Here is a 57,671-nt window from a genome sequence, read left to right as displayed (position 1 = left end):
ATTTCTCATAGAAACCATATACTTCTTTTAGAAAAGAATGAATTTGAAAAGATGCCTCCAATGGAGGTTTTAAAAAAGACATGTAGAAGCTTTGCTCTGATAATATATTCGTTGATGTATGAGAGATTCGTATTTAAATACACCATGGAAGCTAAAAGACTAATTCCTAAGATCAGAGAAAAGAGAAAGATATTTATGGACAATCATCCAAGTATTGAGGATATTAATCATCTAATAAAAAAATAGTTATTAAAGTAAATATGTTTATTGTGAGAATAGATTGGAGAGTATTATGATAAATATCGATTCAATATGCGCAGTTGTAGTTTCATATAATGCAGGACAAGGTATAATTGATGGCATAGCGGCAATAAGAAATCAAGTGAAGAAAACTTTAATTGTAGATAATGGATCTAATCCGGAAAATTTAAAAATATTAGAAAGTTTTAAAGCTGAGGAAGATATTGAGATTATCTATAATAATGAAAATGTTGGGATTGCTAAGGCATTTAATATAGGAATTGAGTATGCACGAAAAAATGACTTTAAGTTTATAATTACACTGGATCAAGATAGTATTTGTACAAAAGATTTAGTTTTTAATATGATTGCAACCTATGAAGGACTAAATGATAAGGATAAAGAGAAAATTAAAGTTTTAGTTCCTAATCATATAGAAAAGGAAGCTTATTATGCTAACCAAGTTTCTGTAAATGCAGAATATGAATATGTGCTAACTGAAATTAGTTCAGGAAGTCTTATTGATATGAGTGTGTTTGATAAGATAGGGGATTTCGATGAAAGATTATTTATAGATCTAGTAGATCATGATTTTTGCTTAAGGGTAAAGCTTAATGATTATGCCATATTGAAAGTCAATAATGCTATATTACTTCATAGTCTTGGGGATACCAAAGTTTATAAGCTTTTTGGTAAGAATATAACGTCTAGTAATCACTCAGCCTTAAGAAGATATTATATGACTAGAAATAGGTTTTATATATGGAAAAAATATAAGCAAAGCTTCCCAGAATGGGTTAAACATGATAAAAATTTGTTTTTTCAAGAGATTGCCAGGCTTACACTATTTGAGAAAAATAAGTTGAAAAAGTTATGCATGATTGTAGAAGGCTTTAGTGATTATAAAAAAGGAAGATTTTATAAAAAAGATTAGGGGGTAAATATATGACGAATCCTTTCTTAGTATATGTTATAAGCTTTTTGTCTGTTTTACTTGTTTATTTGCTTGGATGGTCCAACCTTTATCCTAGTTTAACAATATGGACAGTTTTGTTTTTTGTTCTATCTTTTGCTATTTCAGCATTTTTGGGTATAAGAAGCCATAAAAAAGGTGAGCTAAGGTATGAATCTATAGAATATAACAAAAAGATTAAATATATATCTGTGCTTGTTTTCTTAGGTTATATTGCAGAATTTATATATGCGGGAGGGGCGCCGCTATTAAACTCAAAAATAAATTATTTGGAGTTTTCGGGTATACCTACTTTTCACATATTTCTATTTAGCTTCACAATTTTCTATGGAGTATATTTATTTCATTTATTCCTATCTACTAAAAACAAAATTGTATTAGTTTTCTATTTATTAAATTATGTTCCTGCATTACTAATTGTATCTAGGGGATTGATAATAAATATATTTTTGGGAAGCTTATTTGTATTTTTAAGTATGATAGGTATGAGGCGATTACTAAATAAAAAGATAATAATTTCATTGGCAGTTATAGGTATTGCCTTTCTATATCTATTTGGGCTTTTTGGAAACTATAGAGTAAGTCTATCAGATCATACTTACGATAAATTTAGCAGCAAATATATACTGGACATAGGAGAGGCATCTGAAAGCTTTAGAAATAATAAGATTATTCCTAAGCCGTTTTTTTGGTCATATATATATATTTCTTCGCCTTTAGCTAATTTGCAACTAAATATCGATGATAATAACACTGAAATTAATTCAACTAATATTAAAAACTTTGTAACTAGAGAAGTTTTACCTGATATAGTAGCGAGAAGATTGGTAAAAGAAGAACCTTTTCAGATAAGTGATCATGTAAAGTTAATAAAGAAAGAATTGATTGTTGGAACTCTATACATGGGTGGTTTTTATTATCTAGGTTGGATTGGTGTAATACTTCAATTTATATATCTTATGGCAGTAATATTTATCTATATGAAGTTAGTTGGAAAAAACAATAAACTAAGAATAGTAGCGATAAGTATGATGTGCAATATGGTTGTTCTAAGTACTTTTTCAAATATGATTGTATTTGCAGGAATGAGTATGCAGCTTGTATTCCCAATTCTTTATAGAATAATACTATATATATATAATAAGAGGATTGGTTATGAAAAATAAAAATATCAAAGATTTTGCATATACTTTAGGTGCAAATTCTATCAATGTTTTAGGTGGAGTAATAACTGCATTGGTTATTCCAAAAATACTGAACATAAATGAATATGCATATTTTAGAATTTTTACACTCTACGTTACCTATGTAGGTATATTCCAATTTGGATTTAATGATGGAGTTCTTGTAAACTATGGTAGTTATGAATATGATGACATTCCGAAAAGGAAATTTAAAACATATTTTAACTTTCTTTTATTATTTCAACTTATAACAGCAGTAATTATTTTTGTTGCTTCGTTTATAATGATAAAAGAGCCGATAAAGAGAGATTTATTCTACTTGTTAGCCTTTAATGGATTGATATTGAATCTATCAACCTTCTTCTCATTTATAAGTCAATTTACTAGGAAGTTTAAGTTGTATTCATATAGTATGATAGCATCAAAGCTACTGTATATTGTAGGGTGTATTGTATTATTTATACTAAAAATAGATATACATATGGCATTTGTAATGCTTACTACTGGTGCAAATCTATTTACATTGATCATATTCTTATACTATAACAAAGATATTTTGCAAGCTAAGAGCCAAAGGATTATGGATTTGAAGGATGATATAAAGGAAAACTTTTCTTCAGGATTCTTAATGATGATCGGTAATCTTATTACCTTGATTATACTTGGGTTAGACAGAATATTTATAGAAAAGTATTTCACTTTAAGAGATTTTGCGATGTATTCATTTGCATATTCCATAATAACATTATTTTATTTATTAATTAATTCATTTTCTACAGTGGTATTTCCTTATATAGCAAGACTTGAGGGGGATAAATTAGGAAAAGCATACTCAACAATTAAGAAGGGCTTAAATATAGTTTTATCCTTATCTTTTTTAGCTTTTTTCTTTATAAAATTTATAATACAGGTTTACTTGCCTAAATATATGGATTCACTACCCCTAGTCCTAGTGCTAACCCCTACGGTTTTATTTAGTGGGCAAATAACTATATTAGCTCTAAACTATTATAAAGCTTTGAAGTTAAATAAAGAATATACCAAGAACAATATCTTTGCATTTGTATTGGCAATAATCTGTAACTTTTTAGCTTGTGTAATTATAAAAACACCAGTGGGAATAGCTTGGGCCACTTTATTAGCTTTTTTAATTTGGAATATATATTCTGATGTTTTTTTTGTTAAAAGGATGCATATAAGTTTGTTTAAGGAAACTATAACTGGTATAATTTTAAGTGTAGGATTTGTACTTTGTGCTTATATAGATAAGTGGTATCTTGGATTCTTATCTTACCTAATCATATATTCTGTAATAGTTGTGTTGTTTTTCTTTAATGATCTTAAGAATATAGGTAGAATTAAAGAAGTTTTAAAAAAAGGGGGAGATAATTAATGAATTTTTTTAAGAATAGGATGATTAGAAAAGTACTGTCCTTTACTGTATGTATTTATGTTTTTTTCATGTATTCTACGCCAGCGTACGCATTGAATTCTACTCAATCTGGTCAAAAACAAGCTACCTCAAGTACTAAGCCGATGCTGATGTGCATAGATTCGCCTACAAGTAATAGCCAGCTTTCACCTTATACTTTAGTAACTGGATGGGCTTTAAATCCGGCTGCTTTGAGAGAGGTAAGAGTATATGTAGATGGCAACTTTAATGGCAATGCATATATTGGCAACTATAGACCTGATGTAAATAGTGCTTATCCAGGATATCCATCTGGAGATAGAAGTGGATACAGTCTAACTCTAGATACAGCAAAGTTATCTAATGGCAATCATACGATAACAGTTGAACAGATAGGATTGGATAACTCTCAAAAATCTACTAGTGTAACTGTTCAAAAAACTCAAAAGGATCCTATTACCTACATAGACTATCCTACACAGAACATAAATCTATCAAAAAACATATTAGTTACAGGATGGGCATTAAATGGCTCAGGAATGAGGTCTGTAGGAGTTTATTTAGATGATATATTTAAAGGATATGCAACTCTAGGAGATATGAGGCCTGATGTAGCGGCTGCTTATCCAGGGTATCCTAATGGAGATAGAAGTGGATATAAGTATACTGTGGATACTTCAAATCTTTCACCTGGAAGTCATACAATAAAGGTTGTAGGTAACGGAGCTGACGGAACTTCTAAAGCAACTACTGTTGGTTTTAACTATTACATTAGAAGTGCTATGTATCAGATAGACGAGCCAAGTAACGGAAGCAATATAACAAGGGATTTTGCTATAAGAGGCTGGGCTTTAAGTCCGTCAGGCGTTAAGTCAGTGGAGCTTAGTATTGATGGTAATTATGTTGGACAAGGAACCATAGGTCTAATGAGACCAGATGTTAATAAAGTTTACCCTGATTATGATAATTCAATGAGAAGTGGATATCAGTGCTCGGTGGGATTTGATACCATTAAACCAGGAAATCATTTAATACAAATTAGATTTAACAATAATGATCAAAGTAGTGAAACTAGACAATTCAATATAAATATAGTTAAACCAGAGCCTAAAGCCAATATTGATTCTCCAGCTCCTAATAGTACCATATTATCTGATCAAGTTCTGATAGGTGGATGGGGAGTAAATGCTGCTGGTGTAGCTCAAGTTAAAGTATATATTGATGGAGTCTACGTTGGAGATGCAGCAATAGGATATAGAAGAGACGATGTTGGTAGTGCTTATAGTAACTACAAAGAAAGTTCAAATAGTGGATTTAATTATGTTTTGTCTACAAATGGAATGTCTGTTGGCAAGCATGATATAAAGATCTCTATATGTGGTAAGGATGGTTCTGTTTTAGATAAGTTTACTTCATTCTACCTAAAAGGAATAGTTACTTATAAGCAATACGATAATACATTTGATTATTATGTAAATCAACAAATTCAGAAAGGTGGCAATACTTATTGGGATAATACTCCTGCTACCAATGAAGATGTTAGATACTATATGGATGTAAATAATTTCTTAAATAATGATACCTATAGATATATGTTCCTGAAGTTAAATTATGCTGAAGGAATATCAGTAGATAATTTAAACAATGCAGTAAAAGGACAAGGAATTTTGGATGGAAAAGGTCAAGCTTTTCTTGATGGAGGTAAGAGATACAATATAAATCCAATATACTTAGTATCACATTCATTACATGAAACTAATAATGGATTATCTAGGTTAGCAAATGGTATTTTAGTTACTTCAGTTGATGGACAAACTGTTGAACCAAGGATTGTATATAATATGTACGGAATTGGTGCTAAAAACAGTGATCCTGAAAGATTAGGATCAGAATATGCATATAAGCAAGGGTGGTTCACAGTTGATAGTGCAATAATTGGTGGAGCTAGCTTTATATCAACTGATTATATAACAAGTCTAAGATATCAGCAAAATACATTATATAAAATGAAGTGGAACTATCAGGATGTATATCACGAATACGCAACTGATGTTAACTGGGCTAGGGCACAAACTACAAACATAAAGAAGCTTATTGATAAGATGTCTAATCCGACATTGTATTTTGAGGTACCAGTATATAAATAGGAGAATTCTAATGAGAAGATTAAATAAAGTACTTTCTATAATTTGTGTTTTTTTGTTTATATCTAATCTATTTTCAGCTACAAAGGTATATGCAGAAACAGCACAGGAAGCGATGACTGTAATTGATGATCCGGTTGAAAATTTCTCTACATTTGATGGCTCTATGCTAGTTAGAGGTTGGGCAATTAGTAAGTCAGGATTGAAGGAAGCTAAAGTATACATTGATGATAATTTAGCAGGCTATGCAAGCTTGGGACTGGCTAGACCTGATGTTGGAAAAGCCTACCCTAATTATGTAAATTCGAATATATCTGGTTATGCATATACTGTAGATCTATCCAAATATCAAGAAGGAAAACATAAAGTTTCTGTACAAGCTGTTTCCGCTGATGGTTCTATAAAGATAGCGTCTAAGAACATTGAAAAAAAGGTTAGGAAGCCTCTTGCTAATCTAGATAGTCCTGTAGGTAATTCACATATATCAAAGCAATCCCTACTGGTTAGAGGTTGGGCGCTTAATCCTTCAGGACTTAGGTATGTAGGTGTATACTTAAATAATGCATTTAAGGGATATGCTACTATAGGAGAGAGCAGAACTGATATTGACGCAGCATACCCAGGATATCCAGCTGGTAAAAATAGTGGAATTAATTATATAATTGAAAATAAATATTTAAATGAAGGACAAAATGTTGTTAGAATTGAAGCTGTTGGAACAGATGGTAGCAAAGTTAGCGATGAGAGAGTCTTCTATGTGTATAGAGGAGAGGCTAGAATAGCTATAGACGAGCCTTCGGATAATTCTACTATCAGCGACGACTTTTTAGTTAGAGGATGGGCTTTAAATGCCTCAGGAATAACAAAAGTAAATGTGTATGTTGATAATGCAAATGTAGGCACAGCAACGCTAGGACAATCTAGAGATGACGTAAAGAGAGCTTATCCTAACTACCCTGATGCAGACAAGAGTGGATATATTCTTACTTTAAGACAGAGTGGGATAAGTCCTGGAGTAAGGGAAGTAAAGGTAGAAGCAATTGGAAGCGATGGTACTAGCTCTACTGCAATTAGAAAAGTAAATATAATTAAACCTCAACCAGAAATAAATATAGACACAGTAAGAGATGGTCAGGACTTGAATAGAGGTCAAGTTAATTTAGGTGGTTGGGCTGTTAACTACTCAGGTGTAAAATCTGCAAAAATTTATTTGGATAACAACTACTTAGGTGATGCTAACATAGGGTTCTCTAGACCAGATGTAAAAGCTGCCTACCCTAAATATTATCAAGCAGAGAGTAGTGGCTTTAACTACACTCTAAATATGCAGGATAAATCAAGTGGAATCCATAATCTGAAGGTAGTTGCTATAGGAAACGATGGAACAGTAAAGGAAAAGAGTTTAAATGTATATAATGGTAAAAGATTAATAGTTGTAGACCCAGGTCATAACTATGGTGGAGATAATGGTGCAGAGCGTACTATAGATGGAGTTAAATACTCGGAGACAGAACTAAATATGCAGGTTGCAGTAAAGCTTCAAGCAACGCTTACATCCATGGGTTATACAGTGGTTATGACTAGACAGCCTTGGCAAAGACCTACTGATACACTTAGCTCAAGTTTACAAGCTAGAACTAAGCTGGCAAATGATCTAAAAGCTGATCTTTTTGTAAGCATACATCATGATGTTAGTGATAATAACACAACAACTAATGGAGTGAGTACCCATTATAGCAGTTATAGACCTAGTCTTGACAATGACGGTATTGTTTCGGGGAATGATCCAGGTGGATGGAGCTATGATGATTTGAAAATTGATACAACTCCAACGGTTCAGGCTCAGTTAAGCAGACAGTTAGCAAGTAATGTTGTCAATGCACTTGGAAACAGTTTAGGTTATAACAATTTAAGGGCACATGATCATGGATTATATGTAACTAGAAATATAAATACCCCATCTATATTGATAGAATGTGGATTTATAAGTAATCCAAATGAAGCAAAAAGATGTGCAAACCAAGATGAGCAGCAAAAGAAGGCTGATGTTATAGCTGGTGAGATAAGAAAGCTGTTTTAATAATTAAAGCTCTATGGAAAGAATATTCCATAGAGTCTTTTAATTATTTAGGAAATTATATATATGTTAGGAATAACTAATATTTTTTGATATAATTAAAAATGAGATTTATTTTGGAGGTATAATTATGAAAATTTTAATAACAGGAGCAAAAGGCCAATTAGGAACTCAAATAATTAACATAATAAAGAGTGGGAAATCAGAACTAGGTAATGTACCAGCTGAAATTGTTGCATCAGAAATAATAGGTATAGATGTTCAGGAGCTTGATATAACAAACCTTGAGGCTACAAGAGATTATATCGGAGCGGTTAAACCTGATGTAGTTGTTAATTGCGCTGCTTATACTAATGTAGATGCTTGTGAAACCAATGAAGATATAGCGTTTAAAGTTAATGCTATAGGACCAAGAAATCTTGCTATTGTTTGCGAAGAGTTAGGTGCTAAACTTATACATATTTCTACTGATTACGTATTTAGTGGAGTTGGAAGTAAAGCATTAAAAGAATATGATCTAACTGGACCTGTAAGTGTTTATGGTAAAACAAAGCTTGCAGGAGAAGAATTTGTAAAGCAGTTTTCAAGTAAATACTTTATAGTAAGAACTGCATGGCTTTATGGTTATAATGGCAATAATTTTGTGTATACAATGATGAAGTTAGGAAAAGAAAAGGAATTTATAGATGTGGTGAATGACCAAAGAGGAAATCCTACAAATGCAGAGGATTTGGCGCATCATATCTTAAAGCTTGTTGGAACAGAAGAATATGGAACTTATCATTGTACTGGAAGTGGCGAATGCACTTGGTATGATTTTGCTAAGAAAATAATTGAGTTATCAGGTATAGATTGTGAGATTAGACCATGTACATCTGAACAATTCGTAAGACCGGCTAAAAGACCAGAATTTTCTTCTTTAGATAACATGATGCTAAGATGTACTGTTGGTGATGAAATGAGAGATTGGGAAGTTGCTATTAAAGAGTTTATTGATAATATACAAAAGAAATAAGTAATGGATTATTCTGTATTAGGATTCAATGAAAGTTTTTATTTACTTTCAAATTAACTACAATTATAATTTTCATGTATTGTTAAATTTAATAAAGATAAAGAAACTACGCTAAGTCGTAGTTTTTTCTTTTAAATAGATTGGCAAAATTTAATTTAACTTTTTTGTAAAGACAAACATTCTTAAAAGATATATGATTACTGATGTATTACCTTAATTATGTTATATTTTTTAATTGCTACAGATGAATAAAAGTTATATTATATAAGAGTTGCTAGATATAACAATTTGGAGGAAATTTAAATGAGTGTAATAAAAAATTATTTTTATAATACGGTATATCAAGTTTTAATTTTAATAATTCCATTACTTACTATGCCGTATCTTACAAGAATATTTACGCCAGGTCAATTAGGATTAAACTCATATACATTATCAATTGTTAATTATTTTATGCTAATTGGTACCTTGGGAATGCAGATTTATGGTAATAGACAGATTGCTTTTGTTAGAGATGATAAGGAAAAGCTTAGAAGATATTTTTGGAGCTTATATGTTACTCAGGGCATAACTAGCTTACTTGCTTTAATAGCCTATTATGTATTTGTAGGAACATTTGTTAATCAAGACAAGTTTGTATATATTATCCAAGGTCTTAATATGGTAACGGTGTTTTTTGATATATCTTGGTTATTCATGGGGCTAGAAGATTTTAAGAAAGTTGTAATAAGAAATTCTATTGCTAAGTTATTGGGCTTAGTAAGTATATTTGTTTTTGTAAGAAGCTCAGATGATTTAGTATTGTACATACTATTGACTATAATAATAAATGGAATAAGCTTTTTGACTATGTGGATATATGTACCTAAAAATATTGGTAAGATTGTGGTTGATATAGATATAATAAAAAAGACAATTAAGCCTTTAATAAGTTTATTTTTGCCTCAAATTGCATCACAAGTTTATATGTTGCTATCAAGAACTTTAGTTGGAGTTCTATCAACTAATGAACAGGTAGCTTTTTATGATTACTCCCAGAAGATTGTAAGAGTTATTCTTTCTTTGATATCTTCTATAGGTATAGTTATGCTTCCTATGATATCCAATATAATAAGTAAAGGAAGAAGAGAAGAAGTAAATAAGATTGTAGAGCAAGCTTTTAAGATTGTTTCGTATGTAGCTTTTCCAATGGCTTTTGGAGTGATGGCTATATCTAAAATATTAGTATCCTGGTTTTTAGGAAAGGACTATAGTTCTGTTGGAGGATTAATTGCTATTAGTTCAATTATAATAATCGCAGTTAGCTGGGCCAATATTATTGGTGTTCAGTATCTAATTGGTACTAAACAGGAGAATAAGTATACTCAATCTGTGGTTATTGCAGCGATTATCAATTTTATTATGAATCTAATAGTAATACCTAGGTTTGGAGCTCTAGGAGCTGTTGTAGCTATTATTGTAGCAGAATTTGTAGGATCAATTGTTCAATTAATATTGACAAGAAAGCAATTGCCAGTACTAAAAATGGTACTTGCTACATGGAAGTTTCTCGTTGGATCAATAGTGATGTGCATAGTAGTTATGAAGGTGGGGGATTTTATTAATAAGGCAATTTTGGCCAATATAATTCAAGTTATAGTTGGTGGTGTAATATATATTGCTATGATGTTTATACTTAAGGATGATACCCAAATTATAATAATTGAAAAGGTAAAAACTATTTTGTTTAAAAAGAGAGTTAGCGATGTTCCTAATATATAACTTATAAATATTAAAAGAGGATATTGTTATAAGATTTGATTAAATTAGATCTTTTTTTATAAACTTATAATTTTATTTGAATTTACAATAAATAGTTGGCTAAATTGTATAAACAAACTATAGCTTGGATTATTTTTATGGACAATTAATATATATGTATATATAATAATATAAAAGTAATCCATGTAATGACTTATAATTTTATGTTAATTTTTAGTCATATCTTATTTAACTAAGTACTTATTACGTTTAAAATTAATAATAGTTATTTTCCATAGGAAGATTTAATGATATAATCATATTTGAGTCGTTCTTAAGATGATATCTTGTCTTTTTGCTAATATATCACAAGAGAATGACATATTTGTTTTTTAAAAATTTTATTATTGAACAAATTATACTAATTATTTTGCTATTTACAAGTTATTAGCAAATTAGGAGGATTTATATGCAAATGTCAGACAACCTAGATATACCAAAGAATACTGATAGTGAAGAAATAAACTCTAAGCTATATTATATAGTATTAAAAAGAACATTTGACATTTTGTTATCTTTAATTGGGTTGTTAATTTTGTCGCCTATATTTATTTTGTTATTCATAATAATAAAGATAGACTCAAAAGGACCGGTATTTTTCTCTCACACTAGATTAGGGAAAAATGGAAACAACATTAAAGTTTATAAATTTAGGACTATGGTTAGTAATGCGGAAGAGGTCTTTAATAACTTTACAGAAGAGCAAAAGAGAGAGTTTGAAATCAATTTTAAGCTTGACAATGATCCTAGGATAACAAAAGTAGGTAACTTTCTAAGAAAAACAAGTTTAGATGAATTGCCACAGCTACTAAATATACTTTTAGGTGATATGAGTATTGTTGGACCAAGACCTATAGTTAAGAAAGAAATTGAAAAGTATGGTGAATATGCTGGGAAGTTATTTTCTGTGACTCCTGGACTTACTGGGTATTGGCAGGCTAATGGTAGAAGTGATACTACCTATGAAGAAAGAGTTAAAATGGATATGTATTATATTGATAATAGATCATTATTTTTAGATTTTAAAATAATTATAAAAACCTTTGTTTCTGTTTTAAGAAAAGAAGGGGCTATATAAATTAAACTTGGAAGGTTTTATTATGAAAGAAAAAATTAACGTAATAATTGATGCCAGGATGGTAGATGAGAAACTTCATGGGATAGCTAGGTATACGTATGAATTAATTGTTAATTCTATGAAGCTTGACAAGCTACACTACACTCTTCTAGTTAATGATATGGAGATTGCTAAGAAGCTTTTTGGGAGTTTTAATGATATAGATTTTATTTTAATGAAGAATAAATTTCTTTCTATTGGGGAGCAGATTGAGCTTCCTAAAATTTTGAATAGATATAGGGGGAAGGCTATATTTCATTCGCCATCCTTTGTGGCGAGCCCTTTTATAAAAACCGATATGGTAATGACTATACATGATCTTAATCATGTAAGATTGCCACAGTTTTATTCGCCTTTTCATAAATATTACTATAAATATATAGTTAGAACTTCAGCCAAGAAAAGTAAATGCATTTTAACTGTATCAGAGTTCTCTAAGAAAGAAATTTTGTCCTGGGTAGACTATGAGCCTAGTGATGTGGTAGTTACCTATAATGGAATTGGTGATAAGTTTAGAATTATAGAAGAAGAGGATGTTTTAAGTAGTGTCAGACTTAAATATAAACTTCCTGAGAAGTTCGTGCTTTATGTTGGCAATTTAAAACCTCACAAAAATGTAGAAACATTAGTAAAGGCTGTTAAATATATAAAGAGTGATGAAACTTTAAAATTAATTATAGGTGGTAACCCTAATGAAGGACTAACAAAGTTAATAAAAGACAATAATTTATTTGATAGAGTGCAATTTATAGGCTTTATAGATGAGAAGGACTTATCTGGGATATATAATCTTGCATTGATGTTTGTGTTTCCTTCATTGTATGAAGGATTTGGACTGCCGCCGCTTGAAGCGATGGCTTGTGGATGTCCAGCAATAGTGGCTAATACATCTTCTTTACCAGAAGTATTAGGAGAAGAAGGCTTAACCTTTAAATCTGAGGATGAACAGGATCTAGCAAATAAGATCGATTATCTATTGGGTGATGAGGATAGGTATAATAAATATGTTAGCTATGGAATAGAAAGAGCAAAATATTTTAATTGGGATAAACTTGTTAATGAAACCCTATTTGAATATGAGAAGATATGGATGGATATTAAGAGTTGAAGCTAGTTTATAATATTATTGTAATTAATCATTTCTATGCGGAACTATTATTCTTAGACAATACTTTAAGAGGGAGAAGATGGGTATGATTTGTGCTTTAATAATGGCCGGGGGAAAAGGAACTAGATTTTGGCCTCTTTCAACAGAAGATAGGCCCAAACAGTTCTTAGAGTTATTAGGAAATGAAACCATGATTCAAATGACTGTAAACAGGATTAAAAAATTGATTCCTATGGAAAGAATTTTTATTTCTACCGGTGAAAAATATATAGATTTAGTTAAGGAACAGTTGCCAGAAATATGTGAGAAAAATATTATAGTTGAGCCAGAAGGAAGAAATACGGCGCCTTGTATAGCTCTTTCATCTCTTGTAATAAGTAGGTATTATGAGGATGCAAATATAGTAGTTTTACCATCAGATCATTTAATAGAAGAAGAAGCTAACTTTATCGATACTATAAACATAGCCTCTAACTTTTTAGATGAGAGAGAAGATGCAATTGTTACTTTGGGTATGGAGCCTAGTAGAGCTGAAACTGGTTATGGATACATAAAGGTAGGTAATGAATTTTTTAATTGTGATTATAGAAGAATATTTAAAGTTGAGTCTTTTGTAGAGAAACCAAACTATGAAAAGGCTGAAAGATATCTCCAAGAAGGTAATTACTTGTGGAATGGTGGAATGTTTTTGTGGAAAGCTAAGAATATAATTAGTCTGGTACAAAAATACCTTCCATTTACATATGATGCCTTAAAAGAAGTACCAATACTTGAGGAAGAAAAACTTCAGAAATATATAGACAATAACTATCATAAGACTGATAATATATCTGTAGATTATGCTATAATGGAGAGATATGACAGGATATATGTTATACCATGTAATTTCGGATGGGATGATGTTGGAAACTGGACTAGTATAGACAGATACTCAGACAAAGATATGAATGGTAATGTATTTAATGCCAGTGGATATCCATTTAAGTCAAACAATAATATAGTACTGACAAAGAAAAAGATATTATTGAATGGAATAAATGATTTAATAATTGTAGAAACAGATGAACATATAATGATTTCATCAAAGAAAAATGAGCAAGAAATTAAGATTGCTAAAGAGCATTTAGAATAATGAGGTGTAGTTTATGAACGTAGCATTGGTGCACGAGTGGCTTACGAATATGGCAGGTTCAGAAAGAGTTGTTGTTAACTTCAAAGAATTGTATAAAGAAGCTCCTATATACACCACCATGTACAATCCAGAAAACTTAGATGAAGAATTAAAAAAAATAGATGTAAGAACTTCTTTTCTTCAAAAGAAGGTGAAAAACGGTCATCAAAGATATCTTCCATTCATGCCAATGGCCTTTGAAAGCTTTGATTTGAATGAATATGATATAGTTTTGAGCAGCAGTTCATCATGCGCAAAAGGAGTTATTACTAATCCTAATACGATGCATGTGTGTTATTGTCATACGCCTATGAGGTATGCTTGGGAATTCTATTATGAATATGCAGATAAAACTAACATGAAAAAAATTAAAAAAGTATTTTTGAAATATTTTATGAATTATATGAGAATGTGGGATAAACTTGCATCTGATAGAGTAGATTATTTTATTGCCAATTCAGAAAATGTTGCAAAGCGTATTTGGAAACATTATAGAAGAGAGTCTGTAGTTATACATCCGCCTGTAAGATGTAAGCTTTTCAATATCGTAGATGAAGATGAAGATTATTTCTTAATTCTATCTAGACTTGTTCCATATAAGAGAATAGATTTGGCAGTAAAGGCTTTCAATGAGTTGGGGCTACCATTAGTTATAATTGGAGATGGCGAGGAAAGAGAAAAGCTAGAGGCTATTGCTAAAGATAATATTAAGTTTTTAGGAAGGCAGTCTGATGAGGTTATTAAGGATTATTATGCAAAGTGCAGGGCCTTTGTTTTCCCTGGAGAAGAAGACTTTGGAATAACACCATTAGAGGCTCAGGCTTGTGGAAGACCAGTTATAGCATATGGCAGAGGGGGAGCGCTAGAAACTGTTGTAGATGGAAAGACTGGATTATTCTTTGAGGAGCAAAGTACTGAATCCTTGGTTGAAGCGGTTAAGAGGTTCGAGAAACTAAGCTTTGATAAGCAGGAAATAAGAAAGCATGCAGAAACCTTTGATGAAGAGATTTTTAAGAAAAAGATAGAAGAATTCATAAATACTAAGTATAAGGAATTCAAGGACGCTTCCCACTGGAAAGTTATAAGATAAAACCTAAAGGAGTTGGTGATTGAATTGGAATACTTCGTTAATTTTATGAATTATTCAACTATAGCTGTAAAATCCTTGATGATAGCTGATATATTAATTTTTTTAACATATTTAGTTTATAAGTATATAAAGAATAAATATATATTTTCACCTTTTAATATATTCATTTTTATATCATCAGTGGCGTTACTTTTTATCTCTATGCTTCAATACAATAATAAAGCATGGGAGGCTCTTGGAAGCTTCAATTCAACTTACTATATAGATTATTTAAATCAATGTATGGTAATTAATAGTATTGGTTTTGCTATATTTATATTGACTATGGCGTTGTTTGAGTTGTTCTACAAAAAGGAAATTTCCTTAAAAGCAATTGAAAAAGATAATACTATTAAACACAGGATTGTAGTTAAGTTTTATATACTTTGCTTGATATTATGGGTGGCTCTTATAGTGAAAGTTTGGGCTATACCGTTGTTTGGAAACAGAATGATCTTTGATTCATCTGATAATAACAAGATTAGGCCAATTTACTTGGCTTTGAATATAATTATTTTTACTCTAGCACAGTATATGTTTATTAGATATTTAAAGTCTAAGGAGAAATATTTAATTGGTCTATCGATTCTTGGTGTAATTGTAGTTCTACTTGTAGGAAGTAGAGGACCTTTTGTAGATATAATAGTTAACCTTACACTATTCTATATATATTCTAATAAAGAAAGATTTAGAAAGCCAAACCTAATGATAATTTCTGCCTTGGCGCTTACATTGGTGCTTGGAATAGGTATGCTTTTTGTAAGACATGGCAATAAAATCGATAGAAACTTTGAAGAAAAAATGCAGCAGGAAATAATGTATGGAAATACCTTCTCTGATATAAGAGATGGAGCATTTATACTATACAATTATGATCAGAAACACTTTGAAGGCTTTTTAAATGGTAAGAACTATCTAGCTGATACAATGTCTTTTGTTCCATCTGCCTTATCTGAGTATAGACAAAAGTGGTCTTGGGGAAACTTTACAGCAAAGACTCTTGCAGGATATGAGGATCATTATGGATTAAGAGGAGGACTATTTCTTCAACCATATCTAAACTTTGGCTGGTTTGGTGTAGTTCTTATAGCTATAGTAGCTGGAATTATATATGGTCTAAGTGAAAGATCTTTTTATAGGAATATATTTGAAAATAAGGGTAGTTTCGAGTTTAAGTTCATTTTAGTAACCTGTGGGATAACATTTGCTAAGGCTATATTTATTTCTTCTGGTTTCCATGATGTATATCCACTTTTGGTACTTTCTTTTATAGTTTTACTTCCTAAGAGGGTTGTAGGTATAGCTGAGAGATATAAGCTATAATATAGGAGGATTATATGGAAGAAGCATTAATATATATAGTGTTATTGAACTACAATGGAGCTAGAGATACTCTGGACTGTATAGAAAGTCTTAAAAAGATTAAATATAAAAATTATAAGATAGTAGTTGTTGATAATAAATCTACTGATGACTCTGAGAAAGTAATTAGGAGAGCAGTTGGAGAACAATATGTTGTTCTCCAATCTGGTAAAAATGGTGGATTTGCAGAAGGCAACAACTTGGGAATAGAGCATGGGTTAAAGGCTGGAGCTGAGTATATACTTCTTATAAATACCGATACCTTGGTTGAACCAGATTTCCTAACTGAGATGGTTAATACTTTTAATACAGATTCAAGTATAGGTATTGTTGGAAGTCAAATAAATTACTACCCGGAAACAGATAAAATTTGGTTTGGCGGCGGTAAAATAAAATGGGACAGATTTTCTGGTGCTCATGAGCAACAAGGGGAAGTTGATTGTGGTAGCAAGGAAATAAGGCAAATTGACTTTATGACTGGATGTTGCATGCTTATAAAGAGAGAAATATTTGAGAAAGTTGGACTTTTACCAAAGGAATACTTCATGTATTTAGAAGACTTGGATTTTTGTATTGCCTTGGCTGAAAAGAAATACAAGATTATGTATAATCCTAACGCTAAGATATACCACAAGGTTAGTGCTTCTACTGGTGGGGAAGAATCTGCATTTTCTGTTAAGTATGGAAATAGAAATAGGGTTATATTGATGAATAAATATTCTTATAAGCTTGGAAGAATAGAATTTCTAAAAGCTAGAAGCTTTTTTTATTTATCTAGGGTAATAAAATATTTCAAGTATATTATGAGCGGTGATAAGGAAAGAGCAACAGCAATGGTAGAAGGTCTTAAACAAGGAAGAGATTATGTTAAGTTTAACTAAATCTCTTCTAATTTTATTGAATGGGTGATTATTTTGGATAAAGTATGTACTATTATAGTAACTTATAATATAGCTGAAGATATCTTTAAATGTTTAGATGCTATAAAAACACAGGTTGATGAGGTTGTTATCGTAGATAATGGATCAAATAGTAAAACTTTAGAGGTTCTTGACTCGATAAAAGATTCTAATGTTAAAGTTATTAAGAATAAGGTTAACTTAGGTATAGCAGCAGCATTAAACATAGGTGTTGAGTATGCCATTGAAAAGGGCTACCCTTGGGTAATAACTTTAGACCATGACAGTGAAGCAGAAAAAAATATGGTTGCAAGCATGTTTGAAATATATAATTCTATTCCAGAAAGTGAAAGAGAAAATGTGGTATCTATTTTTCCGACATATGTAGAGAAGGGTTATATAAATGGCAATGATATAAGTAAAGCGAACTACACTCAGAGTAAAGAATTCGTATACGTAAATGAGGAAATAACCTCTGGAAATTTAGTAAAGACCAGTGTATTTACCAAAGTAGGAAAGTTTGAGGAAAAATTATTTATAGATTATGTTGATCATGATTTCTGTTTAAGATTAATTGAGCATGGATATAAGCTTATACAATGTAAGAATGCAATTCTATTTCATTCATTAGGAGTATCTAAAGAAAGATATATATTAGGTAAAAGAATAGAATATACCAATCATTCACCTTTAAGAAGATATTATATAACAAGAAATAGATTTTATGTATGGAACAAGTATAATAATGTTGATAAAGAGTATATTGACACTGATAAAGCTTGTTTTAGAAATGAGACAATTAAAATTATACTTTTTGAAGCTAATAAAATACAAAAGATTAGGATGATTATCAAAGGCGCCAGAGATTTTAGAAGAAATACTTTTGGAAGCTTTAAGTCATAAGAGTTTTGGTATTAAACCAGATATTTTAGTAGGTAGTATCTAAAAATAACCACTTTCACTTGAAAAGATTATTGGATGTAAAAAAGCTGCTGTAACGATTTGTTAGTAGCTTTTTTATTTTATTTTATATGAAAATAATATAAAAATCTTGGCTTCTTTCATAGCTTCCTCAGGTACATTGGGAAAGGCTGATGGGCAAAAGCTCTGAGATATAAATTTATTGTCGTGTAGCAATGTGGATATTAGCATTAATATGCATATAAATGGAATTAATATGTAGAAATATATATTTAAGTTGCAATATATAAGAAAAATGTGTAAAATATAATTGTTAATATTGTGTTAAATATTTAATAATATTAAATATTTAACACAATATATGACGATAATATAATAGACGCTGGTTTATGGAGGTGTAAAATATTAATGGATGAACTTAAGTTATATAGGTGCACAATAGTTGGAGAAACTGATAAGTATTTCATTGGAAAAGATGTATTGGATAACAAGTTATTAATAGCTAAGAATAAAAATACAAAAAGGTTCAAGATAGGAACTAATGATACTTTCTATGCCTCCATAAAAAAAGAAGGACTAGTGGTAAAGAAGGAAATATTATACCCTATAAGTTCAGCTGAGTATGAAGATATAGTAGCTAAAAAGCATGTGAATTTTATAGATGAAGATATATTAGAAAGATTAAAAAACATATAGTATTGCGAAATTTGTCACATACCATAGTGTATTTAGACAATATCTACTACATAGAAAACAGCTTCCAAAAATTAATTTGGAAGCTGTTTTAAATTTATTTTAAAAGCCTATATTTTGATGAGTTTTGAATAATTTATATATAATCTTTTTTCTAGAATGTGATTTATTCGAATGCTATTTCTAGTATTTTATATACATCATCTCTATCTAAGCTTTTTAGAGAACCTAGAGGGCCTTGTTTAGCTACAGTGTCAGCTATAAAGTCTAAATCCTTTTTAGCGACTCCAACCTCTTTAAGTGTTATAGGAGCGCCTATCTCGTTATAGAAGGCTCTTAAGGCTTCTATAGCTTTTAATCCCTTTTCTTCGATAGAACCTTCAGTGATTCCAAATATATTTTCTCCAAATCTTGCAAACTTTTCTGGCCAACAGCTATGAACATATTTCATCCAAGCAGGCATAACTATCGCAAGTCCGGAACCATGAGCTATATCATTAAATACACTTACACCATGCTCTATTCCATGGGATGACCAATCTCCTCTTCTACCTACTCCGTTGATTCCATTAAGAGCTAAAGTTGCAGACCAAGCTAGCTCGCTTCTTGAATCATAGTTTGATGGATCGTTTATAAGAACTCTTGTATGCTTCATTATTGTTCTTATTATACCTTCAGAAAGCTCATCTTCCATATCTGTATTAGAAGTTCCGCCAAAATAAGCTTCAAATACGTGGCTTAGTCCATCTACAGCTCCATTGACGGTTTGTATTGTAGGAAGTGTTGCTTGAACAGTAGGATCTAGTATAGATACCTTAGGGAATAGTAATGGAGAGCCAAAGCCCCATTTCTTACCTTCAGCTTCGTTTGTTATTACTCCACCATTGTTCATTTCGGAACCAGTGGCTGATATAGTAAGTACAGGGAATATAGGTAAGGCTTTAGTTACTTGTGCTTTACCTTCAAATATATCCCATACATCTCCATCGTAGAAAGTACCAGCAGCTATTGCTTTTGCTGAGTCAACTACGCTTCCGCCTCCTACAGCAACTATACCATCGAGATTGTTTTCTCTAACCACTTGGATTGCTTCATGCACCTTTGAAAGTACAGGATTAGGTTTAACACCGGATACTTCTATAAATTCAATGTTGTTTTCTTTAAGAGATGCAACTACTGTATCATATACCCCGTTCTTAAATATGGAGTTCTTGCCGTATAAAAATAAAACTTTCTTAACACCAAAGCTTTTAACATGGCCTCCAATAGTCTTTATAGTATCTTTACCAAAAACTAATTTTGTAGGATTATAGTAATTAAAGTTTAACATCTTATGCCTCCTCTTGAGTTATAATAAAATATAGATTAATATCTATATTTTAGAACATTAAGGTTAACATATACAATAGGGATATGAAAAAAAATATATTTTTTATAGCTTGTATAGTTTTTTTAGTAACTATTAATATAATAGAACTAGTTTACAAAAAATTACAAAGATATAACCTAAATTGAACAAAACGAATTGTTATATTTTTGCCATTGTGTTAAAATGTTATGGTAAATCTATTAATTGGAGGAGTTAAAGATGAAAGTTAGAAAAGCTATTATTCCGGCTGCTGGACTTGGAACTAGATTTTTGCCAGCTACAAAGGCACAACCTAAAGAAATGCTTCCTATAGTTGATAAGCCAACAATTCAATATATAATAGAAGAAGCAGTTGCTTCTGGAATAGAAGAGATATTAATAATAACTGGAAGAAATAAGAAGTGTATAGAAGATCATTTTGATAAATCTGTTGAACTTGAAGTTGAACTAGAGAAGTCTGGTAAGAGCGAACTTCTTGAATTAGTAAGAGACATAACTGATTTAGTAGATATTCACTATATAAGACAAAAAGAGCCTAAGGGATTAGGGCATGCCATTCACTGTGCAAAAGCCTTTGTTGGTAATGAACCTTTTGCGGTTCTTCTTGGGGATGATGTGGTTTACAATGATGAAAAACCTTGTCTAAAGCAACTTATGGATTGTTATAGTGAGTACAACACTACGATTCTAGGAGTACAAGAGGTTGCTCATGAGAATGTTAATAAGTATGGTATAGTAAATGGAATTCATATAGAAGATAGAGTATATAAAGTAAAGGATTTAGTGGAGAAACCTTCAGTAGAGGAGGCTCCAAGTAATGTTGCTATACTTGGTAGATATATAATAACTCCTGCTATATTTGATATACTTGAGAATACTAACCCAGGAAAAGGTGGAGAGATTCAGCTAACAGATGCTCTTAAGACATTAATAAAGCAAGAAGCTATGTATGCATATAACTTTGAAGGAAACAGATATGATGTGGGAGACAAATTAGGATTCCTACAAGCTACTGTTGAGTATGCACTTAGAAGAGATGATTTAAGAGAAACTTTCACAGAATACCTTAACAGCAGACCTTGGGAAAACTCTTAAAATTTAACATAGGTATATAGAAATAGGGGTTATTAGTATGTACCACTTTAATTGAGAACATATTTTAAAGGCTCTCATAGGTTTAATGGGAGCTCCATGAAATATAAGTTTTTATTAGGTGATATATAAATATACTCCTATTTTTTACTGCTAAACAGTTTAAAGAAATTTTTTTGATTTATAATTCATACATATATAAACTTAAATCACAAAAAGTTCACATAATAATCTCATAGTTTTTAACAATTATATATATATAATTAACTTAGAATTTAAATTTAATTTATGGCAATAATCAAAGAGGAAAATAATTAAATATAATACAGAATTATTTGAAATTCTGATTAATTTGAATGGTGATGATGATGAAGGAATTATTTAGATTTATAAGATTTGGTATAGTTGGAGGAATGAACACCTTACTTACTTTTGTTTGTTTTTGGATCTTTAGTAAATTAGGCATTGGATACACTACGGCCTATGTAACAAGTTATCTAATTGGAGTAGTAAATAGCTATTTTTTTAATAGTAGATGGGTATTTAAGGTAGATTCTAAAAAAGGTTCAAGAGGTGTAAAGTTCTTAGTAATAAACCTTGTAATACTTGCTATAAATACTTGTCTAATGATGATTTTTGTAGATAAAGTAGGCTTAAACAAGTATATAGCGTTGATTATTGTTACGGGTGTATGTATGGTGCTTAACTACTTCTTAAATAGAATGTGGACTTTTTCTGAGGAGGTAAAGAATGGTTAATAAAAAGATTTCTATTGTTGTGCCAATGTATTTTGAAGAGTTGGTTGCTGAAGAATGTTATAGAAGAATATCTGAAGTTATGAGAAATAATGAGTATAATTACGAAATTATATTTATAAATGATGGCTCTACGGATAAAACCTTGCCTATACTTAAGGATATAGCAGCAGCGGATGCTAATGTAAAGATAATAGGCTTTTCTAGGAACTTTGGACATCAAACGGCAGTAACGGCAGGTATATTTAATGCTACAGGAGATGCAGTGGTAATAATAGATGCTGACTTACAAGATCCACCTGAGCTTATAGTTGATATGGTCAATAAGTGGCAGGAAGGCTATGAGGTTGTTTATGCCAAGAGGAAAAAAAGAGACGGAGAGACGTGGTTTAAGCTAATAACAGCAAAGTATTTCTACAAGTTCTTGGCCAGTATGTCTGATATTGAAATACCAAAAGATACTGGAGACTTTAGATTAATCGATAGAACAGTTGTAGAGGCTCTTAAAAACATGCCTGAGAGAAATAGATTTGTTAGAGGAATGGTTAGTTGGGTAGGCTTTAATCAAACATATATAGAATATGATAGAAATGAAAGATTTGCAGGTACAACTAAGTATCCTTTGAAAAAGATGCTTAAGTTTGCATCAGATGGAATTGTGGCGTTTTCATCAAGACCTTTAAAGGTGGTATCCTTGATAGGAACTATAACTATAATGATATCATTTATAATGCTTGTATACTCTATCTTAGTTAAGCTTTTTGGTGGTAGAACTGAGCCAGGTTGGACTTCTCTTATGGTGGTAATAACTCTTTTCAGTGGAGTGCAGCTATTATCGCTTGGAATTATTGGTGAGTATATAGCTAGAATATATGATGAAAGTAAGAATAGGCCTTTATATATAGTAAAAGAAAAGATAAACTTTGAAGAAGATAAATAAATAAATAAATAAGACTTATTTGTCGGTCATATCTTCCTCACATGAATTCGTAGAGGTAGATACACAAAAAGTTTACTATATGAAAAAAGTCGCTCTAGCGACTTTTTTATCTTGGAATAAATCCAATCTTCTTTTGCATCTTTCTTAAGGTTTTATTTGCTATATAGTTTGCTTTATCAGCGCCTTTTCTATATATGTCCTCTAGGTAAGTTTTATCACTTAAAATTGATTTAACCTTTTCTTGAAGCGGAGCAAGTTCACTTATTAAAGTTTCAGCTACATCACTTTTTAACTCAGCATAGCCTTTTCCTTTGTAATTTTCAAGCACTTCTTCAGGCTTAAGTCCTTTTATAGCACAGATAATATTTATTAAGTTCTTAACACCTGGCTGTTCATCTGTGTAGTTTACAACTCCAATTCCATCAGTAACGGCTCTACTTACCTTTTTTCTTATAACCTCTGGAGGGTCTAATAGAAGTATGAAGCTGTTTTGATTGTCATCAGATTTAGACATCTTCTTTGTTGGTTCTTGTAAGCTCATTATTTTCGCACCTTCCTCAGGAATGTATCCTTCAGGAATCACAAAGGTTGGGCTGTAGGTATTGTTAAATCTTTGAGCAATATCTCTAGCTAGTTCTAGATGTTGAGTTTGATCCTTACCAACTGGTACTAGGTCTGTATTATATAAAAGTATATCTGCAGCCATAAGTACTGGATAGTTGAAAAGACCGGCTATTATTGAGTCACCCATCTTTTGAGATTTATCTTTGTATTGAGTCATTCTGCCAAGCTCACCCATATAAGAATTACAGTTTAGAAGCCATGCAGCTTCACTGTGTGCAGGTACATGAGATTGTATAAAAAGAGTGTTCTTATCAGGATCTATACCAGCAGCTATATAAATAGCTAGTAATTCTAGAGTTCTTCTTCTAAGGTCTGCGGGTACTTGTCTTACAGTTATTGCATGCAAATCAACTACGCAGAAGAAACAGTCATATTGGTCTTGGAGCTTAACCCAATTTTTTATTGCTCCAAGGTAGTTACCTATAGTAAGCTCACCTGAAGGCTGAATACCACTAAATATTACTTTTTTCTTGTCATCCATTTTTTTATCCTCCTACATTGGTATAATATAAAAAATTCGCTGAAGCTATGTTTATTAGCAAATTCTTTGTATTTATCCATAGCTTTATTTGAAATATAATTACCAGAAAAATAAAAACACCCTATGGATAAAAATCCATAGGGCGTATAATCACGCGGTGCCACCTATATTTGAGAAAAATATTTTCTCATCTCTAAATAAGATACAATAATATCCTATCTCTATAACGTGAGAACACGACTAAGAATACTTGATTAGTATATTAATAATCTTTCATCATAGTATCTCAGAGAACCATTCAGCTTAATCATCATTACTGTAATCTCACCATCTACAGCTCTCTATACAATGTGGATTTAAGCATACTATCTCTCTTCTTTGATTGTTGATATCAATTGTTTTTATTAATTCTATAATATGACAAATATAATAAAGTGTCAACTCAGACTTTGTTTTTTCTTCCAAAAATTAAATCGACGATAAATATAATTGCAGCTACTACAAGAAGCGCATTAATAAAGTAGCCGCCAACTCTAAAGATTATTCCAAGTAGCCAGAAGAATATAACTATGCCACCTATCCATCTTAAGAAAGCCATAAAGATCACCTCCTTTTAAGTTGTGAAAAGATTATTAATCATAATTTATTATAGATTCTTGCATTCTTATTTTTACGCATGTATAAATTCTTATCTGAATTATCATGTTTTTTAAAAAATATAAACTAAACTAAGAATGTTATATAACATAGTATTAGTAAAAAATTCAATAATAATTCATTAATATTGTATCGATACATTTGCATGTGGAAATTTTGTATTATATTATCATTTATGTAGTTATTTTTATTTTGATTGGGGGCAATATTTTGGAAAGTTCAAGTAATATTAAAAGCACAGATTTGGTTCTTACAGGGCTTATGATAGCATTGGTGTTTATAGCAGGAAATATAATTAAAATACCAACTGTAGGAGGTGGCTATCTTCACATGGGAGATAGTATGGTCTTTCTTTCAGCTGTTGTACTAGGAAAGAGAAGAGGGGCTTTTGCAGCTGCAGTAGGAATGGCATTAGTAGATATGTTTGGAGGATTCTATATTTGGGCTCCATTTACTTTGGTAATTAAGTATGTTATGGCTTATATAGCTGCTGTTGTAATAAGAAATGGAAGTGGTAAGAGAATAGTATATGTTATAGGTTTTGTATTAGGTGGGGCTTTTATGGTAATAGGGTATTTTATAGCTGGAGGAATAATAACTGCTATTACTACAAATGGAGCGTTAAAAACCGTTATAGTAGGGGCCTTTATAACTTCTGCTAAGGATATAGTAGGAAATATACTTCAAGCCACTTTTGGTATTGTTGTTGCATTGCCACTATCAGCTGTAGCGGTAAAATTGAAAAAACATAGTGTTGCATAACTTCCTACGCAAAACAAGCTTTTTCATTACACATTCGTGAGGAATTTAGATTTCATGGATATTCCTAAGGTATAAAAAAACCTCTAACCCATAGGGTTAGAGGTTACACTCAAAATATTAAAAGCTTAGAATCTGTCTCTTTGTTTTTGAGCTTTTCTTGCTTTTCTGCATTCTGGGCATCTTACAGGATCATTTTCAAATCCTTTTTCTTTGTAGAATTCTTGTTCTCCAACAGTGAAAACAAATTCCTTTCCACAGTCTTTACATGTTATCTTCTTATCTTCCATTAAAAAAACCTCCTTTAAAACTCATAGGCCATTTTGGTGATTTACTGCCTTACCAGTGTTTAAAGGGTAGGTTAGTAAACAGAAAATTTCCTATAAAATTTTAATAATATTCACAGGTATATTATAGCATATTTTAGTAAATTTTCAACTGGTTTTTTTATATGAAAAATGGTTCTTAGCCGTTAGTTTTACTTAACTTTATTAGAATGTGTTGCTCTATAAATTGTGAAAAATATAAGTGGCATTATTAAGAATAAAACTATGTATATGTATTGGTTTATATTTAAAACTTTCATGAAGTCAAAAGCGTTATTTGCTATTAATAAACTATATATATAAGATGCTGCTGAAAGTATTGCTACAACAGCTAGCTTGTTTTTTATCTTATCTCTGAATAGAAATATTATTCCGTTCATAGCTAATATATACTTTACCATAAAACCAAGGACACAAACTAATAGTACTAACACCTCGCCATTCTCTATAAAGTTGACATAGGATATTCTTTGTACCTGACGGAATACTGGAAACAATATATTCTTAGCTCTCATGGCCCCTAAGCTTGTTATATGACCGGTTATTGAAAAACAAATAATATCTAGGGACAACAGAATACCTATAAAAAAATGAAAAGTAAGTTTCTTACTTCTTTCTAAGTTTTTTAATAAAGGAAATATAATAGCTATACAGCTAAAGCCACCTAAAAACTCGATAAAACAGTTTATAAAATCCTTTAGAGAGCGATTCTTTAAAAAAGGAAATAAAAAATCGAAGCTCTTATACCTATGAACTAAAATTTCTATTATGATGATAGCTATAAGCATTATGGAAATTGATATTAATACTATATTAAGTATACTATTGAAGTTTCTTGAAGCTATATAGATAGCCGGTACTATAAAGAATAACATTATGTACCAAACTGGAGTTTCTATAAATAGATTTACATGTATGGAGCTTGCTTCTACAGCAGCACTTTCTGATGCAACTATAAACAATCCTATTGCAAAAAGCCATAAATAAACCTCTCCAAATCTTTTACCTATTGAGCCATGTATAATTTGTCTAAAATCAAAGCTATCAGCTTTGATAAAAGTTTTTATTATGTATAAGATAAGAAAAATAAAAATAGCTGCTGACAGTATTGCAATAAACCAAGTATCCCTTCCTCCTAATTCTATAAAAATTGAAGAATAGGTGGTCATAGATATTATCATAGACCCTGCGATAAAAAGTATTAAATGCTTTGATGATAATCCTTCCAAAAAAATTCACCTCTTTTAAATCCTATAATTTCCTTAATTTATTATTCTCTAAAAAGTGAATATTAAACATTTTTAGTGAAGATAATATTTTTAGGTGATGCTTATGAAAAATACAAAAGAATATATTAATGAGAAACTAAAGGATAGCTTTGATGTAAAAGTAAGGGAGGTAGATACTGCATTAGGTAGAGCTACAGCAATATTTGTTGACGATCTTTGTGGAACAGTATTTATAAGCGAATATATAGTAGCGCCGCTTAAAAATATTAAGTCCAACGTAAATTCGATTGATGATATAGCAAGCAAGGTTCTTGATATTAATCTTGTAGGCTATGCTAAGGACAATGATGATGCAGTGCTTCATGTGTTATCCGGAGATGTGGTTATAGTTTTTGATAACTACACTGACAAGATCTTATTTTGCGAAGCTAAAGGATATGTAAGGAGAGGTGTAGGAATCCCTGTTGCAGAGGCAGTGCTAAAGGGGCCTCGAGAAGGATTTACAGAAGCCTTTGTAGACAATGTAGCACTGATAAGAAGAAGAGTGAAGGACCCCAATCTTAAGTTTGAACCAATATATGTAGGGAAAAAATCTAATACTGTAGTTTGTCTTACATATATAAAGGATACCGCACCAAAAAAATTAGTTGATAACATTAGAAGGCAAATAAAGGAATTAGATTATGAATTTATATTGGATACAAACTATATAGAGAATAAGCTAAGAGATGAAAATACTATATTTGATACTGTGGGATATACAGAAAAACCAGATACTGTGGTTGCAAAGTTGATGGAAGGAAGAATTGCAGTAATAGTGGATGGAACTCCCTTTGTTCTCACTGCACCATATTTTTTTATAGAGAGTTTTCAAGCTCAAGATGATTATTATCTAAACAGATATTATGCTAATTTTACAAGAATTATTAGATGGTTGGCCTTCTTTTTTGCAGCCTTCTTGCCAGGACTATATCTGGCTATAGTAACTTATCACTTTGGAGTAATTCCATCGTTGTTTGTTTTTAGACTAGCAGTATCAAGAGCTGGGGTACCCTTCCCAACTGTAGTAGAAGTTATAGTCATGATGATATTCTTCCAACTAATAAAAGAAGCGGGATTAAGACTGCCGCAGCCAATAGGTGCAGCTATGAGTATAGTTGCCGGTCTTATTCTAGGAGATGCTGCTGTTGGTGCTGGTATAGCATCAAGAATAACCATATTAGTGGTTGCTATAAGTTCCTTATCTTATTTTTTGATTCCTAGGATATACGGTGCAATGTCTGCTTGGTCTTTAATTATAGTTATTATGTCCGGTTTTTTGGGGCTTCCAGGCTTTTTTGTTGCAGTAATGGTACTGTTCGCTCATATATGTAATCTAAAGTCTTGCGGTTACTATTATATGTTTCCCGTTGGAACTCTTAAAAAGCTTAATCTGAAGGATATAATTTTGAGAGGACCGCTAGAAGAGATATCAAATGATTTTTTAAGTGGGGATGATACTAATGAAAAGAGCAAGTAGAATAATTTCATTTATAATGATTATATGTTTTTCCTCGAGTCTTACAAGTTGTTTTAATTACAGAGATATAAATAGAGCTACTTTTGTTACAAGCATAATCTATGATATTGACGAAAATAAAAATACTATACTTTATTTAGATTGTGTAATGCCATATAGAAGCACAAATGAAAGCTCAGAAAAAGGAAGAAGGGTTATATATAAGGGGCGAGGAAAGACTGTACTTGAAGCCATAAGAAATGCTAGCAACTTTTCAAGTTTTAAAATAAATATGACTCAGTGTAGAGCGTATATTTTTTCAGAAAGAGCAGCAAAAGAAGGTGTAGGGCAGTTTGTAGATATAATGGCAAGAGATCAAGAGTTTTTAATAAGGCCATATGTATTCGTATTATTTGGGGAAGTAGAAGAGTTGTTTAAAACAGTTAAATCAGATGAAGAATATCTTGGAATTTATTTAGATCAACTTGTGTATAAGATGAAGTCTAGTCCTAGAACTATAGCTGCTAATTTGAATGATTATCTAACTAATAGGATAAACGGTGGGAATATAGCGGTACTTGGAGGTCTTGAAGTAGTTAAAGATATAATGGAAGATAGAGTTCAGATAAAAGGTGCTGCAGTGCTAAAAGATGATAAACTAGCTACAAAATTAAGTATAGATGAGGCACTTAGCTATAGTTTCTTAAGTAATAATGTTAAGAGTGGTACTTTAGAGATAAATAATCCTCAAAACCCGGATAAATACATCACTTTAGAAATACTTAATTCTAAAACAAATACGGACGTAAAATACGATGGAGAAAGAATAAAACTTTATAAGACTATTGATATAAGATGTGACTTGGCAGAATCTCAAGCTCGTCTTATAATAGATGATAATGTAAGAGGATATATAAAAAAGTCTGAAGAAGAAAATGTCAAAAAGTATCTTACCATGATATTTGATAGATATAAGCTTCAAGATTTGGATTTATTTAAGGTTGGTAGGCTTCTAGAAGAGAAATATCCCGATGCTAAGATTCAGGGAGAAATTATGGAGAGAACTGACTTAATTCTTAATGTTAATGTTAATTTAGAGGGACCTAGTGTTAGAAAACATACATTCTAATGCGCATGTATCCAATAGAATTATTACTTAATATTAACAATAATTAAAAAAAATATTTAAGATGTAAAAAAAAGGGGCGGAGATGTATAAAAGAGCCCCCTAAATTCTTGAATTAATTTATTATGTAATGTAAAATAACAATAGCATAAGTTTATAGCAAAAGTCGACATATAGTATGTATTCAATAAGAAGCAATGAATAGTAGAACTTAAATGAAAATGTAAAAAAATTACTATTTTTTTGATTTACAAATTAAAATTTATAAGATAAAATAATATTGTATGCCATAAGTTATTGTAATGCTTTTTATGACTCTAATAATTACATATTAGGGCTTGTTTTTTATTATTTAGGAATTTATATGGCAGAAAGATAAAAGATTCACTAAAGGAAATTACTTTAGAGAATTTTTGTTATGTAGGAAATTGAATATACTGGGAGAGTTGCTTATGGACGATTACAGATTGATGTATGAACGTATACGTGAAGAGTTTGAGACTTATCAAAATTTTGCTGAAAAGCAGTTGCAAGTGCTTAATGAAAAGAATATAAGATTAGAACGAGACTTAGATGCACTTGCCAATATTGTTGAGGTAAGCAAGTACATCAACTCCTATATTTCTGATGAAAACCTCATACCTATGATCAACGACATGATAGTGGGTATACTTGGAGGTACCTACTCTACTATATATTTTATAGAAAATGGTAAATTAGAAGTTAAGGTAACTATTCAGCTATTCAAATAATTTAGTATAGGCTATAAAATTAATTTTCATAAACCCCTTTCTATTATTGTTAGTTTTTGATATTATATAGCCTGTCTTAAAAAACTAATGATAAGGTGGTGACTTCCGTGAGTGAAGGCAAAATAATTGAAATCTATAATCAAGGATTAACACAAGTCATGAGTGTTATTAGAGAACTTACTAATGAAATCAAGAGTTTAAATTCTCAAGTAGAAACACTATCGAAGGATAATAAAGCCCTTTCAAATCGTGTTAAATCACTAGAAAGCCAAGTTAATAAAAATAGTAATAACAGTAGTAAACCACCATCATCAGACGGTTTTAAAAAGAAAACTAAAAGTTTAAGAGTGAAGACAGATAAAAATCCTGGTGGTCAAGAAGGTCATGAGGGAAAGACTCTTGAACTCAATGATAATCCTGACGAAATAATCATACACACAGTAGATAAGTGTGATATCTGCGGAACATCTTTACAGGATGTAAAATCGGAGAGAAATATTATCCGCCAAGTAGTTGATATACCAGAGATAGAAGTTAAAGTTGTTGAACATAGAGCAGAAATTAAAAAGTGTCCAAAATGTAGAAGAAAAAATACCGGTAAATTCCCAGAGGGAATAACCAATACAGTACAATATGGAGAAAAGATAAAGGCTGTATCTGTTTATTTAACTCAGTATCAATTGATTCCGTATAAACGTGGTGCAGAGTTAATTTCAGATTTATTTGATATAAATTTAAGTCAAGGATCAATGGTTAATTTTAATGAATCTTGTCATGAAAACTTGAAACCTATTGAGAAAAATATAAAAGCATCATTAATTAATTCTCAAGGTGCTGTACATTTTGATGAAACAGGTTTGGCTATAGATAAAAAGCGTCAATGGTTACATGTTGCTTCAAACGAGAGATATACATATTATGAAGCACATGAAAAGCGTGGAAAAGAAGCTGTTGACTCTATAGGTATTTTACCTAATTTCATCGGAACAGCAGTCCATGACTGCTGGAAAACATATCTTCAATACACAGATTGTGATCACTCTCTGTGTAACGCCCATATTCTCAGAGAACTAAATGGTATCTCTGATCTAGAAAAACAATCATGGGCTGAACCAATGAAAAATCTACTAATTGAGATAAAGAAAGAAGTAGATTTAAATTGGAATATTGCTAATGCTTTAACCTTAGATAAAATAGAAGCTTTCGAAAAAAGATATACTCAAATCTTAGAAGATGGTTTCAAAGAAGATTATATTGCCAATAGTGAGTCTTATGCTAAAAAGAAAGCAAAGAAAAGTGCTAGCCTTAATTTATTAAATAGATTAAGTACTTATAGAGAACAGATACTTGCTTTCATGCATGACTTTGATATACCTTTTGATAATAATCTAGCAGAACGAGATCTGCGAATGGCTAAGGTTAAACAAAAAATCTCTGGAACCTTTAGAAGTGTTAGTGGCGCTAAAGCATTTACTCGTATTCGTGGATATGTATCCACGGTGCGAAAGCAAGGCATGAATGCACTTAAGTGTATAAACTCTACATTTACAGAAAATCCAGTTGATCCGACCTTGGCTTAGATAAGATTATTTAAGGGGTATTAAGGACTTTGATACCCCTATTTGTCATATCTAAAATTTTATCAAAAATAAAATTATATGCTATAGCTGAATAGTTACAAGTTAAGGCAACCAACTCAAACTCCCAAGAAGTTATATTTCCCGATAGTATAAATAAATATATTAAAAATATAGAAGAATTTGTAGTAAATTCAAAGGAAGTTATATTTACTGATCAAAAAATCAGAAAGGACATACATTCTATAATAGGCTTTCCAATAAAAATAAGAGAGAAGTACATTGGCTATATAATGGTTGAACATACCTTATATAGATTTTTTACGAGAGCACATATAAAATTCGTAGCGTCAATAGCAAATCAGATAGCGATAGCTATTGAAAACAGTATTCTATATACTAAGATACAAGAAGCATCAAAAAGAGATCCTTTACTTGGAATATATAATAGAAAATACTTTTTTGAGATATTAGATAAGAGGATAAAAGAAAATCCATATAATTGTCTTGGTATTGTTATGATAGATATAGATAATTTTAAAAAGGTTAATGATAGTTTTGGACATCAGTTCGGTGATGAGACTCTACAGCATGTAGTAACAGTGATACAAAGCTGTTTAAAGAGTGAAGATATAATAGCCAGATATGGTGGAGAAGAAATAATAATTTGTCTTAGAAGCAATGAAACTGAAGAGGAGATGGAAGTTAGGGTAGAAGAGATTAGGAGAATGCTGGAGGAAAGTCCTGTAATAAGAGAAAATGTAATAAAGACTGTAACAGCCAGTATAGGATTAAGCTTTTATCCTACGGATGGCCAAACTGTTGACGCAGTGGTGGAGGTTGCTGATGCCCTTTTGTATAAGGCAAAGGGATCTGGTAAAAATAGAGTTATAAGTTCATTAATATTTAGATAGAACAGCTTGGTGCTCCAGGCTGTTTTTTTACTATCTAGAAAAGTAAAAAAGTTTTGCTAGCTAAACCTAGTGACGACAAGGGTCTATAACTGCTAGTTAGGGTAAACAGTAAAAAAATAAAAAAACATGGTATAGAGAGATTTCTTGGTATCTTATATGTAGACTTTGGAATATAATATATTAAAGCTTAAATATTTTCAGTTACATAAGTGTAAAATTTTATTTAACCTTTGAGAGGTATTTATCCATGGATAAGAAAAAGCTTTTAAACCTGCTTCACAGAGAAGAAGGAAGAAAATTAGACTTCAAACTACGAATAGAGCTAAGTGGCGAGACAGGTAAGAAGGAATTAACTAAAGATATTTGCGCTATTGCCAATTCTAATGGAGGAAGAGGCTATATAATAGTAGGTATAGAAGACAAGACTAAGAAGATTGTAGGGTTAAAGAAGGAAGATATGTTTAGTGAAGAGCAGATTCAGCAAATAATAGCTTCTAGATGTGATCCTCCTATACCTGTTTCCGTAGAGTATTTAACTTTAGAAGATAAGAATATAGGTGTAATAACAATATATAATTGGGATCAAAAACCCTATCAGGTAAGAGAAAGTGGAGCGTTTTATATAAGAAGGGGTTCTACTACAGATATTATGAGAAAGCAAGAACTTGTAGCTGCATTTGAAGAGAGTTTAAACCTTAATATTGAAGGGTGCGGGATTTTGAAAAGTGATATAAGTGCCTTAAATATGGAAATAATAAATCAGTATTTTAGGTCTAAATCTATAGATATAAATAATGAAAATATTGAATTTTTACTTCGTAGAAGTTCAATTACTTCTAGAGATAGGGAAACAGGAGAAACTATATGTACTCTAGGTGGACTATTAGTGTTCTCTGATTCTAACAGCATATATATACCACATAATATGATAAAGATAATAAATAAGATAAATAAGAATAAACCTGAAGTTATTGTGGTACAGGGCAATATAATAAAAATGATTGAGCTATGTGAAGTTCATCTAAAAGAGATACTTCCGGAAAAATATCCTTACACTGCAGTATGGGAAGCAATAAAGAATGCTGTTTTATATAGGGAGTATTCAGAGTTTTCCAGGATAATAGAGGTTCATATAGGTTTTAATTCAATAGTAGTTACTAGCCCAGGGGAGCTTATGAAGACAAATAAAAGAAATGGCGACACTAGAGAGTATAATAGAAGGAATATGTGGCTATATGAGAAGGTTATAACTTTAGATACAAAGGGATTGTTTTTGAAAAGTAATAACGGCTTTTCAAATATGAAAAAAGCTTTTAAAGGAAAGGGAAAGATAATGTTTATCAACTCTAAGCAAGAGAATGTGTTTAAGGTTATTTTTCCAGGGATTAATGAACATATCTAAGTTTTATTACTTAGTTTGAAATAATTAAAATTATATTACTATTGTTAAAAAAGTCTGAATATTATATTAATTTTTAGGGATTATATAAAATAATGATTTCCTTGGATAATTGTGGTTAATAATCTATATAAGCTTAAATAGTAGTTGAAGATTTTTCGTAAAATCTTACTAGTTTTTAGTTAGCTAAGCAATAGATTATGAAAAATCTTGAGCCAAATTATAATAAAATTTAAGGAGTGATTCTAATGATTCAGGTATTCTGCAATAAGAGAGGTTCTGGAAAAACCAAGGAACTAATAAGTCTTGCAAATAGAAACGTATTGACCGAAAAGGGTAATTCTGTTTTTATCGATGATGATAGCAGATGCATGCTACAACTAGACAAAAAAATAAGGTTTATATCTACTAGCGAATTGGAACTGATGAGCTATGATAGTATGTATGGATTTTTGTGCGGCATAATTTCAGAAGATTACGATATTGAGAACATCTATATAGATGGACTATGTAATATTGTTAATTGTGAGATAGAAGATGCGGCACATTTGCTTTATAGGTTAGAAGAGCTTGCTGATAGGCTTGGCATAAACGTATACATTAGTATTAATCATGAAAATGAAACTCCTGATTTTATTAAAAAGTACAATAAATATGAATTGGTGGCCAATTAAGGTTTTATATATGGGTAGCCATTATGTAGAAGTAGCAATAGTTCTACATAATGGCTACATTTGTTTTGTCAAATTTTTTATATCCATTATTAGAGGCGGCTATGCAAAAAATTCACTTTAAATAATTTTTTAATTGATAAATAATTGGAATATTTATATACTATAGTTATTGGTTTTCATATGGACATATAATTAAACAATTTTATGTCTCAAGATTTGGAGGGATTTTAATGGCACAAGTGCTTGATGAGTTAATGGAGCGTGGGTATATAAAACAGTTTACTCATGAAAATGAAACTAGGGAATTATTAGAGAAAGAGAAAATAACTTTTTATATAGGTTTTGATCCAACAGCTGATAGTCTTCATGTAGGACATTTTATTGCTATGATGTTTATGGCTCATATGCAAAAAGCTGGTCACAGACCAATAGCACTTATTGGTGGCGGAACTGCTATGGTTGGGGACCCAAGTGGTAAGACTGACATGAGAAAAATGCTTACAAAGGAACAGATAGAACATAACGTAAGCTGCATAAAGAAGCAAATGGAGAAATTTATTGACTTTTCAGAGGGAAAGGCTATTCTAGCTAACAATGCTGATTGGCTTCTTAACTTAAATTATGTAGATTTCCTTAGAGAAGTTGGTACACACTTTTCAGTAAATAGAATGCTTACTGCAGAATGCTTTAAACAGAGATTAGAAAAAGGGCTTTCATTCTTAGAATTTAACTACATGCTAATGCAAGGCTATGACTTCTATGAGCTGAATACAAAGTATGACTGTAAGATGCAGCTTGGTGGAGATGACCAGTGGTCAAATATGATTGCAGGTGTCGATCTAATAAGAAGAAAGTCGCAAAAAGAAGCTTTTGCAATGACTTGTACTTTACTTACTAATAGTGAAGGAAAGAAAATGGGTAAAACTGAAAATGGAGCATTGTGGCTAGATCCTGAAAAAACTTCTCCTTATGATTTTTATCAGTACTGGAGAAATGTAGGGGATGCAGATGTTGAAAAATGCTTAGCTTTACTAACTTTCTTACCTATGGAAGAAGTAAGGAGACTAGGAGCTTTAAAGGATGCTGCTATAAATGACGCTAAAAAAGTTCTTGCTTTTGAGGTTACAAAGTTAATTCATGGAGAAGAAGAAGCTTTAAAAGCTCAAAGTGCTGCAGAAGCTTTATTCGGAGCTGGAAGTGATATGACTAATGTGCCAACAGTAGCTATATCTAAAGAAAAGCTTGGTACATCACTTTTAGAGGTTTTGGCTGAGACTGCAATAATACCTTCAAAAGCTGAAGGAAAAAGATTAGTTCAACAAGGTGGTCTATCAATAAATGGTGAGAAGGTTACAGACTTTAAGAGAGAATTAATTGCTGAAGACTTTAAGGACGGAGCAGTTCTTATAAAAAGAGGTAAGAAAAACTACAATAAAATTGAATTAGAATAAATTAAGTTCCGATAAAGGGGCTCTATAAGGATATACCACTTCATATCTAGATTTGTGTTTTTAAACTTCTAGCAGTAATAGTTAGAGTTAAAAATAATCTAGTATTGAGGTGGTTATTTTTAATATCAAGAACTCAGAGTAGTAGTCTAGGATGTACAGTAAAAGTAGAAAATTTATTAGTAGTATTATGGATATAGGACATTATTTACTATTAAAGGAAGCTCCGCTTATACTCGATAATAAAACTATGAATAGAGCTGTACTAATATAAAGAACTAATACTGTAATGGGGCTATTTATAGGTATCCTTTACGAAAACTTAATTTATACATTTTTGATAATCTCGGTTTCTGGGTATCATCGGGCATGTATAAATTAATAGTTGAATTTGGATGCCTATAGAAGGTATAGGCTATGTTTAATAATATTGTTGAAATTCAGTGGTCATGAAGGAGATGCTATATGAGCGAGCAATTAGAATTAAATGATTTTTTCAGATGGAATGGCGTTAAGAAACTGTACTGTTCGAACGTAGTGAGTTTACAGTTTTAGCCATGGAATATGACAAAATCATATTAATTCTTTGCGCAAGCTCATCTAAGCATCGGATGACTGACCACTGAATTTCAGCACAGTACTTTAACATAGCCAGAGTATAAAGTATAAATTGCAATTTATTAGTTCGTAGAATGAAATAGTTAAAAGTTATAATTTATTGTGGGGGAGATTAGCTTATGCCAGCGATTTGGAATGTAAATAATGTATACAGCACTGGAAATAAGAAGCTATCTTCAAAACTTACATTTGAAGTAGGAGAAAAGTTTTCTGGAAGAGTGGTAAAGGCTTTAGATGACAAAAAAGAAGTTATGGTCAAACTAGTAGATGGTTGGCAGTTTGCCGCTGAAGTTGATACGCCCATAGAGGAAATGAAAGATGGTTTAGTTAGATTTCAAGTTGAGGGTTTTGTAGATGGTAAGTTAAAACTTAAGCTTATAAGTGGGGATGATAAAGGTGGAAGCACTGCAGCTGATCCAATAGATGATTTTATTAAATCAGAGGGTTTGTCTCCAGAAGATAAGGATGTAGTAAAGCTTATGATAAAGTTTGATATGCATATTACTAGAGAGAACATAGTAAGACTTAAAAGCATTATGAATTTTAAAGATAAGCTTCAGGGCAATCCAAAAGAAGCAGATATTTTTATAGAAAGATATCTTTCTATAAAGGGAATGGATAAAAACAGTGAAGAGGGTAAAAAGGCACAAAAGCTTCTTAGAGACTTTTTCGTTAGTTTTAATTCTTTGAATAAAGATGAATTGATGATGATGATGGAAAGTGGTATAGATTTGACTTCAGATAATATAGAAAGTTTTAAAAAGCTATCACAAAACTTTTCTAAAGTTTTTGAAGACATAAGTAGTATAACTACTGAACTTAAAAGCTTAAATCTACAATCACCTGATAATGGAGTTTCTAAGGAACAAATCACACCTAAAGCAATAATGCAGGATAAAATCATCTCGGCTGATAATTTTAGCACTGAGGCAACGCCAAGCGAATTAGCTTCTAGTAATGTAAAAGCAAAGATGCTTAATACCCTGTATTCCTCTGGAAATAATAAAATAAATATACTTCAGCTTCTTAAATCCATGACTGCAAACGACAACGATATATTGAGATATACATTGAGAGATGTACTGTCTAACAATAAGAGTAGCTTTGTATTGAATGGTGAATATGAAACACTAGATAACAAGGTAGCAGCTCTTTCTGATAAAGATATAATGAAAATAATTAAGGAAGCTATGGTTTCAGCTGATAATGAATATGGACAAGTTACTAAAGCAAATGTTGAGGATGCTATATACAAAATTTTAGATAGAAGAATTAACATATCTAATAAGGATTTTAATAAGCTGCAAGATGTAGTAAGACTTATTAATGAATCTAAGGTAGAAAACAATAAATTTAGTGACTCTACTAATAAAATAAATAATAACGATAGTTCTAAGGTTTTATCTAATTCTCAAACCAATAATTCTGCAATTGCAGTTTTAGAGAAAGATATTGTTACTAACAATAATTTTGTTACAGAAACTAATTCTGAACAGGGTGAAAAAATAGAAGTTGGAGCTAAGCTTTCAAGTAATGAAGTTATAAAAAATCAGATATCTGGAAGAAATGTAGAAATAAAAGATATGCTTAAAAATATATTATCTAATTTAGAAGATGCTACAAGTGGTTCTAAGGGGAGTCTGAGTAAATCTCTAGATGATATAGTTGATAGTGTTCTAAAAGAGCAATATAAAGAAGTAGATACTGGAGCTAGTGCTGTTAAAACAGTTATAGATACAGATAAAAGTAATCTATTTGAAATTGATTCCAATACTGATACACTTAAAAACCTGCTAAATAAGGATGGTTTGGATAAGCTTTTAGGAGATAAGATAAAAAACTTAGATGAGAATATAAAAGCTAAGGTTCTGGAAAAAATTAATAATAATATAAAGAGCCAGCTTGAAGGAGTATTTTCTGAAAAACTTGGAGAAAAAGTCATGGAACTACTAAAGAATAATATAAATGATTTTAAGGTGTTTAATAGTTTAAATAATCAATACTATTGCTTAGATCTTCCTTTGCAGCTTAGAGAGAAGGACTATCCATGCAAGCTTATAATAAAGGATAATAGAAAAGACGGTAAAAAGGTTGATTCTACCAATGTTAAGCTTGTAGTAACTGTAAAGACCTTTAATTTAGGTAATATAGATGGATACTTAAATCTTAAAAATAAAATACTTAATGTAGATCTTAAGTGTGAAGAAAGATTTGTTAAGCCTCTAGAGTTAGGAAAAGCTAAATTGAATAATGCACTGAAAGATATGGGTTTTGTTTCTAATATAGTAGTATCTAAGAAACTTGAAGAAGTAACACTGGTAAATTGCAGAAACTTTTTCGATGATAAGAATATATCTGCCATAAATGTCACTGTTTAATATATATAATTTATATGGTTATCTGTTATAATTATATATGAGATAAATAATTCTATAACTATAAATATTAATCAGGCTGTAAGGTTACATGTCGATAGATGCAATAGGCAAAGGGTGTGATGATATGAACCAAAGGAAAAAAGCTGCTGCACTTAAGTATGAAAGTAATATGGAAGCTCCTATAGTAACTGCGGCAGGTATTGGTGTAATTGCTGATAAGATAATAGAGAAGGCAGAAGAAAGTAAAATACCTATCGTTTATAATAAAGAGTTAGCAGATATGTTATCAAATGTAGATGTAGGAGATAGTATACCCTATGAACTTTATGAAGCTGTAGCCCATGTAATAGCCTATGTAACTGATATAGATAAACTAATTGACGAAAGGTGAATTTAATATGGCGCTATATGCTATTTCGGATCTTCATCTTGCATTAAATGTTGATAAACCTATGGATATTTTTGGCCAAAATTGGTATAAACATGATGAAAAGATAAAAGAAAACTGGATAAGTAAAATAGGTAAAGAAGACACAGTTTTAATAGGTGGAGATATTTCATGGTCTATGACTGCAGATGAAAGTAAGGATGATCTTGATTGGATTAATAATCTTCCAGGGAGAAAAATAATCATAAAGGGAAATCATGACTACTGGTGGAGCAGTATATCCAAACTTAATTCAATGTATGAAGGCATGAATTTTATCCAGAATAACTTCTTCACTTATGAAGACTTTGCAATCTGTGGAACTAGAGGATGGATATGCCCAGGAAGTGATAAGTTTTCTGCTCGTGACGAAAAGATTTATTCCAGGGAACAAATAAGATTAAGATTATCACTAGATGCTGCAAGGAAGGCTGGATACGAAAAATTTATATGTATGATACACTATCCTCCTACCAATGAAAAATTTGAAAAGTCTGCTTTTACAGAGATATTTAAAGAATACAAAGTGGAGAAAGTTATATATGGTCATCTACATGGTCCGGCACTTTCTAGAGTTATCAATGGTATGCATGACGGTGTTGAATATGTGATGACTTCTTGTGATTTTATAAACTTTGATCCTGTAAAGATATTATAAAATTAATATATTTATTATGGATGCTCTGAAAGATATAGGTTATGCAAAGAATAAAAAATTCGCTGAAAGAAATTGTTTCAGCGAATTTTTTCTGTATATGAAAGTATAAAGTCATAATATGTGGTTGATTTTAATGTTTGAGGGTGAAAGAATCAATGGGATACTGGTAGTAATAAATATATAGAAGAAAAACTGTTGACAAGTATATTAGAATATTCTAATATATAAATATATTAATATACAAATGGTAAATGGAGTGAAGAATATTTATGGACATGAATTATAAAGAACTAGAAGATATATCGGAATTGCTTAAAGTCATTGCTCATCCTGTTAGACTTTGCATAATAAAAGGATTAGTAGAGAATGAGGGGTGTAATGTAAGTCATATGCAAGAATGTTTAGGTTTGCCGCAATCTACAGTTTCACAGCATCTTCAGAAACTCAGAGCTTATGGAATTATTGAAGGGCAGAGAAGTGGAAGCGAGGTGTTTTATAAGGTATGTGATAAAAAGATAGCTAGTATAGTTAAGGCGATAATGCAAATTGATAAGTTAGCTTTATAGTAAAGCAGTATATTTAACAAAAGTCTTTAAATACTAAAGCCAGTTATCATCAAGTTGATTTGGTATTAACTGTTTACATCTATAAATAATAAAATTAGTGAGGTGGAAAATGAATAAGAAAGTGTTAATAGTTGGAGGAGTTGCTGGTGGTGCTTCCGCCGCAGCGAGAATTAGAAGATTAGATGAAAATGCTAATATTATAATGTTCGAAAAAGGGGAGCATATATCATTTGCTAACTGTGGATTGCCATATTATATAGGAGAAACTATAAAAGAGAGAGAGAAATTATTAGTTCAGACTCCTGAAGCGATGAAGAGAAGATTTAATATAGATGTTAGAGTTAATAGTGAAGTTATTGAGCTTGATACCACCAATAAAAAGGTCAAAGTGAGGTGCAATGACAATAGTGAATATGTAGAAACATATGATTACCTTATTCTTTCACCTGGTGCAAAGCCTATAAGACCCAATATACAAGGAATTGGCAGTGATAAGATATATACGTTAAGAAATGTGGCAGATACTGATAAGATAAAAGCTATTATTGATAAAAAGAGTGCTGAAAAGGTAGCTGTTATCGGTGGTGGTTTTATAGGTATAGAGATGGCTGAAAGTCTTACTGAAAGAGGGGTTCAGGTTACATTAGTAGAGGCAGCGCCTCATATACTCGCACCTTTTGATTCAGAAATGGCAGCTATAGCACAGAAGGAGCTTATCTATAGCGGTGTATCTCTGATATTGAATAATGGAGTTAAGTGCTTCAGAGATATTGAAAGAGGAGTAGAAATCTCGTTAAATGACGGTAAAAGAGTTGAGGCAGACTTGGTTATTTTGGCTATAGGAGTTTCTCCAGACACTGAATTTATAAAAAAATCGGCAATTAAATTAGGAGAAAGAGGTCATATATTAGTAGATTCTCATATGAAGACCTCTGCAGAAGGAGTTTTCGCTGTAGGAGATGCAATTGCTGTTAGGGACTATATTAATGGAGGAGAAACTTTTATACCGTTAGCAGGACCTGCCAATAGGCAAGGAAGAATAGCTGCTGACAATATATGCGGAGTAAGTTCAGAATACAATGGAACTATAGGTACATCTATTTTAAAGATATTTTCTTTAACAGCAGCATCCACTGGAAATAATGAAAGGACTCTAAAGAGAATAGGGGTAAACTATAGTAAAGCATATGCGCATCCTATGTCTCATGCAAGTTACTATCCTGGAGCAACTCAGCTTTCAATTAAGCTTTTATATGATTTGGATGGTAAGGTACTAGGGGCACAAGCTTTAGGATATGAAGGTGTCGATAAGTTTATTGATGTTATAGCAACTGCTATAAAGTTTAGTGCAAAAGTTAGTGATCTTGCAGAACTTGAACTTGCCTATGCGCCTCCTTATCTTTCAGCAAAATCACCTGCAAATATGATTGGGTTTATAGCTCAAAATAATCTCAGAGGCTTATCTAATGTAGTTTCATCCGAGGAACTTGATAAAATAGATATGAAAAATCAAATCTTACTAGATGTTAGAGAAGAGCTTGAGGTAGAGAATGGAGCAATAGAAGGAGCAAGAAATATTCCTCTTGATACTTTAAGAGAGAGACTGGATGAACTTGATAAGAATAAAGAAATTCTAGTATATTGTGCTGTTGGCATAAGAGGTTACGTAGCATCTAGGATATTAAGCCAAAATGGGTTTAAAGTAAAAAATTTATCTGGAGGCTATAAGAGTTATATACAATCGAAATATGAAGCTGATGAAGAATTGTTAGAAACTAAAAGTTTTAATAATGAAGATGGATTGCAACAAATCTATAATTTAGAGATATCTGATGAAGCTGAAGATATTGTTGGTAAAGGTAAAACTGTAGAGTTAGATGCCTGTGGACTTAGCTGCCCAGGACCATTGATGAAGGTTAAGGCTTCTATTGATATGTTAGATAAAGGAGATGTTCTTAAGATTAGAGCTTCAGACCCTGGATTTTATGAGGATATTAAGGCATGGAGCAAAAGAACAAATAATGAAGTTATAGATATAAGAAAATCTAAAGGCATAATTGAAGCTTCTATCAGAAAGGGTATCTTCGAAAGCAATGAAACAGCAATAACAAGTAATAAGGTTGTAAATGATGGAAAGACAATAGTGGTTTTTTCAGGTGATTTAGATAAGGCCATAGCTTCATTTATTATTGCAAATGGTGCTGCATCAATGGGGAGAAAGGTAACTATGTTCTTTACTTTTTGGGGATTAAACATACTCAGAAAGACAGAAAAGGTTAAAGCTAAGAAGAATATTATAGAAAGAGCCTTTGGCATTATGATGCCAAGGGGAAGTAAAAAACTTACACTTTCTAAGATGAATATGGCTGGTTTAGGTGCTAAAATGATTAGAAAAGTGATGAAGGACAAAAATATACAATCTTTAGAAGAGCTGATACAAGCTGCCATTGATAATGGAATTAATATAGTTGCTTGCACAATGTCGATGGATGTTATGGGAATAAAAAAAGAAGAACTATTAGATGGAATAAACTATGGCGGGGTTGGATACTATTTAGGAGAAGCTGAGGATTCCAATGTAAATTTATTCGTATAACTTAAAACTCATTTGGAATAAAAAACTTCAGCTATTAAGCTGAAGTTTTTTATTCTTTAGGAAATTATATTTATTTCTTTATATCTCTTTCGATTTCCTTAACATTATTAGAGAAATCTGATAATGAATGTACTTGATTATTTAAAGTTTCAGCTATCTCCTCAGCTAAAGCTGCATTTTCTTTAGATAGAGTAGAGATATTTCCTACAAAGTTTATTAGGTTGTCCTTTTGTTCCGCTGTAGAAACAAGGTTAACCAAGCAATCACTGATTTCTGTAGTAGCCCCATCTATAGAGTTCTTTATATTTGTAAATGTTTCCTTTGTTTCAGCGATTGTGTCATGTTGTGCCACTATTGCTGTATTTCCTCCTGTCATTGCAGAGGAAGCGTTAAGGATATCTACTTTTATTTCATCCAAAATTTTAGTTATGCTTTGTACAGCTTGCTTTGAGTTCTCAGCAAGTTTTTTTACTTCACCAGCTACTACTGAGAAGCCTTTACCAGCTTCCCCAGCTCTTGCAGCTTCTATTGCAGCATTTAGAGCAAGTAAGTTAGTCTGGCTAGCTATTTGGCTGATTGAGTCAGTTATCATATTAACAGATTCAAGCTTTGATACAAGTTCATTTACTGTAGAATATGATACTTGGAAAGATTGTTGAAGCTCTTTAAGAGATGAATCTAAGGAATTTATAGTCACAATCCCTTTGTCAGCCAATTCATCAGTATCAAGAACAGAAATATGTACGTTGTTAATATTCATTGCTAAAGCTTCCATGGAGTCATTAAAGCCTCTTAGCATTCCATCAGCAGTATGTAATTCTTCGTTTACTGATTCTGTAGATGCAGTTAAGTTTGATATAGAATCTGTTATTTCCTCAATATTATGAGAAACGTTAGAAGCATTATCAGAAAGCTTAATTAGTTTATCCATTACAACTGAGTCAATACTATTGATTGGTGCACTTGTAACTTCAGCTTCTGTATGGGTAACTGCGATTTCATTTTGAATTTCTTTCTTTTTTGAAAATAATCCCATTGCAAACCCCCCTGATCTAATAGTTAATGTTAATCTTGTTATTTTATTAAATAAAGTCCATAGATAATTGCAACATTAAATAATTGCAATTATACTGAAATTATTTTGTTAAAATATACTTTGTCTTAGGTTTAAAATAGATTTTATATAAAGGTTCCTAAAGCAACATTTTATTTATATTTGCCCTATGTTTACAAGTTTAGAGCATATAAAAAATAGTTGAGTTAGAAACTTAATTTATATTTCCTAGCTAAAGTATTTTTTAAGTATGCTTTTATAATATGAAAAAATTAATTATATTAAATATATTTAATATAATTATAGCATAAATATAAAAAAATAACCTATGATTTTATATTATTTAACAAAAGAACCACTAAAATTACAAATTTTCGGCCTTGATTAGATCTTTCATATCTCTAGCCATATCCTTAACTTTTTGAGGACATTGTATACTGGTTATAACCTTGCTGAACCACTGCAGTGCAAGGTCGTTTTGATCAATTCTTCTATAAAGCTCTCCGATTAGATACATAAGACTAAATCTATTCATGCCGTATATAGGAAAATCTTCAGAAATGTATGCTTTGTCAAAACCCTCAACTGCTTTAGCTAAAAATGCCTTTTCGTTTGAAGTATCTTCTAAAAGTCTATACATCCAGCCTATTTTTAGGCATATCATTGCTTTAGTACTAATTTTTCCATCCATAACCACACTATTTATCAGTGCTAGCTTATATCTTTCAATAGCTATTTTTTCATCGTAGATAGGAGGATAATTCTTTCTGTTCCACTTTGTAGAAACTCCTTTTACAATTGATTCAATCTGATAGGATTTTAGTTTATCAAAATCAGCCTTCATAGCACTGTATCCACATGTTGGGCAAACAACAACATCATAAAAATATGGGTTAACCACAGAATACCTTATAAATAAGTCAGAATCCTTACTTTGAACTCTGGGACCATTAGTTTTTGTGGAACGAGCCTTGAACTTTGTTTCGCATACTGGGCAAAAGCACTCTCTATCATATAAAAAAGAAGCTGGATCAATCTCTTTGCTTTTTAAAACTGAACCAGTTGACTTGTCCTCTTTTTTATATAAATCTATATTATTCAAGTTATCAAATCCCAAGTTCTCTAATCCTGAAAAAATCTTATCCATAATACACCTCTTAATATAAGTGAATTTAAAAAAACAGTTGACATATTTTGTAAAGTGATTTAAAATCAGCATTTGTGGGCTGAAAATTTGCTAACTATTTTTTATTCACCAAATACAAATTTTAATCGTAAGTTTAATATAATTTTACTCTAAATTTATATACTTTTCCACTTGGAGTATAATTAATTATCGTAATATTTATAAAAATTTTTACACATAAATTATATTTTGATATAATTATATAAGTTGATTTCATTTGTAATTATGTAAATATTACAATTTGTTAGTAAGTATTAGTTTGCTATGAAATGTATGGATTAAATAAAATCTCTATTTGAAACTGTTTTTTATAAAGAGTTCCTCTATCGAAACTTAATTTATGCTTGTTCGAAAATTCTGGGTTCTGAGAATTTTCGGGCATGTATAAATTATTAGTTGAGTTAGGAAGTCTATAAAAGTGATTATGAAAAGGTGATATTATGGCGATAAAAAACTGGAAGGAATTTCTCACACCCTATGAACAGGCTGTTGAGGAATTAAAAGTTAAGCTAAAGAGTATAAGAAAAGAATATAGACGAAAAAATGAATATTCACCTATTGAGTTTATTACAGGAAGAGTAAAAGAGGTTTCCAGTATATTAGAGAAGGCAAATAAATTTAATATTCCTTTGAATAGACTCCAATATGAGATGGAGGATATAGCTGGCGTTCGTATAATGTGCCAGTTTGTTGATGATATACAAAGGGTTGTGGAAATCATAAGAGAAAGAAAAGATATGCAAATATTATACGAGAAGGACTATGTCGCAAATGTTAAAAACAGTGGATATAGAAGCTATCATATGATAATAAAGTATCCTGTAAATATGGCTGAAGGACAAAAGGTCATATTAGCAGAATTTCAGATAAGAACATTGGCTATGAATTTCTGGGCTACTATAGAGCACTCTTTAAATTATAAATATAAGCAGGAGATTCCTGCTGAGATAAAGCAAAAACTTAAAAGTGCAGCAGATGCGGCCTTTAGATTAGATGAAGAAATGCTTGAAATAAAGGATGAAATAAAGGATGCGCAAAAACTCTTTGAAGTTAAATCGGATCTTATATCAACTATAATGAATAATATTCTAAGTCTTATGTCTATTGGAAAACTTGCTGAGGCAGCTAGGTATCAAGTTTCGCTAAATAAGCTTATAGAAGAAGGAGAAGTTTGGGAGTTAAATAGTCTTCTTCATCAGGTTCAAAGAGATATAGAAAAGTATAGAAGTACAGATTAGTACTTCTATTTTTCATTATTTATTAAATTTAGGCGATGTTATAGGATTTAATTTTGTTTTTCACCTAATGCTTTAATGAGCTTACTTTAAAATTATCTTAAGTTTTGCATTGTTATTCTTCTTACATCTGCTAGATAATCCTTACGAATTTCATCTGTAACATAAGGAACTGCTCCAAAGAATGTATGATCAACCTCTTTTATACCACTGAAGTTGAAGATACCTTGACCTATAGTTTGTTCCATGGATTTATGCATTCCGCTGGCAGCATACATTTCATTTGAAGTGCCAGTGGTTGAGTATATAACTACTTTTTTACCTTTTAAAAGCCCATTTGGAGCTCCATCTACATATTCATATGCAAAGCCATAGGAAAAAACTTTGTCTATGTAGCCTTTTAATATAGCAGGAACCGATGCCCACCAAACAGGAAATACAAAGGTTATTACATCTGCCCAGGTTATCTGTTCTTGTTCTTCTCTAATATCAACTGGAGTATTTCCACTTTGAAAAGCTACGAAATCTTCTGGCTTTAGAACTGGGTTAAAGTTTATTTGATATAAGTCCCTAACTCTTACAGCGGCTCCTGCATCTTCAGAAGTCTGTACTACAGTATCTAGTATTCCTTTGCAGAAGCTTTTTTGATTTGGATGTGCGAAAATTATTAAATGATTCATAAAAATCCTCCTATTGTTATATTATTGATGAATCACAAAGCTTCAGCTAAGAATCCATCTGTTGTATTTTTTCAATGTAAAACCATGTTTATACTAGAAACAGTAAAAAAGTATATGGATATACTTCGTTCAAAATTAAAAAGTTACTGTAAGTTTATTACAAATAATTGATAATTACTATTAAGTAATATATAGTTATATTATAAGGTAAAGTTTGCATATAAATAAATTTTTCTGTTTTATATTAATCTTAGGCTCTGTTAAAGCACCCTATTGAAATTAAGTGTTTAGTCATCCGATGCTTAGATGAGCTTGCGCTAATTGCTCCCTCATATAGCATCTTCTTATTAACCACTTAATTTCAACAATATTCTTAAACATAGCCTAATGTTATATTTTACAGTTTATTGTGTTAGATTTTTAAGAAGTTAAGAAGTTAAGAATTTATTGGAAAAATGCCGCTTTGTATGAAAAAATGAATTTAATATATGTACTTTAGAGAGTGAGGAATTAAGTTATGGCTGATAATGAATTAAGAAATGTATTAGATAACCCTATCTATATAAGGAACTTAGAGAATCCAAGCTTAGAGTTAAAGCTAGCTGCTGTAAAGAAGAATGGGTTCGCTATACAATATATAAAAAATCCAGAATATGAAGTACAGTACGAGGCTGTCAAAAATAATCCTCTTTCAATAGAATATATTGAAGATGTGCAGGAAGATGTAGCTATAATGGCTGTAAAGAGCCTTTGGAATTCTCTTAAGGTTATAAGAAAGAAAACTGATAAGATAGTAAGGGAAGCTGTTAAAGCTAAAGGATGGGCTATACAGTTTGTAGAAAACCCAAATGTGGAATTGCAACTCTCAGCTGTGTCAAAGGATTATGATGCTATTAAGTATATAAAGAATCCTTCTGAAGAAGTTCAGCTTAAAGCTATAGAAAGTTACTGGGGAGCTATAAGGTTTATAGATAATCCAACCATTAATGCAAAGAGGGCAGCTGTTAAGTCCAGTGAAGAGGCTATAAACTATATTTCCAACTTCGATTACGAAGATATAAAGCTCTTTATAAGAGACAATATAAAGGTAATCAAGTATATTCATGATAGTATAGATGTTGAAATGGTAGTTGAAGTGCTAATGGAGGAATTTGAAAAAGAGGATATAAGTCCAGTTTATGTAAGAGATTATCTGGAACTTGAGATTTTAGATATGAATAAAGTTAAATTTATTTGTGAATATGGAAGTAAAACTGCAAAAAAAATATTAGTTGATTATAAGCTATCGATGTAGAGAAGGTGACTGAAATGAATTTTAGAGAAGCATTAAAAACAGTAGAGTTAGTTCTAGAGGCAGGAGATGTACCTCTTATTATAGGAGAGAGTGGAATAGGGAAGACTTCACTTATTAAAGAACTCTGTGAAGAAAATCAATACTATTTGGTCAATATTGATGCAAATCTTCTTAAAGAAGGTGAAATTGGTGGGCTGCCTACTGTTGAAGACAGAGAGTATATTATAAGTGGCAAGAAGGTTAAGAGGAAGACTACTATATATGCAACTCACTCAAAACTAGTTGAGGTTGATGATGCATTAGAGGATGGAACTACTGAATCTGTCTTATTATTTATAGATGAACTTAATAGATGTGAACATGCGGTTCAGCAAGAGCTTATGAATTTAATACTAAATAGAGAAATAAATGGCTACAAGCTTTCTGATAGAGTTAATGTTGTAGCTGCAATGAATCCTTCCAATAAATATGATGGATTTGAAGAAAGTGATTATCAAGTTGTAGATATGGATCCTGCCCAAGAAGATAGGTTTGTTTGGATTAACATGGAATCAGATGTGAAGTCTTGGATAAAATGGGCTATGAGAAAGGGACAGGTTCATGGGGATATAATTCAATTTATATCTACTTTTCCAGAATATCTTCACACACCAGACTCTAAAGATAGCATAAAGGCTACGCCTAGAAGCTGGGAGAGAATATCTAAGGCATATAAAGTTTTTCTAAATAATAAAGATAGTATAGCTTTTGATATTTTTTATAATGTAGTAAAGGGTAATGTAGGAATTAACATAGCAGGTGATTTTATTAATTTTATAAACAGTTTAAAAACTCCTCTCATTACTGCAAAGGACATATTTGAGGATGATGTATTGTCTTTTGAAATTAAAGAGAGAGTAAAAAATGAAAGTCATTCTAGGCTATATATAATAGCTAAAAATTGCTTGGAGTTTTTACAAGGAATAAATGGCTCTAGAAAGAATAAACTGTCTGTCTTTTCAGAACTTTTAAAGGTATATCCTAAAGATCTAAGACTTGGAATAATGAAAGAAATAAAAAGCGATTACTATTCTGATGGTCTTTATGAGGAAGTTTTAGATAATGATGATTTCTTAGAGGCTTTCTTTGATATATACGAATAAGTTTTCTATACAGACATACTACTTCATAATGAAATTTATTAAAATAAAGCTTCGGAGATTCATCGAAAGCTTTATTTTGAGTCTAAGGATTGAAGTAGTATGTCTTTTGAGAGGAATAAGGATGTGATAATCAATGAACTTCGATATAAGGAGAAGAGAACTACTTAGAGTAGCCACTCAGTGGGAAAGTGAAAAAGATGTAACTGAAAGCTTTATAAGGAACTTCAATGAGCTTTTGGAGCAAGTAATACTAAGTATGTTGGAAAAAGAAGATAACTTTTTTGGTCAGTTTCTAATTCAGGTTAAAAGAGGAATAAGACTGGATATATCTTGGCCTATAGCTACTGAACCCACACTTTCTGGATTCAACATGTACTTTAATCCAGTTCTATTACTTCAGTGTGAGCTAAAAGAGATACAGGCTCTATTAAAACATGAGATATATCATATAATGCTTGGCCATTATGAAAGGCAAAAAGGTTTAAGAGATAAGTACTCTAGGATTGCTTTAAGTAAGGCAATGGACATTGCGGTTAACCAGTATATAGAGCATTTGCCATCTTGGTGTGATAGATTGTATACAGTAAATTTGGAGTATGATCTTGAGCTTAAAGAGGATATGACTATGGAGCAATATACAGAGGAACTGCAAAAAGCCATAGTAAAGAAAGGTAAGAAAGCTATAGTAAAGACTAAAGATAATATCGTTACAAGTATTGATGTAGAAAGCGCTCATGATACTTGGGAAAGCGTTAATATCTCTCAGGATCTTCTAAAAGAGATAAAGAAAAGGACTGCCTTAAATGCTTACAAAGGAAAAGCTCCTAAGAATATAGAAAAGTATATATTATCTCTTGATGCAAAACCTGAGATACAGTGGACCGATTATCTAAAGAAACTCATACCATCTGTGAGATGTGGCTATAAGAAAACCATAACAAGAAAAGATAGAAGACAGCCAGAAAGGCTAGATTTAAGAGGTAAGCTTCCAAGTATAATGCCAAAGATTTTAGTTGCTATAGACATCAGTGCTTCTATGTCTGATGAAGAGGTAAATAGTATAATGACTGAAATCCTGGCAATATCAAAGAGTAGAAGTGCTGATATAACTGTAATTGAGTGTGACAGTGATATAAGGAAAATATATGAGCTGTCATCACCAAAGGATATAAAAAAGCGTTCCAATAAAAGTGGCGCTACTAGATTTTCACCGGTATTTGAATATATGAAGAGAGAGAATATGAGAAATCATATTTTAATATATTTTACTGATGGAGTAGGGGAGGCGGAGCTTTCAGTCAAACCTATAAACAAAGATTTACTTTGGGTACTTACAGGAAAAGAAGATCTTAGTCTAAAGAAGTCTTACGGGGTAATTAAGCGACTTTCAAGGAGAGAAGCGGAGAAGTATGGATATGATTACGGTCTTCAAGCGATGAGAGAAGTTATACATGACTGGGCAAGGTGATTTTGTATACATTAATGGGGCTTTTCTGGTCTTATAAGTTTTAATATGAAGTGATACATCTATATAATTAAGCATATAGCTATATAAAGTTACATTATGTAACCTTATATAGCTAAATTAATAAAAAATTCATAATCTTCTTATTACATGGTATGGCTGAAGGCTATACGATGTGATAAAATGTAGTTTATAAGGTTGATGTTGATATGTATGTTAATAATAGACTTTATAATATGGATTGGTTTATCTTAAACCTTGTAAACTCGGGGGGAGATTTATATGGGCAAGATTAAAAATTCACAATACATTAGTTTTATTGTGATGATTTTACTAATAAGTTTCATTGTAAATGTTTTCTTAAGCTTTAATAATGGGGACTATAAAGAAAGAATAGGAAAAAAATCTTCTGACGAGCTTGAAGACATAATTCATCGAAATGAAACTATAAAGGATATATTAACGAATTCTATTCAGAGTAAATGTATACTGAAAACAGATCTTGTAAAAATATCTTCTCAATATGATCAACTATATCTTTCCGTTTGGGGACTAATGGATGATTATTCTTATTATAAAACTTCAAAAAAGCTTTTGCTTAAAGATGATGGAAATATAAATTATGATGTGACCAATGATACTGTTAGTAAGATTAAATTATATATGAATAAATTTGTTGAAAGTAATATTAGCCTAACTGGGGATAAGATCGAACTTAAAACCAATGATTTGTTAAATTTTCAAAAGATGAATGATTTTTCAAAAGAGCTAGATAGTTATTTCAAGGATACTATAAAGAAAAATTCTAGTGATGGAACTTATGATGGTATGAAAGATAAATTAGAAGGTAAAAACTACTGGATAGATATGTTGAATAATGTCTTTAATATAAGTAATAAGTATTCCAATTTTGAATTCAAAGCCTAATGTTATAATTTGTACGAGCGTGAATGTATTTAGTAAGATTAAAATTTATTAAATAGTTAAAAATAAAAGGGGCTGTCGCATTAGCGGTTAAAAACCGCTGATGCTCAGCCCTAATTTTCTAAAAATTTGTAAGAATTACAACTATATTTTAGAATGTTTTTTCTGAAATTCTAAAAAATTGCGCACTTTAATAAGCCTTTTCTATTAAGGCTATTTTTAAACAATTAGTTTTTAAAAGTTTAAATTTATGCACTGTTTTTTAATGAAAATAGGTGTTTTCCAGTTCTCTCTGATTGGATTTTATTATGTAGTTTGTTTACATTATGTGCCATTGCTAAAAGAATACTTTCGGCCCAAACATTCTGTTTGCCCTTCGAGAGATATCTTCGGAAGCCCATATCTTGTTTTATCTCTGCAAAAGAACCTTCAGCTTGAATACTTCGGTTCATTCTAAGTTGGCAGCCTTCTTCACTTACAACTCTTTCTAAATCTTTTTTTCTAAGCTTATTAAACAACTTTGAGGTTTCAAGATTTTTAGCTCTTTCTTCCAAAGGTGTCTTGCTGTTATTTCCTTTTATACATTTGCTTTTGTAAGAACAAGAACTGCAATCTTCGCAAGTATATACTGTTTTTTCGCTTATGTATCCGGTTTTACTCTTTCTTTTTATAGTCTTACTAAATATTAACTTTTTATTATTCTTGCAGATATAGTAATCTCCAATTTCATCATAGTCCATATTATCAATTCTACTAATATCCCTTTGGTATTTCCTTGTTTTAGATATCTCATAGTTTGCTGGTTTAATGAAAGAGAGTTGTCCATTTTCTTCAATAAATAAATAGTTCTCTTCGCTTTCATAGCCAGCGTCAGCAACTATTTTTTAGATATTTAAAACTTAGAGATTCTTCCATGCTCTTAAGAAATGGAATAAGTGTAGGGGTATCCGTTGGCTGATCGCATACGGTGAGCCATACAATATATTCCGAATCAACACCGTGTTGGACATTGTATCCAGCTTTTAACTGACCATTTCCCATAGCGTCTTCTTTCATTCTCATAAATGTTGAATCATTATCTGTTTTTGAATAACTATTACGGTTACCGCAAATGTGCAACTTTTGCGTGTATTCTTTTAACTTGTCAAGATACTCTTCAAGAGTTTCAATAGATCGCTGTAATGGCATTTTTCTTTTCCCTGATCCATGCACAAATTCAATATTTCTCTCATATTTCAGAGCGTAAAGCTTTTTTCGCAACTTTTTATATGTTTCATCTTCACTTTGTCATTGTATATTATCTTAATTCCGTATAGTTCCTCACAGTTAGCTACTAAATCAGCCAATTTAACAAGAAGCTTTTCTAAATTCTTTGTAACTGCCTTTTTCCAAACAAAAGTATATTTATTAGCACAAGCCTCAATTTTAGTACCATCAATGAATATAGCATCTCCAGATATTTCTCCTGTAGCACGAAGACATTCTGTCATTTCAGCTAAGATTCTTTCTGCACATGGCGCAAAGTGTAAGCTTCTAAATCTAGCAAATGTTGAATGATCAGGTATTGGTGAATTTTCAAGAAGATACATGAAGTTAATATCACGTCGGCAATATTTTTCCATATCCCGTGAAGAATAGATATGGTTCATGTAAGAATAGAGTACAATCTTCAGCATCTGTCGTGGCGTAGCTTGATTTTCCCTAATTCGGGGAATAAGTCGAATATAAATCTGTTAAATCCATCTCCTCTACAAATTGACTTAGCAAACGCACCGAATCATTAACTGAGACCATATAATCAATATTAAATGGAAGTTTTAATTGATAACTTCCTTTATTTAAAGTATAATCTTTATGTAAATTAATATGTTTGGTCATATATTAATTTTACAATAAATCCAGCACTCTTGTGAATGCTGGATTTATTTTTTATGCAAAAAACGGAGCTGTGCACTAATTAATTAGTGCGACAGCCCCTTTTACGAGGAAAATTATTTGGTAAGTAGTTATGGATTAGTGACAACCGCCACAAGTTCCACAACCGCCTTCAGATTCGATTACAGGTTTTAAAGATAAACCTCTACCATCATTTTCTTCTGTTGATAATATTATGAAGCCGCCGAATTCGTCAACTAAATTAGGTTCAACTAGGAAAGTAATATCATTAACTTTTTCTACAATATCATTTTCATGTGATTCATCAACAGAAATATTAAACACAGGGCCACTGCATCCGAAGCCTGCAAGATTTATTCTAATACTGTAATTGTCGATTTCATTTTCATCTAGAAATCCTTTGAATTCCTCGTAAGCTGGAGTGCTTATTGTTATTTTTTCCATAAATATCACCTACTTGATAATAAATAGTATTTAAAACTTGTTTTCAGTATATACCTAATAGACTTTAATTGCAATAGGTTTACTTTATTATATTTATTGAATATGCTGGAAAAAATGATACAATATAAATATAATTATAGAATTGAGGGGACAAAATGATTCCATTTGAAGAGGGATTTTATATTGATAAACTAAAGAAATACTATGATAGATTAAATGGTTCAGGCATTAATGGAAAGATAATAAAAGAAAAATTTCTAAGCAAACTTGAAGGTTATCTCTTCTCAGAGGATGACCTTTCTTATAGTGATGAGAATCTGAATATATTAGAACTAGGTTGTAATGGAAAAGCTTACATGGAGCTTTCGCCCAAAGAAGTTCAGGGATCTTTCGAAGCAATAAGAAAAGTGAAAGGAAAAGTCGGTATTGTAGGTTTGGGTATGGGATATTTCCTTCAAGAGGTATTGAATAAGGAAGATGTAGAAGAGATAATCGTTTATGAAATAGACGAAGATATAATAAATTTATATGAGGCTAACTTTGGCAAAAATGAAAAGGTCACAATCATAAATGTAGATGCCTTTGAAGCTGAAAAGGAATCTTTTGATTATTTTTTTGTAGATATTTATGGATATGAGTTATCAAAGGATGTTGTAGAACACTATATTAAATTTAATGAGCTACATAGTATAGAAAATTATTTGTTCTGGGGAATGGAGCATTTTTTATTGAGCTGCAGAATAGAGCAAATAGCTTGGATATATATACCGGAAATTTGGATGGAGATGGCTAAAGATTTATTTGAACGGTTTAATGATTCTAAATATATAGGTTATTTTAGAACTTTAGATGAAAAACTTGTCGAGAATATATTAGATAAGTTTTCAAAAGTACTTTAAAAATCTATAAAAAGGGTAAATAATCAAAAAATCACTAATGAAAACAACATTGGTGATTTTTTACTGCGTAACAAGTATAAAATTTAGATTTTGATAAAGTACTGTTTTGAAATTAGCTAAAATAGATGGTCAAAAAATGAAATATTATATTTTATACACAATTATGTAATTTTTTTAAGTATTATGTTATAATTTGAAAGTATTAAAATTTTATTGTTTTATCATAGTAAAGGATGAAGTATGGGAAGTTTGAATTATTTTATTATAATTATTGTATTATATGCTATTTTTGCCATGATATTCATGGTTTATAACATCATAGAGCCTAAAAAATATTTGGGGTATATATCTCTAAGTCATATTATAGGGATTTTAACTACGGTGTCTACTTTATTTAGTGAAGTTTATGGAAATAGTTTGGCTAAAGGATTAGCTGTTTTTTTCTTTTTTTCCTGCCATTTTGTTATTTATGTAGGAATACTTGAGTTTTCAAAGAAAGCTATAAAGAAAAAATATATAACCATTATGACGATAGTTATGCTTATGGATGTGTTTTTTACATATAATTGCAGTTCATTAAGTAGCTTTATACATAAGGTATTTTTGATGTCAATATACATATACATAGGTACAAAATTCATGAAGTATAAGAACATAGTAAGTAGAAGAGCTTTTGGACTAGTTGCTATAAGTCTTTCAAGCTTGCAAATTATTTATTATATAATAAATATATTCGTCGATATAAGTAGGTTTAAAATAGATTTGGTAGCCTACGTGGTGCAAAGCTTTATATTATCCTTGCTTCTTATAGCTATTTCTATAGAGGAATCTAAAAAGCACATGAATACAGAGCTTATGGAATTAAGAAGTCAGGTTGAGCATAAGGATATTATGTTAGAAGAAGCTTATGAGGTAGATAAGATAAAAAATGAATTTATAGTTAATATATCACATGAGCTTAGAACTCCTATAAATGTCCTATATAGCAGTTTGCAGTTAATTGAATACACTGACCTTAATGAGAATGAAGAGACTGTTAGAAGCTATCTGTCTAGCATGAAGGTAAACATTAGAAGGCTTATAAAGCTTGTAAATAACTTCATATATATAAGTGCAATAGATACAGGTTATATGAAGTTGAATATAAGAAGTTATGACATTGTTGAATTTATTGAGTCACTAACATTATCTACTCTGGATACAGCTCATGAAAAGGAAATACAATTAATATTTGATACGGATTTTGAAGAAAAAATGGTAGCTTTTGATAGTGAAAAAATAGAAAGAATAATGCTTAATTTATTATCTAATGCATTTAAGTATACAAAAGCTGGTGGTAATATTG

49 protein-coding genes, 1 pseudogene and 1 other annotated feature (2 of these 51 only partly in view) are annotated in these 57,671 nt (G+C 31.0%); of the genes and pseudogenes, 40 read left to right on the top strand and 10 right to left on the bottom strand.

Annotated features, from left to right (window positions below):
• The 16 genes from C1I91_RS25360 to C1I91_RS25285 all read left to right on the top strand — a co-directional run.
• On the top strand, positions 1-246 hold the 3' end of the coding sequence (locus C1I91_RS25360) for a glycosyltransferase family 2 protein (RefSeq protein WP_164880660.1). Its footprint begins 756 nt before the window's first position; 246 of the gene's 1,002 nt are visible here — the last part of the coding sequence; its start codon lies off the left edge, out of view; the stop codon is at positions 244-246.
• Between the two features lie 46 nt (positions 247-292).
• Positions 293-1,174 (top strand): glycosyltransferase family 2 protein, encoded by an 882-nt coding sequence (locus C1I91_RS25355; RefSeq protein ID WP_128215411.1) that lies wholly within the window; start codon positions 293-295, stop codon positions 1,172-1,174.
• Positions 1,175-1,185: 11 nt separating this feature from the next.
• Positions 1,186-2,379 carry an O-antigen polymerase gene (locus tag C1I91_RS25350; RefSeq protein WP_128215410.1) on the top strand — a complete coding sequence of 398 codons (1,194 nt, stop codon included), beginning with the start codon at positions 1,186-1,188 and terminating at the stop codon, positions 2,377-2,379.
• Positions 2,369-3,790, top strand: a complete 1,422-nt coding sequence (locus tag C1I91_RS25345) for an oligosaccharide flippase family protein (RefSeq protein WP_128215409.1) — start codon at positions 2,369-2,371, stop codon at positions 3,788-3,790. Before C1I91_RS25350 ends, C1I91_RS25345 begins: the two co-directional genes overlap by 11 nt.
• A complete protein-coding gene (locus C1I91_RS25340; protein WP_128215408.1) occupies positions 3,790-5,955 on the top strand; it encodes an Ig-like domain-containing protein in 2,166 nt (721 codons plus the stop codon). The genes C1I91_RS25345 and C1I91_RS25340 overlap by 1 nt, the downstream gene beginning before the upstream one ends.
• A gap of 10 nt (positions 5,956-5,965) precedes the next feature.
• A complete protein-coding gene (locus tag C1I91_RS25335; protein ID WP_128215407.1) occupies positions 5,966-8,032 on the top strand; it encodes an N-acetylmuramoyl-L-alanine amidase in 2,067 nt (688 codons plus the stop codon).
• 127 nt (positions 8,033-8,159) lie between these two features.
• Entirely contained in the window at positions 8,160-9,044 is an 885-nt protein-coding gene (rfbD, locus tag C1I91_RS25330) for a dTDP-4-dehydrorhamnose reductase (protein ID WP_128215406.1), read from the top strand.
• 303 nt (positions 9,045-9,347) lie between these two features.
• Positions 9,348-10,805, top strand: a complete 1,458-nt coding sequence (locus tag C1I91_RS25325) for a flippase (protein ID WP_128215405.1) — start codon at positions 9,348-9,350, stop codon at positions 10,803-10,805.
• 454 nt (positions 10,806-11,259) lie between these two features.
• Positions 11,260-11,922 carry a sugar transferase gene (locus C1I91_RS25320; RefSeq protein WP_128216106.1) on the top strand — a complete coding sequence of 221 codons (663 nt, stop codon included), beginning with the start codon at positions 11,260-11,262 and terminating at the stop codon, positions 11,920-11,922.
• 22 nt (positions 11,923-11,944) lie between these two features.
• On the top strand, positions 11,945-13,069 hold the full coding sequence (locus C1I91_RS25315; RefSeq protein WP_128215404.1) for a glycosyltransferase family 4 protein: 1,125 nt from the start codon (positions 11,945-11,947) through the stop codon (positions 13,067-13,069).
• An 85-nt stretch (positions 13,070-13,154) separates the two neighbouring features.
• Positions 13,155-14,201 (top strand): mannose-1-phosphate guanylyltransferase, encoded by a 1,047-nt coding sequence (locus C1I91_RS25310; protein WP_128215403.1) that lies wholly within the window; start codon positions 13,155-13,157, stop codon positions 14,199-14,201.
• 13 nt (positions 14,202-14,214) lie between these two features.
• Positions 14,215-15,330: a glycosyltransferase family 4 protein gene (locus C1I91_RS25305; RefSeq protein ID WP_128215402.1), complete on the top strand. Its 1,116-nt coding sequence runs from the start codon at positions 14,215-14,217 to the stop codon at positions 15,328-15,330.
• A 45-nt stretch (positions 15,331-15,375) separates the two neighbouring features.
• A complete protein-coding gene (locus tag C1I91_RS25300; RefSeq protein ID WP_128215401.1) occupies positions 15,376-16,692 on the top strand; it encodes an O-antigen polymerase in 1,317 nt (438 codons plus the stop codon).
• Positions 16,693-16,706: 14 nt separating this feature from the next.
• The gene (locus tag C1I91_RS25295) at positions 16,707-17,612 is read left to right on the top strand and encodes a glycosyltransferase family 2 protein (protein WP_128215400.1); all 906 of its coding nucleotides are present in this window, start codon (positions 16,707-16,709) and stop codon (positions 17,610-17,612) included.
• Between the two features lie 33 nt (positions 17,613-17,645).
• Positions 17,646-18,533, top strand: coding sequence for a glycosyltransferase family 2 protein (locus tag C1I91_RS25290; RefSeq protein ID WP_164880659.1), 888 nt, complete (start codon positions 17,646-17,648; stop codon positions 18,531-18,533).
• A gap of 426 nt (positions 18,534-18,959) precedes the next feature.
• Positions 18,960-19,247, top strand: coding sequence for a hypothetical protein (locus tag C1I91_RS25285; protein WP_128215398.1), 288 nt, complete (start codon positions 18,960-18,962; stop codon positions 19,245-19,247).
• 163 nt (positions 19,248-19,410) lie between these two features.
• Here C1I91_RS25285 and C1I91_RS25280 read toward each other — a convergent pair whose 3' ends face one another.
• The gene (locus C1I91_RS25280; protein ID WP_128215397.1) at positions 19,411-20,574 is read right to left on the bottom strand and encodes an iron-containing alcohol dehydrogenase; all 1,164 of its coding nucleotides are present in this window, start codon (positions 20,572-20,574) and stop codon (positions 19,411-19,413) included.
• Positions 20,575-20,832: 258 nt separating this feature from the next.
• Here C1I91_RS25280 and galU point away from each other — a divergent pair, with 258 nt between their 5' ends.
• The 3 genes from galU to C1I91_RS25265 all read left to right on the top strand — a co-directional run bounded on the left by galU (position 20,833) and on the right by C1I91_RS25265 (position 23,400).
• On the top strand, positions 20,833-21,708 hold the full coding sequence (gene galU, locus C1I91_RS25275; RefSeq protein WP_128215396.1) for a UTP--glucose-1-phosphate uridylyltransferase GalU: 876 nt from the start codon (positions 20,833-20,835) through the stop codon (positions 21,706-21,708).
• A gap of 353 nt (positions 21,709-22,061) precedes the next feature.
• Positions 22,062-22,463, top strand: a complete 402-nt coding sequence (locus C1I91_RS25270) for a GtrA family protein (RefSeq protein WP_128215395.1) — start codon at positions 22,062-22,064, stop codon at positions 22,461-22,463.
• Positions 22,456-23,400, top strand: a complete 945-nt coding sequence (locus C1I91_RS25265; protein ID WP_128215394.1) for a glycosyltransferase family 2 protein — start codon at positions 22,456-22,458, stop codon at positions 23,398-23,400. Before C1I91_RS25270 ends, C1I91_RS25265 begins: the two co-directional genes overlap by 8 nt.
• Positions 23,401-23,506: 106 nt before the next feature.
• Here the strand turns inward: C1I91_RS25265 and trpS are convergent, their stop codons facing one another.
• Positions 23,507-24,505 (bottom strand): tryptophan--tRNA ligase, encoded by a 999-nt coding sequence (gene trpS / locus C1I91_RS25260; protein WP_128215393.1) that lies wholly within the window; start codon positions 24,503-24,505, stop codon positions 23,507-23,509.
• A 135-nt stretch (positions 24,506-24,640) separates the two neighbouring features.
• Positions 24,641-24,893: a binding site (T-box leader), on the bottom strand.
• A 54-nt stretch (positions 24,894-24,947) separates the two neighbouring features.
• Positions 24,948-25,103 (bottom strand): lmo0937 family membrane protein, encoded by a 156-nt coding sequence (locus tag C1I91_RS25255; RefSeq protein WP_128215392.1) that lies wholly within the window; start codon positions 25,101-25,103, stop codon positions 24,948-24,950.
• 269 nt (positions 25,104-25,372) lie between these two features.
• Here C1I91_RS25255 and C1I91_RS25250 point away from each other — a divergent pair, with 269 nt between their 5' ends.
• Positions 25,373-25,924: an ECF transporter S component gene (locus C1I91_RS25250; RefSeq protein WP_128215391.1), complete on the top strand. Its 552-nt coding sequence runs from the start codon at positions 25,373-25,375 to the stop codon at positions 25,922-25,924.
• A gap of 125 nt (positions 25,925-26,049) precedes the next feature.
• Here C1I91_RS25250 and C1I91_RS25245 read toward each other — a convergent pair whose 3' ends face one another.
• Positions 26,050-26,211 (bottom strand): zinc-ribbon domain-containing protein, encoded by a 162-nt coding sequence (locus tag C1I91_RS25245; RefSeq protein ID WP_128215390.1) that lies wholly within the window; start codon positions 26,209-26,211, stop codon positions 26,050-26,052.
• 188 nt (positions 26,212-26,399) lie between these two features.
• Positions 26,400-27,476, bottom strand: a complete 1,077-nt coding sequence (locus C1I91_RS25240; protein ID WP_128215389.1) for an endospore germination permease — start codon at positions 27,474-27,476, stop codon at positions 26,400-26,402.
• 103 nt (positions 27,477-27,579) lie between these two features.
• Between C1I91_RS25240 and C1I91_RS25235 the strand changes: the two genes are divergently transcribed.
• The 13 genes from C1I91_RS25235 to C1I91_RS25175 all read left to right on the top strand — a co-directional run bounded on the left by C1I91_RS25235 (position 27,580) and on the right by C1I91_RS25175 (position 44,107).
• A complete protein-coding gene (locus C1I91_RS25235) occupies positions 27,580-28,995 on the top strand; it encodes a spore germination protein (protein ID WP_128215388.1) in 1,416 nt (471 codons plus the stop codon).
• Positions 28,979-30,103, top strand: coding sequence for a Ger(x)C family spore germination protein (locus C1I91_RS25230; protein ID WP_164880657.1), 1,125 nt, complete (start codon positions 28,979-28,981; stop codon positions 30,101-30,103). Before C1I91_RS25235 ends, C1I91_RS25230 begins: the two co-directional genes overlap by 17 nt.
• A gap of 449 nt (positions 30,104-30,552) precedes the next feature.
• Positions 30,553-30,852: a hypothetical protein gene (locus C1I91_RS25225; protein WP_128215386.1), complete on the top strand. Its 300-nt coding sequence runs from the start codon at positions 30,553-30,555 to the stop codon at positions 30,850-30,852.
• Positions 30,853-30,959: 107 nt separating this feature from the next.
• Entirely contained in the window at positions 30,960-32,432 is a 1,473-nt protein-coding gene (gene tnpC, locus C1I91_RS25220; protein WP_128215385.1) for an IS66 family transposase, read from the top strand.
• Positions 32,433-32,566: 134 nt separating this feature from the next.
• Positions 32,567-33,343, top strand: coding sequence for a sensor domain-containing diguanylate cyclase (locus tag C1I91_RS25215; RefSeq protein WP_338032629.1), 777 nt, complete (start codon positions 32,567-32,569; stop codon positions 33,341-33,343).
• Positions 33,344-33,590: 247 nt separating this feature from the next.
• Positions 33,591-34,745, top strand: a complete 1,155-nt coding sequence (locus C1I91_RS25210) for an AlbA family DNA-binding domain-containing protein (RefSeq protein ID WP_128215383.1) — start codon at positions 33,591-33,593, stop codon at positions 34,743-34,745.
• A 245-nt stretch (positions 34,746-34,990) separates the two neighbouring features.
• Positions 34,991-35,416: a hypothetical protein gene (locus C1I91_RS25205; protein ID WP_128215382.1), complete on the top strand. Its 426-nt coding sequence runs from the start codon at positions 34,991-34,993 to the stop codon at positions 35,414-35,416.
• Positions 35,417-35,646: 230 nt separating this feature from the next.
• Positions 35,647-36,867, top strand: a complete 1,221-nt coding sequence (gene tyrS / locus C1I91_RS25200; protein WP_128215381.1) for a tyrosine--tRNA ligase — start codon at positions 35,647-35,649, stop codon at positions 36,865-36,867.
• A gap of 734 nt (positions 36,868-37,601) precedes the next feature.
• Positions 37,602-39,860 carry a hypothetical protein gene (locus C1I91_RS25195; protein WP_128215380.1) on the top strand — a complete coding sequence of 753 codons (2,259 nt, stop codon included), beginning with the start codon at positions 37,602-37,604 and terminating at the stop codon, positions 39,858-39,860.
• 124 nt (positions 39,861-39,984) lie between these two features.
• Positions 39,985-40,251, top strand: a complete 267-nt coding sequence (locus C1I91_RS25190; RefSeq protein ID WP_128216105.1) for an EscU/YscU/HrcU family type III secretion system export apparatus switch protein — start codon at positions 39,985-39,987, stop codon at positions 40,249-40,251.
• Positions 40,252-40,258: 7 nt separating this feature from the next.
• Positions 40,259-40,945, top strand: a complete 687-nt coding sequence (locus C1I91_RS25185; protein ID WP_128215379.1) for a metallophosphoesterase — start codon at positions 40,259-40,261, stop codon at positions 40,943-40,945.
• A gap of 269 nt (positions 40,946-41,214) precedes the next feature.
• The gene (locus C1I91_RS25180; RefSeq protein ID WP_128215378.1) at positions 41,215-41,511 is read left to right on the top strand and encodes an ArsR/SmtB family transcription factor; all 297 of its coding nucleotides are present in this window, start codon (positions 41,215-41,217) and stop codon (positions 41,509-41,511) included.
• Positions 41,512-41,620: 109 nt separating this feature from the next.
• Complete coding sequence (locus C1I91_RS25175; protein ID WP_128215377.1) at positions 41,621-44,107, top strand: DsrE/DsrF/DrsH-like family protein; 2,487 nt, start codon at positions 41,621-41,623, stop codon at positions 44,105-44,107.
• Positions 44,108-44,177: 70 nt separating this feature from the next.
• Here the strand turns inward: C1I91_RS25175 and C1I91_RS25170 are convergent, their stop codons facing one another.
• Both C1I91_RS25170 and C1I91_RS25165 read right to left on the bottom strand, forming a co-directional pair.
• Positions 44,178-45,143, bottom strand: a complete 966-nt coding sequence (locus tag C1I91_RS25170) for a methyl-accepting chemotaxis protein (protein WP_128215376.1) — start codon at positions 45,141-45,143, stop codon at positions 44,178-44,180.
• Between the two features lie 382 nt (positions 45,144-45,525).
• Positions 45,526-46,308, bottom strand: a complete 783-nt coding sequence (locus C1I91_RS25165) for a DUF2225 domain-containing protein (protein WP_128215375.1) — start codon at positions 46,306-46,308, stop codon at positions 45,526-45,528.
• 479 nt (positions 46,309-46,787) lie between these two features.
• On the opposite strand from C1I91_RS25165, the gene yjbM reads away from it, so the two are divergent.
• Entirely contained in the window at positions 46,788-47,585 is a 798-nt protein-coding gene (yjbM, locus tag C1I91_RS25160) for a GTP diphosphokinase (protein WP_128215374.1), read from the top strand.
• 92 nt (positions 47,586-47,677) lie between these two features.
• Here yjbM and C1I91_RS25155 read toward each other — a convergent pair whose 3' ends face one another.
• Positions 47,678-48,262: an NAD(P)H-dependent oxidoreductase gene (locus C1I91_RS25155; RefSeq protein WP_128215373.1), complete on the bottom strand. Its 585-nt coding sequence runs from the start codon at positions 48,260-48,262 to the stop codon at positions 47,678-47,680.
• Positions 48,263-48,779: 517 nt separating this feature from the next.
• On the opposite strand from C1I91_RS25155, the gene C1I91_RS25150 reads away from it, so the two are divergent.
• From C1I91_RS25150 to C1I91_RS25135, 4 genes are all read left to right on the top strand, one after another.
• On the top strand, positions 48,780-49,556 hold the full coding sequence (locus C1I91_RS25150) for a hypothetical protein (protein WP_128215372.1): 777 nt from the start codon (positions 48,780-48,782) through the stop codon (positions 49,554-49,556).
• A gap of 14 nt (positions 49,557-49,570) precedes the next feature.
• Positions 49,571-50,698, top strand: a complete 1,128-nt coding sequence (locus C1I91_RS25145; RefSeq protein WP_128215371.1) for an AAA family ATPase — start codon at positions 49,571-49,573, stop codon at positions 50,696-50,698.
• Between the two features lie 133 nt (positions 50,699-50,831).
• Positions 50,832-52,166 (top strand): vWA domain-containing protein, encoded by a 1,335-nt coding sequence (locus tag C1I91_RS25140; RefSeq protein WP_128215370.1) that lies wholly within the window; start codon positions 50,832-50,834, stop codon positions 52,164-52,166.
• 279 nt (positions 52,167-52,445) lie between these two features.
• Positions 52,446-53,090, top strand: coding sequence for a hypothetical protein (locus tag C1I91_RS25135; protein ID WP_128215369.1), 645 nt, complete (start codon positions 52,446-52,448; stop codon positions 53,088-53,090).
• A 245-nt stretch (positions 53,091-53,335) separates the two neighbouring features.
• Here C1I91_RS25135 and C1I91_RS29885 read toward each other — a convergent pair.
• Both C1I91_RS29885 and C1I91_RS25125 read right to left on the bottom strand, forming a co-directional pair.
• Positions 53,336-54,965: pseudogene (locus tag C1I91_RS29885) on the bottom strand (IS1182 family transposase).
• 135 nt (positions 54,966-55,100) lie between these two features.
• Positions 55,101-55,427, bottom strand: coding sequence for a HesB-like protein (locus C1I91_RS25125; protein WP_128215368.1), 327 nt, complete (start codon positions 55,425-55,427; stop codon positions 55,101-55,103).
• 155 nt (positions 55,428-55,582) lie between these two features.
• Here C1I91_RS25125 and C1I91_RS25120 point away from each other — a divergent pair, with 155 nt between their 5' ends.
• Positions 55,583-56,326 (top strand): hypothetical protein, encoded by a 744-nt coding sequence (locus tag C1I91_RS25120; protein ID WP_238475893.1) that lies wholly within the window; start codon positions 55,583-55,585, stop codon positions 56,324-56,326.
• A gap of 240 nt (positions 56,327-56,566) precedes the next feature.
• Positions 56,567-57,671: the 5' portion of a sensor histidine kinase gene (locus C1I91_RS25115; protein ID WP_128215367.1), read on the top strand. Its footprint extends 338 nt past the window's final position; 1,105 of the gene's 1,443 nt are visible here — the first part of the coding sequence; its start codon is at positions 56,567-56,569; the stop codon falls past the right edge of the window.

It is taken from the genome of Clostridium manihotivorum (genome assembly GCF_004015185.1).
Classification (GTDB): domain Bacteria; phylum Bacillota; class Clostridia; order Clostridiales; family Clostridiaceae; genus Clostridium_AR; species Clostridium_AR manihotivorum.
Note: the sequence above shows the minus strand (reverse complement) of the source record. Positions and strands in the feature narration are given on the sequence as shown.

Bases quoted from the DNA above. Each gene is read 5' to 3' on its own strand.
- C1I91_RS25245 (WP_128215390.1), bottom strand. From the start codon at position 26,211: ATGGAAGATAAGAAGATAACATGTAAAGACTGTGGAAAGGAATTTGTT.
- C1I91_RS25280 (WP_128215397.1), bottom strand. From the start codon at position 20,574: ATGTTAAACTTTAATTACTATAATCCTACAAAATTAGTTTTTGGTAAA.
- C1I91_RS25195 (WP_128215380.1), top strand. From the start codon at position 37,602: ATGCCAGCGATTTGGAATGTAAATAATGTATACAGCACTGGAAATAAG.
- C1I91_RS25355 (WP_128215411.1), top strand. From the start codon at position 293: ATGATAAATATCGATTCAATATGCGCAGTTGTAGTTTCATATAATGCA.
- C1I91_RS25305 (WP_128215402.1), top strand. From the start codon at position 14,215: ATGAACGTAGCATTGGTGCACGAGTGGCTTACGAATATGGCAGGTTCA.
- C1I91_RS25175 (WP_128215377.1), top strand. From the start codon at position 41,621: ATGAATAAGAAAGTGTTAATAGTTGGAGGAGTTGCTGGTGGTGCTTCC.
- rfbD (WP_128215406.1), top strand. From the start codon at position 8,160: ATGAAAATTTTAATAACAGGAGCAAAAGGCCAATTAGGAACTCAAATA.
- tyrS (WP_128215381.1), top strand. From the start codon at position 35,647: ATGGCACAAGTGCTTGATGAGTTAATGGAGCGTGGGTATATAAAACAG.
- C1I91_RS25270 (WP_128215395.1), top strand. From the start codon at position 22,062: ATGGTGATGATGATGAAGGAATTATTTAGATTTATAAGATTTGGTATA.
- C1I91_RS25320 (WP_128216106.1), top strand. From the start codon at position 11,260: ATGTCAGACAACCTAGATATACCAAAGAATACTGATAGTGAAGAAATA.
- C1I91_RS25125 (WP_128215368.1), bottom strand. From the start codon at position 55,427: ATGGAAAAAATAACAATAAGCACTCCAGCTTACGAGGAATTCAAAGGA.
- C1I91_RS25235 (WP_128215388.1), top strand. From the start codon at position 27,580: ATGAAAAATACAAAAGAATATATTAATGAGAAACTAAAGGATAGCTTT.
- C1I91_RS25325 (WP_128215405.1), top strand. From the start codon at position 9,348: ATGAGTGTAATAAAAAATTATTTTTATAATACGGTATATCAAGTTTTA.
- C1I91_RS25210 (WP_128215383.1), top strand. From the start codon at position 33,591: ATGGATAAGAAAAAGCTTTTAAACCTGCTTCACAGAGAAGAAGGAAGA.
- C1I91_RS25285 (WP_128215398.1), top strand. From the start codon at position 18,960: ATGGATGAACTTAAGTTATATAGGTGCACAATAGTTGGAGAAACTGAT.
- C1I91_RS25145 (WP_128215371.1), top strand. From the start codon at position 49,571: ATGAATTTTAGAGAAGCATTAAAAACAGTAGAGTTAGTTCTAGAGGCA.
- C1I91_RS25140 (WP_128215370.1), top strand. From the start codon at position 50,832: ATGAACTTCGATATAAGGAGAAGAGAACTACTTAGAGTAGCCACTCAG.
- C1I91_RS25190 (WP_128216105.1), top strand. From the start codon at position 39,985: ATGAACCAAAGGAAAAAAGCTGCTGCACTTAAGTATGAAAGTAATATG.
- C1I91_RS25150 (WP_128215372.1), top strand. From the start codon at position 48,780: ATGGCTGATAATGAATTAAGAAATGTATTAGATAACCCTATCTATATA.
- galU (WP_128215396.1), top strand. From the start codon at position 20,833: ATGAAAGTTAGAAAAGCTATTATTCCGGCTGCTGGACTTGGAACTAGA.
- yjbM (WP_128215374.1), top strand. From the start codon at position 46,788: ATGGCGATAAAAAACTGGAAGGAATTTCTCACACCCTATGAACAGGCT.
- C1I91_RS25135 (WP_128215369.1), top strand. From the start codon at position 52,446: ATGGGCAAGATTAAAAATTCACAATACATTAGTTTTATTGTGATGATT.
- C1I91_RS25170 (WP_128215376.1), bottom strand. From the start codon at position 45,143: ATGGGATTATTTTCAAAAAAGAAAGAAATTCAAAATGAAATCGCAGTT.
- C1I91_RS25340 (WP_128215408.1), top strand. From the start codon at position 3,790: ATGAATTTTTTTAAGAATAGGATGATTAGAAAAGTACTGTCCTTTACT.
- C1I91_RS25350 (WP_128215410.1), top strand. From the start codon at position 1,186: ATGACGAATCCTTTCTTAGTATATGTTATAAGCTTTTTGTCTGTTTTA.
- C1I91_RS25205 (WP_128215382.1), top strand. From the start codon at position 34,991: ATGATTCAGGTATTCTGCAATAAGAGAGGTTCTGGAAAAACCAAGGAA.
- C1I91_RS25335 (WP_128215407.1), top strand. From the start codon at position 5,966: ATGAGAAGATTAAATAAAGTACTTTCTATAATTTGTGTTTTTTTGTTT.
- C1I91_RS25265 (WP_128215394.1), top strand. From the start codon at position 22,456: ATGGTTAATAAAAAGATTTCTATTGTTGTGCCAATGTATTTTGAAGAG.
- C1I91_RS25120 (WP_238475893.1), top strand. From the start codon at position 55,583: ATGATTCCATTTGAAGAGGGATTTTATATTGATAAACTAAAGAAATAC.
- trpS (WP_128215393.1), bottom strand. From the start codon at position 24,505: ATGGATGACAAGAAAAAAGTAATATTTAGTGGTATTCAGCCTTCAGGT.
- C1I91_RS25230 (WP_164880657.1), top strand. From the start codon at position 28,979: ATGAAAAGAGCAAGTAGAATAATTTCATTTATAATGATTATATGTTTT.
- C1I91_RS25310 (WP_128215403.1), top strand. From the start codon at position 13,155: ATGATTTGTGCTTTAATAATGGCCGGGGGAAAAGGAACTAGATTTTGG.
- C1I91_RS25165 (WP_128215375.1), bottom strand. From the start codon at position 46,308: ATGGATAAGATTTTTTCAGGATTAGAGAACTTGGGATTTGATAACTTG.
- C1I91_RS25225 (WP_128215386.1), top strand. From the start codon at position 30,553: ATGGACGATTACAGATTGATGTATGAACGTATACGTGAAGAGTTTGAG.
- C1I91_RS25155 (WP_128215373.1), bottom strand. From the start codon at position 48,262: ATGAATCATTTAATAATTTTCGCACATCCAAATCAAAAAAGCTTCTGC.
- C1I91_RS25185 (WP_128215379.1), top strand. From the start codon at position 40,259: ATGGCGCTATATGCTATTTCGGATCTTCATCTTGCATTAAATGTTGAT.
- C1I91_RS25345 (WP_128215409.1), top strand. From the start codon at position 2,369: ATGAAAAATAAAAATATCAAAGATTTTGCATATACTTTAGGTGCAAAT.
- C1I91_RS25180 (WP_128215378.1), top strand. From the start codon at position 41,215: ATGGACATGAATTATAAAGAACTAGAAGATATATCGGAATTGCTTAAA.
- C1I91_RS25315 (WP_128215404.1), top strand. From the start codon at position 11,945: ATGAAAGAAAAAATTAACGTAATAATTGATGCCAGGATGGTAGATGAG.
- C1I91_RS25300 (WP_128215401.1), top strand. From the start codon at position 15,376: ATGAATTATTCAACTATAGCTGTAAAATCCTTGATGATAGCTGATATA.
- C1I91_RS25295 (WP_128215400.1), top strand. From the start codon at position 16,707: ATGGAAGAAGCATTAATATATATAGTGTTATTGAACTACAATGGAGCT.
- C1I91_RS25255 (WP_128215392.1), bottom strand. From the start codon at position 25,103: ATGGCTTTCTTAAGATGGATAGGTGGCATAGTTATATTCTTCTGGCTA.